The organism is Klebsiella sp. D5A (assembly GCF_001620885.1).
In the GTDB taxonomy this organism is placed as follows: domain Bacteria; phylum Pseudomonadota; class Gammaproteobacteria; order Enterobacterales; family Enterobacteriaceae; genus Klebsiella; species Klebsiella variicola.
In genome coordinates this window covers 112,720-169,147 of the sequence record NZ_LOAR01000014.1, presented here as the reverse complement: position 1 = coordinate 169,147, position 56,428 = coordinate 112,720, and the positions used below count along the sequence as shown (strand labels likewise).

55 protein-coding genes and 1 riboswitch (2 of these 56 running past the window's edge) are annotated in these 56,428 nt (G+C 59.9%); of the genes, 30 read left to right on the top strand and 25 right to left on the bottom strand.

Annotation, left to right across the window (positions count from 1 at the left end):
* From tenA to AS136_RS20085, 7 genes are all read left to right on the top strand, one after another.
* On the top strand, nt 1-673 hold the 3' portion of the coding sequence (tenA, locus tag AS136_RS20115) for a thiaminase II (protein WP_038422594.1). 23 nt of this gene lie to the left of the window's left edge; only the last 673 of its 696 coding nucleotides appear in the window; the start codon falls outside the window, past its left edge; the stop codon is at nt 671-673.
* Nucleotides 670-1,398, top strand: a complete 729-nt coding sequence (locus AS136_RS20110) for an ABC transporter ATP-binding protein (RefSeq protein ID WP_038422595.1) — start codon at nt 670-672, stop codon at nt 1,396-1,398. The genes tenA and AS136_RS20110 overlap by 4 nt, the downstream gene beginning before the upstream one ends.
* Complete coding sequence (locus AS136_RS20105) at nt 1,395-2,135, top strand: ABC transporter permease (protein WP_016161102.1); 741 nt, start codon at nt 1,395-1,397, stop codon at nt 2,133-2,135. The genes AS136_RS20110 and AS136_RS20105 overlap by 4 nt, the downstream gene beginning before the upstream one ends.
* A gap of 24 nt (nt 2,136-2,159) precedes the next feature.
* Nucleotides 2,160-3,095 (top strand): ABC transporter substrate-binding protein, encoded by a 936-nt coding sequence (locus tag AS136_RS20100; protein ID WP_008804789.1) that lies wholly within the window; start codon nt 2,160-2,162, stop codon nt 3,093-3,095.
* Between the two features lie 306 nt (nt 3,096-3,401).
* On the top strand, nt 3,402-4,787 hold the full coding sequence (locus AS136_RS20095; protein ID WP_074158364.1) for a diaminobutyrate--2-oxoglutarate transaminase: 1,386 nt from the start codon (nt 3,402-3,404) through the stop codon (nt 4,785-4,787).
* Nucleotides 4,788-4,796: 9 nt separating this feature from the next.
* Entirely contained in the window at nt 4,797-6,278 is a 1,482-nt protein-coding gene (locus AS136_RS20090) for a pyridoxal phosphate-dependent decarboxylase family protein (protein WP_162493254.1), read from the top strand.
* A 204-nt stretch (nt 6,279-6,482) separates the two neighbouring features.
* Complete coding sequence (locus AS136_RS20085) at nt 6,483-7,376, top strand: LysR substrate-binding domain-containing protein (RefSeq protein ID WP_063266933.1); 894 nt, start codon at nt 6,483-6,485, stop codon at nt 7,374-7,376.
* A 241-nt stretch (nt 7,377-7,617) separates the two neighbouring features.
* On the opposite strand, the gene AS136_RS20080 is transcribed toward AS136_RS20085, so the two are convergent.
* From AS136_RS20080 to AS136_RS20065, 4 genes are all read right to left on the bottom strand, one after another.
* Entirely contained in the window at nt 7,618-8,808 is a 1,191-nt protein-coding gene (locus AS136_RS20080) for a cytochrome c biogenesis protein/redoxin (protein WP_063266932.1), read from the bottom strand.
* Between the two features lie 102 nt (nt 8,809-8,910).
* A complete protein-coding gene (locus tag AS136_RS20075) occupies nt 8,911-10,254 on the bottom strand; it encodes a sensor histidine kinase (protein WP_063266931.1) in 1,344 nt (447 codons plus the stop codon).
* Entirely contained in the window at nt 10,251-10,991 is a 741-nt protein-coding gene (locus AS136_RS20070) for a response regulator (RefSeq protein WP_063266930.1), read from the bottom strand. Before AS136_RS20070 ends, AS136_RS20075 begins: the two co-directional genes overlap by 4 nt.
* 86 nt (nt 10,992-11,077) lie before the next feature.
* Complete coding sequence (locus AS136_RS20065; protein WP_023322671.1) at nt 11,078-12,070, bottom strand: alpha/beta fold hydrolase; 993 nt, start codon at nt 12,068-12,070, stop codon at nt 11,078-11,080.
* Nucleotides 12,071-12,313: 243 nt separating this feature from the next.
* Here AS136_RS20065 and AS136_RS20060 point away from each other — a divergent pair, with 243 nt between their 5' ends.
* The 7 genes from AS136_RS20060 to pqqF all read left to right on the top strand — a co-directional run bounded on the left by AS136_RS20060 (nt 12,314) and on the right by pqqF (nt 18,966).
* Nucleotides 12,314-13,333 carry a dipeptidase gene (locus AS136_RS20060; protein WP_022066235.1) on the top strand — a complete coding sequence of 340 codons (1,020 nt, stop codon included), beginning with the start codon at nt 12,314-12,316 and terminating at the stop codon, nt 13,331-13,333.
* A 136-nt stretch (nt 13,334-13,469) separates the two neighbouring features.
* Nucleotides 13,470-13,541 carry a pyrroloquinoline quinone precursor peptide PqqA gene (pqqA, locus tag AS136_RS27180; protein ID WP_002905689.1) on the top strand — a complete coding sequence of 24 codons (72 nt, stop codon included), beginning with the start codon at nt 13,470-13,472 and terminating at the stop codon, nt 13,539-13,541.
* Between the two features lie 54 nt (nt 13,542-13,595).
* On the top strand, nt 13,596-14,522 hold the full coding sequence (pqqB, locus tag AS136_RS20055) for a pyrroloquinoline quinone biosynthesis protein PqqB (RefSeq protein WP_008804781.1): 927 nt from the start codon (nt 13,596-13,598) through the stop codon (nt 14,520-14,522).
* Entirely contained in the window at nt 14,516-15,271 is a 756-nt protein-coding gene (gene pqqC / locus AS136_RS20050; protein ID WP_008804780.1) for a pyrroloquinoline-quinone synthase PqqC, read from the top strand. Before pqqB ends, pqqC begins: the two co-directional genes overlap by 7 nt.
* 2 nt (nt 15,272-15,273) lie before the next feature.
* A complete protein-coding gene (gene pqqD, locus AS136_RS20045; protein ID WP_008804779.1) occupies nt 15,274-15,552 on the top strand; it encodes a pyrroloquinoline quinone biosynthesis peptide chaperone PqqD in 279 nt (92 codons plus the stop codon).
* Nucleotides 15,539-16,681, top strand: a complete 1,143-nt coding sequence (gene pqqE, locus AS136_RS20040; protein WP_008804778.1) for a pyrroloquinoline quinone biosynthesis protein PqqE — start codon at nt 15,539-15,541, stop codon at nt 16,679-16,681. The genes pqqD and pqqE overlap by 14 nt, the downstream gene beginning before the upstream one ends.
* Complete coding sequence (gene pqqF / locus AS136_RS20035; protein WP_063266929.1) at nt 16,681-18,966, top strand: pyrroloquinoline quinone biosynthesis protein PqqF; 2,286 nt, start codon at nt 16,681-16,683, stop codon at nt 18,964-18,966. The genes pqqE and pqqF overlap by 1 nt, the downstream gene beginning before the upstream one ends.
* On the opposite strand, the gene AS136_RS20030 is transcribed toward pqqF, so the two are convergent.
* The 3 genes from AS136_RS20030 to AS136_RS20020 form a co-directional block, all read right to left on the bottom strand.
* Nucleotides 18,963-19,700, bottom strand: a complete 738-nt coding sequence (locus AS136_RS20030) for a glutamine amidotransferase (RefSeq protein ID WP_008804776.1) — start codon at nt 19,698-19,700, stop codon at nt 18,963-18,965. The genes pqqF and AS136_RS20030 overlap by 4 nt on opposite strands.
* Nucleotides 19,701-19,811: 111 nt before the next feature.
* Nucleotides 19,812-21,722 carry a penicillin-binding protein 2 gene (mrdA, locus tag AS136_RS20025; protein WP_012541633.1) on the bottom strand — a complete coding sequence of 637 codons (1,911 nt, stop codon included), beginning with the start codon at nt 21,720-21,722 and terminating at the stop codon, nt 19,812-19,814.
* Nucleotides 21,723-21,943: 221 nt separating this feature from the next.
* Entirely contained in the window at nt 21,944-22,576 is a 633-nt protein-coding gene (locus tag AS136_RS20020; protein WP_023322676.1) for a LysE family translocator, read from the bottom strand.
* A 17-nt stretch (nt 22,577-22,593) separates the two neighbouring features.
* A riboswitch (ZMP/ZTP riboswitch) is annotated at nt 22,594-22,673 on the bottom strand.
* Nucleotides 22,674-23,014: 341 nt separating this feature from the next.
* On the opposite strand from AS136_RS20020, the gene katG reads away from it, so the two are divergent.
* On the top strand, nt 23,015-25,192 hold the full coding sequence (gene katG, locus AS136_RS20015) for a catalase/peroxidase HPI (RefSeq protein WP_023322677.1): 2,178 nt from the start codon (nt 23,015-23,017) through the stop codon (nt 25,190-25,192).
* Nucleotides 25,193-25,226: 34 nt separating this feature from the next.
* Here the strand turns inward: katG and zapE are convergent, their stop codons facing one another.
* Nucleotides 25,227-26,288, bottom strand: coding sequence for a cell division protein ZapE (gene zapE / locus AS136_RS20010; protein WP_012968136.1), 1,062 nt, complete (start codon nt 26,286-26,288; stop codon nt 25,227-25,229).
* 262 nt (nt 26,289-26,550) lie between these two features.
* Between zapE and AS136_RS20005 the strand changes: the two genes are divergently transcribed.
* Nucleotides 26,551-27,957 (top strand): MFS transporter, encoded by a 1,407-nt coding sequence (locus AS136_RS20005; RefSeq protein ID WP_032740549.1) that lies wholly within the window; start codon nt 26,551-26,553, stop codon nt 27,955-27,957.
* Nucleotides 27,958-27,977: 20 nt separating this feature from the next.
* Here AS136_RS20005 and AS136_RS20000 read toward each other — a convergent pair whose 3' ends face one another.
* From AS136_RS20000 to AS136_RS19985, 4 genes are all read right to left on the bottom strand, one after another.
* Nucleotides 27,978-28,859, bottom strand: coding sequence for a LysR family transcriptional regulator (locus AS136_RS20000; protein ID WP_038422603.1), 882 nt, complete (start codon nt 28,857-28,859; stop codon nt 27,978-27,980).
* Between the two features lie 148 nt (nt 28,860-29,007).
* On the bottom strand, nt 29,008-31,308 hold the full coding sequence (locus AS136_RS19995) for an FdhF/YdeP family oxidoreductase (protein WP_063266928.1): 2,301 nt from the start codon (nt 31,306-31,308) through the stop codon (nt 29,008-29,010).
* 321 nt (nt 31,309-31,629) lie between these two features.
* Complete coding sequence (locus AS136_RS19990; RefSeq protein ID WP_012968132.1) at nt 31,630-32,547, bottom strand: bestrophin family protein; 918 nt, start codon at nt 32,545-32,547, stop codon at nt 31,630-31,632.
* 231 nt (nt 32,548-32,778) lie between these two features.
* The gene (locus tag AS136_RS19985; RefSeq protein ID WP_063266927.1) at nt 32,779-33,732 is read right to left on the bottom strand and encodes a cation diffusion facilitator family transporter; all 954 of its coding nucleotides are present in this window, start codon (nt 33,730-33,732) and stop codon (nt 32,779-32,781) included.
* A 220-nt stretch (nt 33,733-33,952) separates the two neighbouring features.
* Here AS136_RS19985 and AS136_RS19980 point away from each other — a divergent pair, with 220 nt between their 5' ends.
* On the top strand, nt 33,953-34,639 hold the full coding sequence (locus AS136_RS19980; RefSeq protein ID WP_063266926.1) for an ABC transporter substrate-binding protein: 687 nt from the start codon (nt 33,953-33,955) through the stop codon (nt 34,637-34,639).
* Between the two features lie 3 nt (nt 34,640-34,642).
* On the opposite strand, the gene AS136_RS19975 is transcribed toward AS136_RS19980, so the two are convergent.
* From AS136_RS19975 to AS136_RS19965, 4 genes are all read right to left on the bottom strand, one after another.
* Nucleotides 34,643-35,512 (bottom strand): oxygenase MpaB family protein, encoded by an 870-nt coding sequence (locus AS136_RS19975; protein WP_038422606.1) that lies wholly within the window; start codon nt 35,510-35,512, stop codon nt 34,643-34,645.
* A gap of 103 nt (nt 35,513-35,615) precedes the next feature.
* Nucleotides 35,616-36,047: an OsmC family protein gene (locus tag AS136_RS19970; RefSeq protein ID WP_008804765.1), complete on the bottom strand. Its 432-nt coding sequence runs from the start codon at nt 36,045-36,047 to the stop codon at nt 35,616-35,618.
* 113 nt (nt 36,048-36,160) lie between these two features.
* A complete protein-coding gene (locus AS136_RS28810) occupies nt 36,161-36,307 on the bottom strand; it encodes a hypothetical protein (protein WP_012541624.1) in 147 nt (48 codons plus the stop codon).
* A gap of 15 nt (nt 36,308-36,322) precedes the next feature.
* Nucleotides 36,323-36,727 carry a YdeI family stress tolerance OB fold protein gene (locus AS136_RS19965; protein WP_063266925.1) on the bottom strand — a complete coding sequence of 135 codons (405 nt, stop codon included), beginning with the start codon at nt 36,725-36,727 and terminating at the stop codon, nt 36,323-36,325.
* 145 nt (nt 36,728-36,872) lie between these two features.
* On the opposite strand from AS136_RS19965, the gene AS136_RS19960 reads away from it, so the two are divergent.
* From AS136_RS19960 to AS136_RS19950, 3 genes are all read left to right on the top strand, one after another.
* On the top strand, nt 36,873-37,376 hold the full coding sequence (locus tag AS136_RS19960) for a hypothetical protein (protein ID WP_063266924.1): 504 nt from the start codon (nt 36,873-36,875) through the stop codon (nt 37,374-37,376).
* 8 nt (nt 37,377-37,384) lie between these two features.
* Nucleotides 37,385-37,831 (top strand): DUF421 domain-containing protein, encoded by a 447-nt coding sequence (locus tag AS136_RS19955; RefSeq protein ID WP_008804762.1) that lies wholly within the window; start codon nt 37,385-37,387, stop codon nt 37,829-37,831.
* A 314-nt stretch (nt 37,832-38,145) separates the two neighbouring features.
* A complete protein-coding gene (locus tag AS136_RS19950) occupies nt 38,146-39,141 on the top strand; it encodes an SDR family oxidoreductase (RefSeq protein WP_012968128.1) in 996 nt (331 codons plus the stop codon).
* Here AS136_RS19950 and AS136_RS19945 read toward each other — a convergent pair.
* The 5 genes from AS136_RS19945 to AS136_RS19925 all read right to left on the bottom strand — a co-directional run bounded on the left by AS136_RS19945 (nt 39,138) and on the right by AS136_RS19925 (nt 42,152).
* A complete protein-coding gene (locus tag AS136_RS19945; protein ID WP_063266923.1) occupies nt 39,138-40,763 on the bottom strand; it encodes an alpha-amylase family protein in 1,626 nt (541 codons plus the stop codon). The genes AS136_RS19950 and AS136_RS19945 overlap by 4 nt on opposite strands.
* A 54-nt stretch (nt 40,764-40,817) precedes the next feature.
* Entirely contained in the window at nt 40,818-41,000 is a 183-nt protein-coding gene (locus AS136_RS19940; RefSeq protein WP_063266922.1) for a hypothetical protein, read from the bottom strand.
* 17 nt (nt 41,001-41,017) lie between these two features.
* Nucleotides 41,018-41,524, bottom strand: a complete 507-nt coding sequence (locus tag AS136_RS19935) for a ferritin-like domain-containing protein (RefSeq protein WP_012968125.1) — start codon at nt 41,522-41,524, stop codon at nt 41,018-41,020.
* Between the two features lie 23 nt (nt 41,525-41,547).
* Nucleotides 41,548-41,763: a hypothetical protein gene (locus AS136_RS19930; RefSeq protein WP_008804758.1), complete on the bottom strand. Its 216-nt coding sequence runs from the start codon at nt 41,761-41,763 to the stop codon at nt 41,548-41,550.
* Between the two features lie 203 nt (nt 41,764-41,966).
* Nucleotides 41,967-42,152 (bottom strand): con-10 family general stress protein, encoded by a 186-nt coding sequence (locus AS136_RS19925; protein ID WP_008804757.1) that lies wholly within the window; start codon nt 42,150-42,152, stop codon nt 41,967-41,969.
* Between the two features lie 654 nt (nt 42,153-42,806).
* On the opposite strand from AS136_RS19925, the gene AS136_RS19920 reads away from it, so the two are divergent.
* Together AS136_RS19920 and AS136_RS19915 are read left to right on the top strand one after the other, a co-directional pair.
* Nucleotides 42,807-43,721, top strand: a complete 915-nt coding sequence (locus AS136_RS19920; protein WP_008804756.1) for an SDR family oxidoreductase — start codon at nt 42,807-42,809, stop codon at nt 43,719-43,721.
* Nucleotides 43,722-43,887: 166 nt separating this feature from the next.
* Nucleotides 43,888-44,133, top strand: a complete 246-nt coding sequence (locus tag AS136_RS19915; RefSeq protein ID WP_063266921.1) for a DUF2543 family protein — start codon at nt 43,888-43,890, stop codon at nt 44,131-44,133.
* Between the two features lie 67 nt (nt 44,134-44,200).
* Here AS136_RS19915 and AS136_RS19910 read toward each other — a convergent pair whose 3' ends face one another.
* The gene (locus AS136_RS19910) at nt 44,201-45,094 is read right to left on the bottom strand and encodes a LysR family transcriptional regulator (RefSeq protein WP_008804754.1); all 894 of its coding nucleotides are present in this window, start codon (nt 45,092-45,094) and stop codon (nt 44,201-44,203) included.
* A gap of 114 nt (nt 45,095-45,208) precedes the next feature.
* Between AS136_RS19910 and AS136_RS19905 the strand changes: the two genes are divergently transcribed.
* Both AS136_RS19905 and sra read left to right on the top strand, forming a co-directional pair.
* Nucleotides 45,209-46,060 (top strand): Vmh family MBL fold metallo-hydrolase, encoded by an 852-nt coding sequence (locus AS136_RS19905; RefSeq protein ID WP_012968122.1) that lies wholly within the window; start codon nt 45,209-45,211, stop codon nt 46,058-46,060.
* Nucleotides 46,061-46,237: 177 nt separating this feature from the next.
* Entirely contained in the window at nt 46,238-46,378 is a 141-nt protein-coding gene (gene sra / locus AS136_RS19900; RefSeq protein ID WP_012541615.1) for a stationary-phase-induced ribosome-associated protein, read from the top strand.
* Here sra and AS136_RS28805 read toward each other — a convergent pair.
* A complete protein-coding gene (locus AS136_RS28805; RefSeq protein ID WP_046619973.1) occupies nt 46,375-46,503 on the bottom strand; it encodes a hypothetical protein in 129 nt (42 codons plus the stop codon). The genes sra and AS136_RS28805 overlap by 4 nt on opposite strands.
* 55 nt (nt 46,504-46,558) lie before the next feature.
* Here AS136_RS28805 and AS136_RS19895 point away from each other — a divergent pair, with 55 nt between their 5' ends.
* The 3 genes from AS136_RS19895 (at nt 46,559) to AS136_RS19885 (ending at nt 51,259) form a co-directional block, all read left to right on the top strand.
* Entirely contained in the window at nt 46,559-48,256 is a 1,698-nt protein-coding gene (locus tag AS136_RS19895; protein ID WP_008804752.1) for an NAD-dependent malic enzyme, read from the top strand.
* 183 nt (nt 48,257-48,439) lie between these two features.
* The gene (locus AS136_RS19890) at nt 48,440-49,147 is read left to right on the top strand and encodes a hypothetical protein (protein WP_063266920.1); all 708 of its coding nucleotides are present in this window, start codon (nt 48,440-48,442) and stop codon (nt 49,145-49,147) included.
* Between the two features lie 396 nt (nt 49,148-49,543).
* On the top strand, nt 49,544-51,259 hold the full coding sequence (locus AS136_RS19885; protein WP_063266919.1) for an ABC-F family ATP-binding cassette domain-containing protein: 1,716 nt from the start codon (nt 49,544-49,546) through the stop codon (nt 51,257-51,259).
* 37 nt (nt 51,260-51,296) lie between these two features.
* Here AS136_RS19885 and AS136_RS29390 read toward each other — a convergent pair whose 3' ends face one another.
* Together AS136_RS29390 and AS136_RS19875 are read right to left on the bottom strand one after the other, a co-directional pair.
* The gene (locus AS136_RS29390) at nt 51,297-52,250 is read right to left on the bottom strand and encodes a helix-turn-helix domain-containing GNAT family N-acetyltransferase (protein ID WP_023322689.1); all 954 of its coding nucleotides are present in this window, start codon (nt 52,248-52,250) and stop codon (nt 51,297-51,299) included.
* A 167-nt stretch (nt 52,251-52,417) separates the two neighbouring features.
* On the bottom strand, nt 52,418-53,017 hold the full coding sequence (locus AS136_RS19875; RefSeq protein WP_012541610.1) for an inorganic diphosphatase: 600 nt from the start codon (nt 53,015-53,017) through the stop codon (nt 52,418-52,420).
* A 253-nt stretch (nt 53,018-53,270) separates the two neighbouring features.
* Here AS136_RS19875 and adhP point away from each other — a divergent pair, with 253 nt between their 5' ends.
* The 3 genes from adhP to AS136_RS19860 all read left to right on the top strand — a co-directional run.
* Nucleotides 53,271-54,281, top strand: coding sequence for an alcohol dehydrogenase AdhP (gene adhP, locus AS136_RS19870; protein WP_002906221.1), 1,011 nt, complete (start codon nt 53,271-53,273; stop codon nt 54,279-54,281).
* A gap of 157 nt (nt 54,282-54,438) precedes the next feature.
* Entirely contained in the window at nt 54,439-56,061 is a 1,623-nt protein-coding gene (locus AS136_RS19865; RefSeq protein WP_063266918.1) for a TIGR04028 family ABC transporter substrate-binding protein, read from the top strand.
* Between the two features lie 10 nt (nt 56,062-56,071).
* Nucleotides 56,072-56,428 carry the start of an ABC transporter permease gene (locus AS136_RS19860; RefSeq protein WP_063266917.1) on the top strand. Its footprint extends 588 nt past the window's final position, so only the first 357 of its 945 coding nucleotides appear in the window; it begins with the start codon at nt 56,072-56,074; its stop codon lies off the right edge, out of view.

Sequence of the window (56,428 nt, the reverse complement as noted above, 5' to 3'; positions counted from 1 at the left end):
TGGTCTTTATGGCCGTTTACGCCAGCTGGCCGCCGCTGACTGGCAGCACTATGTGGCGCATCCTTTCGTCCAGCAGCTTGCCGAGGGCACCCTGGCGGAAAGCGCATTTCGTCGCTACCTGACCCAGGATTATCTGTTTCTGATCCACTTTGCCCGCAGCTATGCGCTGCTGGTGAGTAAACTGCGCACGCTGCCGGAGATGCGGGCCGCGGCCGCCTCAATGAACGCCATCCTCAACGAACTGCCGCTGCACGTCGGTTACTGCGCTCAGTGGGGCATTAGCGAGCAGGAGATGGCTACCCAGCCTGAAGCGCCGGAAACCATTAACTATACCCGCTACGTGCTGGATATTGGCCACTCGGGTGACGCGCTGGATCTGCTGGTCGCGCTGATGCCCTGCGTGGCCGGTTATGCGGAAATCGGTCTCGGCCTGCTGCAGCATCCCGCCACCCGACTGGACGATAACCACTACGCCTCGTGGATCCGCAACTATGGCGATGAAGGCTATCTGCACGGCGTCAACGCCGCGCTGGCGCTGCTGGAAACGGTGTGGCAGCAGCGCGGGAGCGAGGCCCGGATCACTGAGCTGAGCGAGATTTTCACCACTGCCACCCGCCTTGAGGCGCAGTTCTGGCAGATGGGCCTCAACGCGACGGCGGAGACCCGGGCGTGACGGCGCCGGGTATTGAGGTCCGTGGCCTGAGCCTGCATTTCGGCGACCGTCGGTTGTTCGACAACCTGTCGTTTACGGTCCCCGGCGGGCAGTGGGTGTCGCTCCTCGGCGCCAGCGGCGCCGGCAAAACCAGCCTGCTGCGGGTGATGGCCAGTCTGGCGCCCGCCACCCGGGGAGAAGTGGTCGCCAGCGATGGGCAACCGATTCAGGGCCGTCTGGCGTGGATGGGGCAGAAAGATCTGCTCTACCCCTGGCTGAGCGTCCGGGACAACGTCGCCCTCGGCGCGCGGCTGCGCGGTGAAAAAGTCGATCGTGCCCGGGTCGCCGCCCTGCTTGAGCAGGTGGAGCTCTCGTCCTGGGCCGACGCCCGGCCGGCAACCCTCTCCGGCGGCATGCGTCAGCGCGCCGCGCTGGCCCGCACCCTGTATGAGGACCGCCCCATCGTGCTGATGGATGAGCCTTTCTCGGCGCTGGATACCCTCACCCGCACGCGCATTCAAACTCTGGCCGCCACCCTGCTGGCTGGTCGCACGGTGGTGCTGATCACCCACGATCCGCAGGAGGCCTGCCGGCTGAGCCACCGCCTGCTGGTCCTCTCGGCGGCAGACGGCGACATCGATGACAGCCATCACCTTGCCGGCACACCTCCGCGCGCGCCGGACGCGCCCGATCTCTTGATTAGCCAGGCCGCCCTGCTGCAGCAACTGATGAGGGCTCATCCATGACCGGACGTCTCTGGCGGGGAGGTATGGTGTTCTGCGGCCTAATGATCCTCTGGGGTCTGGCCAGCCGCAGCGGCATTCCTCACTTTCTTTTACCCTCCCCGATGGCGGTCGCCGAGGCGCTGTGGGTTAATCGCGCCTATCTCGGCTGGAACACGCTTATCACGCTCAGTGAGATCCTGAGCGGCCTGGCGCTGGGCGTGACGCTCGGTGTCACCCTGGCGCTGGGTATGATCCTCTCTCCGCGTCTGCAGCGCTGGCTGATGCCGCTGGTCCTCACCAGTCAGGCGATCCCGGTCTTTGCCCTCGCCCCGCTGCTGGTGCTGTGGCTGGGCTTTGGCATGAGCGCCAAAGTGGCAATGGCCGTGCTGGTGATTTTCTTTCCAGTGACTTCCGCCTTCTTTGATGGCTTGCGACGGGTCAACCAGGAGTATCTCGATCTGGCGCGCAGCATGAACGCCTCCTTCGGCGCTCAGCTGCGGCATGTCCGCCTGATGGCTGCCCTGCCTGCGCTGGGCTCGGGCCTGCGGATGGCGGCGGCGGTGGCGCCCATCGGCGCGATTATCGGCGAATGGGTCGGCTCCGCTGAGGGGCTGGGCTACGTCATGCTCAATGCCAATGCGCGGCTGCAAACCGATATCTGCTTCGCCGCGCTGTTTATTTTAGTGCTACTGACCCTCCTGCTGTGGCTGGCGGTAGATACCCTGCTACACCGGCTGATCGACTGGTCACCGGAATAAAGATGAAGTAATAAAGGAAAACAGATGAAAAAGTCGCTTTTCGCCGGGGCAACCCTGACGGCACTGGTCAGCGGCCACGCGCTGGCCAATGAACCGCTGACGCTGGTGCTGGACTGGTACATTAACCCCGACCATGCGCCGATTATGGTGGCCGAGCAGATCGGCGCCTTTAAGGCTCAGGGGCTGGACGTCAAGATTGTCCCTCCCTCCGATCCCGCGCTGCCTCCCCGCATGGTGGCCGCCCGTCAGGCGGATCTGGCCATCACCTACCAGCCGCAGGTGCACTTCTTCGCTGACGAAGGGTTACCGCTGGTGCGCGTCGGGACCCTGATTAACTCGCCGCTGAACACGGTGATCGCTCTCAATAAGCAGATCAAAACTCCGGCAGACCTGCAAGGTAAGAAGGTGGGCTATTCGGTCAGCGGCATTGAGCAGGCCACCCTGTCGACCATGGCGCAACACGCGGGTATCGATCCGGCCAGTATCAAACTGGTTAACGTCAATTTCCAACTGACCAGCGCCCTGCTGGCGGGCCAGGTGGACGCGGTCATCGGCGGCTACCGTAATATAGAAGCACAGGAGCTGAAGCTGCAGGGCAAAACGCCGGTAGTGATGAACGTCGAAGATTACGGCGTGCCGGCCTATGACGAGCTGGTGATTGTCGCCCATCGCGACGCGATTCATGAGGCCAAGATCCGTAAATTCCTCACCGCCCTGCAGGCCGGAGTGAGCTATCTGCGCGCCCATCCGCAGGAGAGCTGGGAGGCGTTTGCCGCCGCCCACCCGGAGCTGAAAACCGAACTCAACCACCAGGCGTGGCTGCAAACCGTGCCGCTGTTCGCCACCGATCCGGCGGCGCTGGATAAACCGCGCTACGAAGCTTATGAACAGTTTTTATATAACAATAAGTTGGTGAAAAAAGTCACACCTTTAACAAATTATGCGGTGGAACTGCATTGAGACTTGCTATCGCTGACGGAAGGCATTCCGTCAGCGTTTTAACGCAGCGGCAATAAAAATATAGAGACTTTCTCACTAATAATTACACTTTAAAGGGTTATCGTGACACGCAGTTGTTCTATTATAATTCAGCAGGTTACGTTAATTATTGCCCCGGTAAGAATAACGTCAAAATAACGCAATCAATAAAACGTTGAATGCGGATTTAAAAAGCCATATATTGTGCGCGCTTTATGAATGCCAATTCAATTCCTTAGACCAATTATTCAACCAGCGTTCAACCGCAATGCTGGTTGTGGGAGTGATATGATGACGGATAAAGTCCGTATTGATACTTTACGTGCCGATTTATTAGACGCAAACAACGAAACCTTTTTGGCCCGTCAGGCCGAATTCGAATCGAATGTCAGGAGTTACCCGCGTAAGTTACCGCTGGCTATCACTAAAGCTGAAGGCGTGTGGCTGACGGATGCGGATAACAAACAGTACCTGGACTGCCTCGCGGGCGCCGGTACTCTCGCTCTGGGCCACAACCACCCTGATGTATTGCAGAGCATCCAAAGTGTCATTACCAGCGGCTTGCCGTTACATACCCTCGATCTGACTACCCCGTTAAAAGATCGTTTCTCCGAATACCTGCTCTCTTGCCTGCCGGGCGAAGGGAAAGAGTATTGCCTGCAGTTCACCGGTCCTTCCGGCGCTGACGCCGTGGAAGCCGCGCTGAAACTGGCGAAAAAATACACTGGCCGTACGGCGGTGATCAGCTTCTCCGGCGGCTATCACGGGATGACCCATGGCGCGCTGTCCGTCACTGGCAACCTGTCGCCGAAAGCGGCGGTTAACGGCATGATGCCGGAAGTCCAGTTCATGCCTTACCCGCACCTGTATCGTTGCCCGCTGGGCATCGGCGGCGAAGCCGGCGTGAAAGCCCTGACCTACTACTTCGAAAACCTGATCAACGACGTGGAGAGCGGCGTCCGTAAACCGGCGGCGGTGATCCTCGAAGCTGTGCAGGGTGAAGGCGGCGTGAACCCGGCGCCGGTTGAGTGGCTGCAGCGCATCCGCAAAGTGACCGAAGAGCATGGCATTCTGCTGATCGTCGATGAAGTGCAGGCTGGCTTTGCCCGTACCGGTAAATTCTTCGCCTTCGAGCACGCCGGTATCCAGCCGGACATCATCGTGATGTCGAAAGCGGTCGGTGGCGGTCTGCCGCTGGCGGTGCTGGGCATTAAAAAACAGTTCGACGCCTGGGAACCGGGTCACCACACCGGCACCTTCCGCGGCAACCAGCTGGCGATGGCTACCGGTCTGACCACCCTGCGTCACCTGCGCGACAACAAGATTGCCGACAAAGTCGCTGCCCAGGGCGAGTGGCTGAAAGGCAAACTGGCCGAGCTGCAGAAGCGCTACCCGGTCATTGGCCACGTACGCGGTCTTGGTCTGATGATCGGTATCGAAATCGTCAAGCCGAACGAAGTTCAGGATCACATGGGCTGCTACCCGGCTGACGGCGAACTCTCTGCCCTGCTGCAGAAGAAATGCTTCGAAGCGGGCCTGATTCTGGAGCGCGGTGGTCGTCACGGCTGCGTGCTGCGTCTGCTGCCGTCCCTGCTGATCAGCAACGCGGAACTGGATGTGTTCCTCGACAAATTCGAACAGGCCCTGCTGGCCGCCGGCGTAAAGCCGGTCTGAGTGGAGTCAGTGACCACCATGTCCACATTGAATCCGATTCTTGCTGGTTCAGCGCAGAGCGTTGAAGCCTATCAGCAGGTTATCGAGCAGACCAGCCAGGCCGTTGTGCAGTGGCTGAAGCAACCTGAGATGTATCAGGGGAAAAGCGTTGACGAGCTGCGTGAGCGTATCTCCCTTGAATTTAACGAACAGGGTTTGGGTAACCAGGCGGCGATTGATCGTGCGATCGAGTACTTCCTGAAAGACAGCCTGTCGGTGCATCACCCGCAGTGCGTGGCGCACCTGCACTGCCCGAGCCTGGTAATTAGCCAGGCGGCGGAAGTACTGATCAACGCCACCAACCAGAGCATGGACTCCTGGGACCAGAGCCCGTCAGCAACCATCATTGAGATGAAGCTGATCGAATGGCTGCGCGCCCGGGTCGGTTATCCGGCTGGCGACGCCGGCGTCTTCACCAGCGGCGGCACCCAGAGCAACCTGATGGGCCTGATGCTGGCGCGCGACGCCTTCTTCGCCCGTCAGGGGCACTCCATCCAGCAGGATGGGCTGCCGGGGGATATCCGCAAGTACAAAGTATTGTGCTCGGAAAACGCCCACTTCTCGGTGCAGAAGAACATGGCGCTGATGGGCCTCGGCTACCGCTCGGTCACGCTGGTGAAAACCGACGAATTCGCGCGGATGGACGTGTCCGATCTGAAAGCGAAGATTGCGCAAGCGCAGGCTAACGGCGAGCAGATCATGGCGATCGTCGCCACCGCCGGCACCACCGACGCGGGGGCTATCGACCCGCTGCGCGACATCGCCGGTATCGCCGCGGAACATCAGATCTGGCTGCACGTTGACGCAGCCTGGGGCGGCGCGCTGCTGCTGTCTGAGCAGTATCGTGACTACCTTGACGGTCTGGAGCTGGTGGATTCCGTTACCCTGGACTTCCACAAGCAGTTCTTCCAGACCATCAGCTGCGGCGCCTTCCTGCTGAAGGACGCGCGCCATTACGAGCTGATGCGTTATCAGGCGGCCTATCTGAACTCCGAGTTCGATGAAGAACACGGCGTACCGAACCTGGTGTCTAAGTCGCTGCAGACCACCCGTCGCTTCGATGCGCTGAAGCTGTGGATGGGTCTGGAAGCGCTGGGCCAGAAACAGTATGCGGCGATCATCGATCACGGCGTCACGATGGCGAAAAACGTGGCGGAGTACGTGAAGTCGCAGCCGACGCTGGAGCTGGTGATGCAGCCGCAGCTGGCGAGCGTGCTGTTCCGTTCCCGTCCGGCGCAGATGGCGCAGAGCGACGCGGCGGCTATCGCGCTGCTCAACCAGCGCGTCGGCGATGCCCTGCTGGCTTCCGGCCGCGCTAACGTTGGCGTGACCGAGCATAACGGTGTCACCTGCCTGAAGCTGACCCTGCTGAACCCGGTGGTGACGCTGGATGACGTGAAGGTGCTGCTTAACCTGGTGGAACGCACCGCTCAGGAGCTGCTGGCGCAATAACCTGCCCTAGCGGGCGGCGCCTGCCGCCCCGCTGTCAGCCTTACCTGCAATAAGCCGATAATCTCCTTATCGGCTTTTTTATTTCTTTCCGCGCCACTGACGTTCTCTGCTCCCTGGCTGGTCGCTGGGCCCGTTGACGCCTGCCTTTCGCGATGCCACAGTATTATCCCGAGAATAACAACGTTCAGGATGAACATCCTGAAAATGAGGATGATGATGGAGAAACGCTTACCGGGACTGGATCTCGACGCCCTGCGTAGCTTTGTGACCGGCATGGAGTGCGGCAGCTTCGCCCAGGCAGCGCTGCGCCTGTCGCGTTCCACTTCCGCCGTCAGCGCCCAGCTTAAAAAGCTGGAGAGCCAGTGCGGTGCGGCGCTGGTGGCCAAACAGGGGCGGCATCTGGTGCTCACCGCGGAAGGCGAAAAGCTGATGAGCTACGCCAGACGACTGCTGGCGCTCAATGATGAAACCCTGCGCGCGCTGCGGGGCGAGCGGCTCACCGGCGAGATCCACCTTGGTATGCAGGAAGATTTTGGCGAATCGCTGATGCCGGGGATCCTGGGGCAATTTAAACGGTATCATCCGCAGGTGCGGATAGTCGCCAGGGTGGATCGCAATGGTCCGCTGCGCCAGGCGCTGGCGGAAGAGGCGCTGGATCTGGCGCTGCTGTGGCAAACCGAAGATCAGGGCCCCGGGATGGGCCGCTGCCCGCTGGCGTGGATTGCGCATCCTGACCTGGATATTGGTGCACTGCTGGCCTCCGGCGAGCCGCTGCCGCTGGTGATGTTCGACAGCCCGTGCCTGATGCGCTCTCGCGCTATTGCCTGTCTCGATGCCGCGGGGATCCCCTGGCAGGTGGTATTCGTCAGCCACAGCCTGAACGGCATCTGGGCGGCGATACAGGCTGGCCTGGGGCTGACGATACGCACCCGCATCGGCATGCCCGGCAACCTGCGCACCGTCGCCGGGCTGCTGCCATCGCCAGGTAGCCTGGCCGTTAACCTGCAACAAACCCCGCGCGAGGGACAGCATTCCGCCGCCGTGGCGCTGCTAGGAGACCTGATGACCGAGGCCCTGCAGGGGTGGGTCGAGATGTGACGGTGTCACGCTACTTCCATTCACCCTCACCCTAACCCTCTCCCTGAAGGGAGAGGGAACCGCCCGGCAGTCATCGGCAATGGGCATCCAGCGCCGTTCCCGCTTCAATGCCCGGTGGCGGCTGCGCCTTACCGCGCCGACATTCTCCCTGCGCGCTCCTGTAGGCCGGGCAAGCGCAGCGCCGCCCGGCATCAGGTATAAGGGCTGGAGGGAACCGTCCGCCAGACGCCTACGCCGCGGGTCAGGCTTTGCTCTCCTGCAGCAGCTGCTGGATCACCTGCTCCTGGCGGGCATAATCCCCTTCGCCGAAGGCGGTATAACGCAACTGTCCGCGAGCGTCGAAAATGTAATGCGCCGGCCAGTACTGATTGCCGAAGGCATTCCAGATGGCGTACTCATTATCCGCCACCACCGGGTAGGTTATCCGCCCGTCCTTCACCGCCTGGCGCAGCAGCGGCAGCGAACGCTCCCAGGGATATTCCGGGGTATGGACGCCAATCACCACCAGCCCGGCCGCGCGGTATTTGTTCGCCCAGTCGCGCACGTAAGGCAGGGTATGCTGACAGTTGATGCACTCCCGGGTCCAGAAATCCACCAGCACCACTTTGCCCTTCAGACGCTCCGGAGTTAACGCCGGGCTGTTGAGCCACGCGCTGCCTCCCGCCAGGGAGGGCATCGCGCTGCTGGGCTGCGGCGCGGCGATCGGCTGGAGGATGGTCTTTTGCTCCGGCTGCGGCAGACGGGCGGCCAGCCGCTGCTCCAGCGCCTGACTCCAGCCTCCCGCACTTTGCAGATAGCGATCGCCGCCGCTGGCGATCAGCGCCACCGAGGCCAGCATCGCCCCCCCCGCCAGCCGGCGCAGCCGTTCGCCGAACGCCAGCCCACGACGCAGACGGGCAATCAACGCCGCGCCGCACCACCCCAGCAGGAATAACATCAGCGCCCCGCCGCTGCCGTAAGCCAGCAGCAACCCGCCAGTGGTCGCCTGGCCCGGATGCACAAAGCCCAGGCTCAGTATCGCCCCCAATACCGGCCCGGCGCACGGGGCCCACAGCAGACCCACCGCCAGCCCGGCCAGCAGCGATCCGATCCAGCCGCGCTGGCGTGAGCTGGCGTTGTTAAGCTGATTTCCCAGCGCCACCAGGGGTGAGGTCAGCCGCTGCGCGACGCGCTGCGAAAGCAGGCTCAGCCCGACCAGGGCGAAGAACGCCAGCGCCAGGCCGCGGCCTGCGAGGGTCAGATTCACCACCCAGCCGCTGGCGACCGTCACCAGCCACGAAACCGCGCCGAACATCAGCGCCATTCCAGCCAGCATAATCGCCAGTTGCCCCCGGCGGCCCCGGACGCTGGCGAACAGCAGCGGGATCACCGGCAGCGTACAGGGGCTCAGCAGGGTTAACATTCCGCCCAAAAATGCAATGAATATCGACATCGCCTTCTCCTCATTATGTCGTCGCTGCCGGGAGTGGCAGCCACGACATTACCGCAAGGCCATGTAAGGCGAATGTGTCGGGAAAGGGGGAGAATTGTCGGCTTAATTATCCGTCTGCGCCGGAGATACAGCAGGATACAATCCCGCCGCGGCAAGGCGAACGCTGGCGTCCAGGCCGCCCTGCGGGCGGTTGGCCAGGCGCAGTGCGCCGTTCATCTGGCTGACCAGCTGCGCAGCGATCGCCAGCCCCAGACCGGTGCCGCCGGTATCGCGATTGCGCGAGTCCTCCAGGCGATAAAACGGCTGCAGCACCGCCTGTAGCGCGGCCTCCGGGATCCCCGGCCCCTCATCCAGCACATGGAGAGTGATATCCCCGGCGGCGTCGCGGGTCAGGGTTACTGTGACCGTGGTGCCGAATTTCAGCCCGTTATCGATAAGGTTGGTCATCACCCGACGCAGGGCCTGCGGTGGGATCCACACCACCCCGGCGGTCTCCTCCGGGCAAAAACGCACCGGCCGGCCGACATCGGCATAATCGCAGACGATGGTGTCGAGAAAGGCGTCAAGGTTCAGCCGCTGGCGCGCCTCCGCCAGTGGCTGCGAGGTGCGGGCGAAGGCGATGCCCTCCCGCACCAGGCGGGTCATATTGTCGAGATCCTGCAGCAGCTTATCGCGTAGTTCCGGCTGGTCGGCCATCTCCACCCGCAGCTTCATTCGGGTGATCGGGGTTTGCAGATCGTGGGAGATAGCGGCGAGGATCCGCGCCCGCTCCTGCAGATGGTCGTGGATGCGCGCCTGCATCGCGTTAAACGCGCGAGCGGCACGGCGGACCTCTTCCGGCCCCTGCTCGGCCATGGTTCCCGCCGTGTCGCTGGCCGGTTCAAGGGCGTCCACTGCGCGGGTAAAACGGGTGATGGGCAGCAACACCTGGCGAACGGCATACCAGGCGCAGGCCAGCAGGAGAACAAACTGAGCGATCAGCACCACCGGCAGCCAGCGGGCGATGGCCGGTAGCTTCGGCCACAGATCGAGAGTCAACGGGGTACCGTCGTGGAGGGTAATATGGGCCTGAATATGCTGCCGCGGGCCGGGGATCGTCACAATACTTACCGGGTACTGCGCGCTCAGCGCCTCCTGCAGGGAGCGGGCTGCGTCCCGGGCGCGCCAGCTGTCCGGGTAGTCGCCGCGCTCGCCGGAGCCCAGCAGATAGCGATAATTGCCGCGCGCCAGCTTCGGCAGCCACTGTGGGCGCTCAGCGGCCGGCAGGCGGTCAAGGATAGCCACGCTGGTGGCGACATCGGAAGCCAGATTGCCCAGCATCACGCTGCGAGCGCTGCTCATGCGCTCATAAAACAGCAGCGACAGGGTTAAAGTATTCGCCAGCAGCAGCGCCAGAAACAGCAGCGCCATCAGCCTCGACTGCAGCGAGGCGGGCCAAAACCTCATTCATGCCTCTCGCGGATGGAGACCGGCACCGACAGCACATAGCCTTCGCTGCGCACCGTTTTAATGTAGGCCGGCTCGCGGGCATCCTCCCGTAGCCGCTGGCGCAGTCGGCTCACCAGCAGGTCAATTGACCGCTCAAACAGTTCCGCGTCGCGTCCCTGGGTCAGATTCAGCAGTTGGTCGCGGTTCAATACCCGCTGGGGGTGGTCGAGAAACACCAGCAGCAGCCGATACTCCGCCCCGCTGAGGGCGACGATGGCGCCGCTGTCGTCCAGCAGGTGGCGGGCGGCAGTGTCGAGCAGCCAGTCGCCAAAGGCGATCAGCCTGCCCGCCTCGGTGATCTGCAGATTGGGCGGCAGCGCCCGGGTGCGGCGTAAAATGGCTTTGATGCGCGCCAGCAGTTCGCGGGCCACAAAGGGTTTAATCAGATAATCATCAGCTCCCATTTCCAGGCCGAGGATCCGGTCGCTGTCATCGGTGCGGGCGGTGAGCATCAGCACCGGAATATCCTGCTGCGGGTTGGCGCGCAGCTGGCGACAGAGCGTTAAGCCATCCTCGCCCGGCATCATGATATCCAGCACAATCAGGTCAATTTGATGATTTTTGAGCACCGACCACATGGCTTTGCCGTTCGCCGCACCGCTGGCGCGATATCCCGATTTTTCCAGATAGTCGACAATCAGTTCCCGAATATCGCGGTCGTCATCGACGACCAGGATGTGGTCAATACGCTCCAAAGGCTGCTCCTGCGGCAAAATAAACTCTTCACAAGCATAAGCCGTGTTGCCGGAAGCGCAACGTCGCGCCGCCGGCAAGGCGCGGATTACAAACGGTCAGCGTCCACCACCGCCTGGACAAAGTCTGCCGGGTCCTCCTGCGGCGGATTATGGCCCACCGCCCCCTGCAGATCCCGGTGTTCATATTTTCCGGTAAATTTAGCCCGGTAGCTGGCGGGAGCCGGATGCGGCGCGCCGTTATTCGCCCCTTCAAGGGTGATGGTGGGCACGGTTATCGGCGGTAGCGCCGCCAGCCGTTGTTCATAGCCGGCATACTTCGCTTCCCCCTTCTCCAGCCCCAGGCGCCAGCGGTAGTTGCTGATGGTGATCGCCACGTGGTCCGGGTTATCCAGCGCCCGGGCGGTTCTGGCAAAAGTCGCGTCGCTGAATTTCCACTGCGGCGACGCCTGATGCCAGATAAATTTCGCAAAGTCGTGGGTGTTCTGCCGGTAACCGGCTTCGCCGCGCGGGGTGGCAAAATAGAACTGATACCACCACGACAGCTCCGCCTGCGGCGGCAGCGGTTTTTCGCCAATCTGCTGACTGCTGATCAGATACCCGCTCACCGAGACCAGGGATTTCACCCGCTGCGGCCACAGCGCGGCGACGATATCCGCCGTGCGCGCGCCCCAGTCAAAGCCGGCCAGATCCGCCTGCCTGATGTTCAGGGCGTCCATCAGATGGACAATATCGGCCGCCATCGCCGACGGCTGACCGTTACGCGGCGTGCTGGCGGAGAGGAAACGGGTCGTGCCGTAGCCGCGCAGATACGGCACAATGACCCGGTAACCCTTCTGCGCTAAAGCCGGCGCCACCTGAGCATAGCTCTGAATATCGTAGGGCCAGCCGTGCAGCAGGATCACCGGCTGGCCGTCGCGCGGGCCGATATCCACGTAGCCTATATTCAGGTCGCCGGCGCGGATCTGGTGGATCTTGTCGAACGCCCCCGCGTCTTCCGCGGCGCAAACGGCAGCGGACCACAGGGTGGATAACCCCAGCGCCGCGGCGCTGGTATAGCGGATCAGGGATAATCTGTTCATCACTTTCTCACCTTTTATCATCATCAAGAGAGTACGTGACCAGTAAAGCGGAAATGTGTATCCGCCATGTGCCCGACCGGGGCCATTTTTATCTCTTAATGTCAGCGCTGCGCCGCGAGATACAGTGTGATACAGAGTCGAGGTTGGCAATTGTTGCGGGCATGTGAATTTATGCTTGCCCCAGGAGATAAATCCGTTACCGTGGCAGGCATTTTTCACCACTTAAGAACGCAGGTACCCGCTATGGCGATTTTTGATGGTCACAATGACCTGCTGCTGAATCTCTGGCTTCACCATCGTGAGGATCCGGTAAGCGCCTTCTTTGCCGGGATAGAAAACGGCCATCTCGACTATCCGCGTATCCGCCAGGGCGGGCTGGCCGGCGGCCTGTTCGCCCTCTTTGTGCCGCCGCAGGAGTATATCGCCCGCGTGGCGCCGCAGTACGCCAGCGAGGCGTGGGATCCGCTGGCGATCCTCTGGCAGCAGTTGGCTATCCTCAAGGCGATTTGCGCCCATGACGCCAGTCGCGCGCGGCTGTGCCTGAGCGCGGCGGATATCGAACGCTGTCGCCAGGATAACGCGCTGGCGATGGTGGCGCACATCGAAGGTGCTGGCGGGTTCGACGCGCAAGGCGAAGATCTGCAGGCCTTTTATCGCGCCGGGGTGCGCAGCATTGGTCCGTTCTGGAACATCGCCAATCGCTTCGGCTGCGGGGTCACCGGTGCCTTTCCCGGCAGCCCGGACAGCGGGCCGGGTCTCACTCGCGAGGGCATTGCGCTCATCGCTCAGGCCAACGCCCTGAAGATGCAGATCGATGTTTCGCACATGAATGAACAGGCCTTTTGGGATACCGCCCACCACTCCACCGCCCCACTGGTGGCCACCCACTCTAATGCCCACGCCCTGTGCCCACAGCCGCGCAATCTGACCGACCGGCAACTGCGGGCGATCCGCGACAGCGGAGGCGTAGTGGGCGTCAATTTCGGCAATGCTTTCCTGCGCGCCGACGGACGGCGCGACAGCGACACGCCCATAACCACCATTGTCCGGCATATCGACTATCTTATTAACATAATGGGTGAGGATCATGTGGCTCTCGGCTCGGATTTTGACGGCATCACCCTGCCCGACGAGCTGGGGGATGTGGCCGGCTTACCGCGGCTTATCAATGCCTTGCGGGACAATGGCTATGATCAATTGGTGCTGGATAAGCTGCTGTGGAACAACTGGCTGCGGGTATTAAAAAAGGTTTGGCAACAATAGGTTATATTGTAAACATAAAGTTAATTCCTTACAGATTCCGGGTTGATCTCTCTCCCGGTGAAGCGCAATATGCGGCGGCCGTCACAGATCCAGCATTATCCGTGAGGCCTGTCGTCATTTTTAAGAGGAACAAAACATGTGGAAGAAACCTGCTTTTATCGATTTACGTCTCGGTCTGGAAGTGACGCTGTACATTTCTAACCGTTAATCGCCCCGCCCGCCGTTCGCGCGGGCACCTTCATTCATTACCCGGTCCGTCTTCATGTTCATTAAAGTCCTCGGCTCCGCCGCCGGCGGCGGTTTCCCGCAATGGAACTGCAACTGCGCCAACTGTCAGGGTCTGCGCAACGGCACCATTCAGGCCAGTGCCCGCACCCAGTCGTCGATCATCGTCAGCGATAACGGCAAAGAGTGGGTGCTGTGCAATGCCTCGCCGGATATCAGCCAGCAGATTGCCCATACCCCCGAGTTAAATAAACCCGGCGTACTGCGCGGGACGTCTATCGGCGGCATTATTCTCACCGACAGCCAGATCGACCACACCACCGGGTTGCTGAGCCTGCGCGAAGGCTGCCCGCACCAGGTGTGGTGCACGCCGGAGGTTCATGAGGATCTCTCCACCGGCTTCCCGGTGTTTACCATGCTGCGACACTGGAACGGCGGCCTGGTGCATCATCCCATCGCCCCGCAGCAGCCTTTTACCGTTGACGCCTGCCCTGATTTGCAGTTTACCGCCGTGCCTATCGCCAGCAACGCGCCGCCCTATTCGCCGTATCGCGACCGGCCGCTGCCGGGCCATAACGTGGCGCTGTTTATCGAAAACCGCCGCAACGGGCAGACGCTGTTCTATGCCCCGGGGCTGGGTGAGCCGGATGAAGCCCTTCTGCCGTGGCTGCAAAAAGCGGACTGTCTGCTGATCGATGGCACCGTCTGGCAGGATGACGAGCTGCAGGCCGCCGGCGTCGGGCGCAATACCGGTCGCGATATGGGACACCTGGCGCTCAGCGATGAGCACGGGATGATGGCCTTGCTGGCCTCCCTGCCGGCAAAACGCAAAATTCTCATTCATATTAATAACACCAACCCGATCCTTAACGAACAGTCTCCCCAGCGCCAGGCGCTAACGCAACAGGGGATTGAAGTGAGCTGGGACGGGATGGCAATCACCCTTCAGGATACCGCATGCTGATCACCGACACGCTGTCGCCGCAGGCCTTTGAAGAGGCTCTGCGGGCTAAAGGCGCCTTCTACCATATTCACCACCCTTACCACATCGCCATGCATAACGGCGAAGCGACCCGCGAGCAAATTCAGGGTTGGGTGGCGAACCGGTTTTATTACCAGACCACCATTCCGCTGAAAGACGCGGCGATTATGGCCAACTGCCCGGATGCGCAGACCCGGCGCAAATGGGTGCAGCGGATCCTCGACCACGACGGTAGCCACGGCGAAGATGGCGGGATTGAAGCCTGGCTGCGGCTGGGGGAAGCGGTCGGTTTGAGCCGCGACGACCTGCTCAGCGAGCGTCACGTGCTGCCCGGCGTGCGCTTCGCGGTGGATGCCTATCTTAATTTCGCTCGTCGCGCCTGCTGGCAGGAGGCGGCCTGCAGCTCCCTGACCGAGCTGTTCGCCCCACAGATCCATCAGTCGCGCCTCGACAGCTGGCCGCAGCACTATCCGTGGATCAAAGAGGAAGGCTATTTTTACTTCCGCAGTCGTCTGAGCCAGGCTAACCGCGACGTTGAGCATGGTCTGGCGCTGGCGAAGACCTACTGTGACAGCGCTGAAAAACAGAACCGGATGCTGGAGATCCTGCAGTTTAAGCTCGACATCCTGTGGTCGATGCTCGATGCCATGACCATGGCCTACGCTCTGCAGCGCCCGCCCTATCACACGGTCACCGACAAGGCGGCCTGGCACACGACCCGACTGGTGTAATCATGCAAAAAACGTCCATCGTTGCCTTTCGTCGCGGCTACCGACTGCAGTGGGAAGCCGCCCAGGAGAGCCATGTGATCCTCTATCCGGAGGGAATGGCTAAACTCAATGAGACCGCCGCGGCGATCCTCGAGCTGGTCGATGGCCGGCGCGACGTCGCGGCGATTATCGCCATGCTTAACGAACGTTTCCCGGAAGCCGGCGGCGTCGATGACGACGTCGTCGAGTTCCTGCAGATCGCCTGTCAACAGAAGTGGATCACCTGCCGTGAGCCAGAATAAACCCGCCGTCAATCCGCCGCTGTGGCTGCTGGCGGAGCTGACCTACCGCTGCCCGCTGCAGTGTCCCTACTGTTCCAATCCGCTGGACTTCGCCCGGCAGGAAAAGGAGCTGACCACCGAACAATGGATCGAGGTCTTTCGCCAGGCGCGAGCGATGGGCAGCGTACAGCTGGGCTTTTCCGGCGGCGAGCCGCTGACCCGTAAAGATCTGCCGGAGCTGATCCGCGCCGCGCGCGACCTCGGGTTCTATACCAACCTGATCACCTCGGGAATTGGGCTAACCGAGAGCAAACTCGACGCCTTCAGCGAGGCCGGACTGGACCATATCCAGATTAGCTTCCAGGCCAGCGATGAGGTGCTCAACGCCGCTCTCGCCGGCAATAAAAAAGCCTTCCAGCAGAAGCTGGCGATGGCCAGAGCGGTGAAAGCGCGCGACTACCCGATGGTGCTGAACTTCGTCCTCCACCGGCATAACATCGACCAGCTCGATAAAATTATCGAGCTGTGCATTGAGCTGGAAGCCGATGACGTCGAGCTCGCCACCTGCCAGTTTTACGGCTGGGCGTTTCTTAATCGCGAGGGGTTACTGCCGACCCGGGAACAGATCGCCCGCGCCGAGCAGGTGGTCGCCGATTACCGGCAGAAAATGGCCGCCAGCGGTAACCTCACCAACCTGCTATTCGTCACCCCGGACTATTACGAGGAACGCCCGAAAGGCTGTATGGGCGGCTGGGGATCGATTTTCCTCAGCGTCACTCCGGAAGGCACTGCGTTGCCGTGCCACAGCGCGCGCCAGCTGCCGGTGGCGTTCCCGTCGGTGCTGGAGCAGAGTCTGGAATCGATCTGGTATGACTCGTTCGGCTTCAACCGTTATCGCGGGTATGACTGGATGCCGGAGCCGTGCCGCTCCTGTGATGAAAAAGAGAAAGACTTCGGCGGCTGCCGCTGTCAGGCCTTTATGCTGACCGGCAGCGCCGATAACGCCGACCCGGTGTGCAGCAAATCCCCACATCATCACAAAATCCTTGAGGCCCGGCGCGAAGCGGCCTGCAGCGACATCAAAGTCAGCCAGCTGCAGTTCCGCAACCGTACCCGCTCGCAGCTGATCTACAAAACCCGGGAACTGTAATGACGCTGGCGACCCGCACTGTCACTCTGCCGGGCGGCCTGCAGGCTACCCTGGTTCATCAGCCGCAGGCCGATCGCGCGGCGGCCCTGGTGCGGGTTGCCGCCGGCAGCCACCACGAACCGTCGCGCTTCCCCGGTCTGGCGCACCTGCTGGAACACCTGCTGTTTTACGGCGGTGAGCGCTACCGCAATGATGAACGGCTGATGGGCTGGGTGCAGCGCCAGGCAGGGAATGTGAATGCCACCACCCTGGCCCGCCACAGCGCGTTCTTTTTCGAGGTCGCCGCCGAGGGTCTGGCTGACGGCGTCGCGCGCCTGCAGGAGATGCTGCAGGCGCCGCTGCTGCTCAGGGACGATATTCAACGCGAAGTCGCGGTTATCGACGCCGAAAACCGCCTGATCCAACAGCATGAGTTGTCGCGACGGGAAGCCGCCGTGCGTCACGCCGCCATCGCGCCCGCGGCGTTTCGCCGCTTTCAGGTCGGCGACGCCGTGTCGCTGGGGGAGGATTTCCTCGCGCTACAGGCGGCCTTACGCAACTTTCACCATAGCCACTACGTCGCCCGCCGGATGCAACTCTGGCTGCAGGGACCGCAGTCGCTGGAGGTGCTTGGCGAACTGGCGGCACGTTTCGCCGCCGGGCTTGCCCCGGGCGAGGCTCCGCCGCCGGCGCCGCCGCTGACTCTGGGCGAGCCCCCTCAACTGCAGTTGGCCGTCTCCAGCCAGCCCGCGCTGTGGCGCTGCCCGCTGATCGCCTTAAGTGACAATGTCACGTTACTGCGCGAGTTTTTGCTGGATGAAGCCCCCGGTAGCCTGATGGCCGGCCTGCGCCAGCGCGGGATGGCCGAGGACGTGGCGCTGAACTGGCTGTATCAGGATCAGCACGTCGGCTGGCTGGCGCTGATTTTCGCCAGCGACCGGCCGGAACAGGTCGACCGGCAGATAACCCACTGGTTGCAGGCGCTACAGCAGACGACGCCTGAGCAGCAGCAACACTACTATCAGCTGTCCCGGCGCCGTTTTCAGGCGCTGTCGCCCCTCGATCAGCTGCGCCAGCGGGCATTCGGCTTTGCCCCCGGGGCGCCGCCCACCGGGTTCGCCGATTTTTGCGCCGCCCTGCTGGCCGCCCCCACGGTCAGCCTGGCCTGCCAGACGCAGCCCCCCGGAGCAACGGTAGCCACCCAGGGCTTTAGCCTGCCGCTCAGCCGCTGTTCGCCACGTCCGGTCTCTGACCCGGCGCTGGCATTCGCTTTTTATCCGCAGGCCGCTGGCGAGCTCGTGGCCGAAAGCCCGGCGGAAGCCGCGCCACTGCGTCACCTCCCGTCACCGGGAGAGCCGCCGACGCTCCTGCTGCGACCGCCCTTCTACTGCTCGCCCACGCCGGCCGGGGGGCTGGCGCGCGGGGAACAGCTGCGTTCATTGCTTGCCGCCCTGCGCCATGCCGGGGGACACGGCGAGTGGCATCTGTTCGACGGTAGCTGGCAGCTGATCCTGCAGTTGCCTGCGTCCGGCCAACGGCCGGAGGCGATTCTGCAGGCCATCGTGCGGCAGCTCGCGCTCCCGGTCGCCCCGCTGCCCCCACCGCCGGAGAGTATTGCGATCCGTCATCTCATCGCCCAGCTCCCCGAACGGCTGGGTACGTCAGCGCACCAGGAAGGTTGGCTGGCGGCCCTGACCGGCGGCAGCGCGGAAGATGCGCAGTGGGTAGCGCGTCAGCTGAGCCGGCTTACCGTCCCGGTTAATCCGCCGATGCCCGCTCCGGCCCCCTGCCGCGGCGGCGTCGAGCGGCTGGCTTATCCCCGGGGCGACACGGCGCTACTGGTCTTTCTTCCGCTGCCGGAAGGCGCTTCGCTGGCGGCCCTGCGGGTGCTGGCGCAGTTCTGCGAGCCGCCGTTTTTCCAGCGCCTGCGGGTGGAGCAGCAGATAGGCTATGTGGTGAGCTGCCGCTATCAGCGCGTTGCCGATCGCGATGGGCTGCTGATGGCGCTCCAGTCCCCGGAACGCCGTCCCGGAGAACTCCTCCGCTGCTGTAAAACCTTTCTGCGCCAGCTGGACCCCATGGATGAGGCGACCTTCAGGTTGTTACAGCAGCGGCTGGCCGCTCAGGCCCGCTCCCGGGTACCGCCGAAGGTGCGCGCCCTGGACGCGCTGCGCCAGGAGTATAACTTGCCGGGGGTGACGCCGCAGGCGGCTGACGCGCTGCGCGTTGAAGAGGTGGTCGCCCTGTGGCGTGAGATGACCCGCCGGCGTCGTCGCTGGCGAGTGCTGTTCACGACAGGGAGTTAATGGCCGGGGGCATCCGGGGTCAGAAAGTCGCTGACGAAGCGGGTGAGGATCGCCGCGGCCTGCGGGCTCTCCTGGACCTCGTCGTGTAACTGTTGTGGGTCGATGCCTTCCGCCTGCAGCACCGCCTCCCGGTAGCGGATCAGCGAGCGGGCAATCGGCGCGGTGAATTCCGGGTGAAACTGCGTGGAGACCGCCTGCGGCCCGTAGCGCACAATCTGGTGGGGATCGTGGGAGGATGCGGCCAGCACGGTAGCCCCCTCCGGCAAACGGGTCACGGTTTGCAAATGGCTCAAATGCGCGGGGAATGTCGCTGGCAGGCCGCTCAGCAGCGGGTCATCGACACCCCACGGCGAAAGCGCAATCGTTTTGCTGCCGCTTTCCCGCCCGGCAGGATGGTAAGCCACCTCACCGCCCAGCGCATGGGCCATCAGTTGATGACCATAGCAGACGCCGAACAGCGGCATGCCAATAGCCACCGCCTGACGGATCCAGTCGGCGGTCCGTTCGCTCCATGCCAGGCGATCGGACACCATTGCCCACGAACCGGTGAGAACCGCCACGGTCTGGCGATCCGGCGCCGGCAGCGGTTCATCTTCAAAGACCCGCACCGCGGTCAGCTGCGCCTGCCACGGCGCCAGCAGCGTACGGAACCAGTGCGGCAGATCGCCATGCTCCTCGCGGATGGCTGCCGGCGGCGTGCCGGTCTGAACCAGCAATAATCGGTTACGTGTCACCCTTCCTCCTCGCTCCGGGTCATGTTCCTGCCATCACTATGCCGCCCGGAAAGCCGCGGGACAAATAACCAATATCTATGAACGATGCGCGTCCGGAATAAGTCCAGCCGCTTACTGGGCATCGGCGCTGTCACGCTGCGGCACGTCAGCCGCCGCGGATGACGCCTGCTGCGGAACAAAGATGTGGTCCAGAATGGCGCGCGCCGTCGGTCCGGCCACCACCCCATCCCCGCCGCCGTTCTCCAGGATCAGCGCCATCGCCACCTTCGGATGCTGATAAGGGGCAAACAGGGTATAGAAGATATGGTCGCGCAGACGCACCGGGATCATTTTGGCGTTATAGGTCTGGTTTTGCTTCAGGCTGAACACCTGCGAGGTGCCGGACTTCGCCGCGATCTGGTACGGCGCGGTATGGAACAGCTTGTAGCCGGTGCCGTTGGGCAGATTCGCCATCCCATACATGCCGTTGCGCACAATGCCCCAGTACGGCGATTTCGGATCGCCCACCTGCGGCAGGTTCGCCGGCTGCTGATAACGTTCCACATGGTTGCCCTGCTTCATCGAATAGAGCAGATGCGGATCCTGCACCTTGCCATTGTTCAGCAGGGTGGTGAGCGCCTTCACCATCTGAATTGGCGTGGCGATCCAGTACCCCTGGCCGATGCCGACCGAGATGGTGTCCCCCTGATACCAGGGCTTTTTATGCACCCGCTGTTTCCACTCCCGGCTGGGCAGTACGCCGGCATACTCCTCATTAAGGTCGATGCCGGTGGACTGGCCGTAACCAAACTTGCTCAGCCACTCATGGATCCGGTCAATGCCCATCTCGAAAGCGACCTGATAGAAAAAGGTGTCAGCCGACTCTTCGATGGCTTTGGTCACGTTGAGCATCCCGTGGCCGGTCTTCAGCCAGTCGCGGTAGCGGCGTTGCGTGCCCGGCAGTGTCCACGTCGGCGCGCCGAAGAAGGTGGTGTTCGGGGTGATGACCCCTGCGGAGAGCGCCGACAGCGCCATATAGGGCTTCACCGTCGAGGCCGGGGGATACAGCCCCTGGGTGACGCGGTTGATCAGCGGCCGGTCCGGATTATCGAGCAGCGATTTATAGGCCTGATAGCCAATGCCTTTGACGAACGGATTAGGATCGTAGCTGGGGCTGGAGACCATCGCCAGCACGCCGCCATCCCGGGGATCGACCACCACCACCGCCGCCCGCTGCCCCTTCAGCACCGACTCAATATACTGCTGCAGGTGCAGGTCGAGGGTCAGATAGAGGTTTTTCCCGGCCACCGGCGGTACCTCTTTCAGCAGACGCACCACCCGGCCGTGGTTATCGACCTCCACTTCCTGATAGCCGGTGGTGCCGTGGAGCGCTTTTTCGTAATAGCCCTCGATCCCCTGCTTGCCGATATTGTGGTCGGCAGCATAGTTCTCCTCTTCGCCGTCTTTCGCCAGCCGCTGCAGGTCGTTGTCGTTAATTTTCGACACATAGCCCACCACGTGCGCCAGCTCGGCGCCGTACGGGTATTCGCGCTGCTGATAGCTCTCCACCGTCACGCCGGGGAAACGGAATTCGTTAACCGCGAAGCGCGCCACCTCCACGTCGCTGAGGTCGGACTTCAGCGTCACCGCTTTATAGCGGCTGTTGTGGTGCATATCGTCGCGGAAGCTGGCGATGTCATCCGGCGTCAGGTCGACGATCGGCGTCAGGCTTTGCAGCAGCGCGGTCATATCGGGAATTTTGCTCGGGATCACCTGCAGGCGATACAGGGTAATGTTCTGCACCAGCGGAATGCCATTGCGATCGAATATCAGCCCGCGGCTGGGGGCAATGGGCAGCATCTTAATGTCGTTCTGGTTCGATCGGGTCTGGTAGAAATCATGCTGCTCCACCTGCAGATGGTAGAGGTTGACGATCAGCACGCCAAAGCAGACCACCACCAGCAGAAAAGCAATTGCGGCCCGGCGGATAAACAGCATCTCTTCCGCGGAGTGGTCGCGAATTTCATCTCTCAAAAGGGGCATTAGCGGTACATCACCTGAATCACAAGAAAAGCCAACAGCGTAACGGCCGGGAAGCATAGCCTTATCGCGGCGCCAGCCCTACTGAAAGGTTGCTAATGATCTGGCAGAAATGTTTCAGCATGTTAGAGCGTGGGAAGCCTTTCTGTGCAGGAGAAAGGCATCAGAGTGCGAGGTTAGCCAGCAACGGGGACGGCTGGCATCTGTTTACATGATCAACCCGCTTATTTTCTGGCCTCAAAAGCGATCTTAACCGCCATTCCCGCCAGTACCGTCGCCATCAGCCAGCGTTGAAATTGTTGCCAGCCCGGCCGCCGACCAAGAAATAACGCCACCTGCCCGGCCAGCAAGATAATCATGCCGTTCACCGCCACGCTGATGATCACCTGGGTACAGCCTAATATTAACGACTGACTGAGCACGCTGCCGAGTCCGGGAGTGATAAACTGCGGCAGCAGGGACAGATACAGGATGGCAACTTTGGGGTTCGCCAGGCTGGTGAGGAATCCCATCAGAAACAGCTTACGCCCACTGTCCGCGGGTAAGTCGCGCACCGCAAATATCGGCCGCCCTCCCGGTTTGATCGCCTGCCACGCCAGATAGAGCAAATAAGCGACCCCGCATAAACGCAAGGCATCGTAGGCGTATGGAACCGCGAAAACCAACGCGGTGATGCCGAAAGCGGCACACAACATATAGAAGAAAAATCCCACGGCCACGCCGGCAAGGGAGATAAAGCCAGCGCGTTTTCCCTGGCAAATCGAACGCGAAGTGAGATACATCATGTTGGGGCCTGGGGTTAACACCAACCCCAGCGCCACCGCGGCAAAGGCCGTTAATGAAGCGAATTCAGGCATAACTTATCTCCAGCTATCGGTAATGCCCAGGCGCGCGGCGACGTCGACCATGCTCCCCGACAGTATTCTGTCTTCAGCGCCAGTCACATGGTGCCTAAGTATTAGCTTATTCTGTGTCCGCCAACAACCCCCGTACCGAACATTCGTTACGCTCGCGCAACGGACAGCCCTCATCCTTTTCTCGCAGGAAAATTGTCATATCTCAAACAATTAGCAATCCGGCTCCCTGATTGACGCAGATCGTTTCCTTTGCCGTCTCGTTACGTCTATGGTTAATGGTGAGGTTTATACTAACCGCCAGGTCCACCTGGTCATATAAGGGGATGTTTACCCTTCGTTGAACGGAATTAGCTATTAAATCTGTAGACTCATTCAAATATCGCTTATTGGTAGCAGTGTATATCGTAATGGCATTCACAAAAGCAAACGGAGCCTGATATGAGCACGTCTAACGACCCATCCAACAACGCATCCGCCGGAAAGTGCCCTTTCCACGCCGAGACGCCAAAACAGAGCGCCGGCAGCGGCACCGGCAACCGCGACTGGTGGCCTAACCAGCTGCGTGTCGATCTGCTGAACCAGCACTCCAGTCGTTCCAACCCGTTGGGTGAGGATTTTAACTACAGGGAAGAGTTTAAAAAGCTCGACTACTCCGCGCTGAAAGCTGACCTCAGAGCGTTGCTGACCGACTCGCAAGAGTGGTGGCCGGCAGACTGGGGTAGCTATATTGGCTTGTTTATTCGCATGGCCTGGCACGGCGCCGGCACCTACCGCACCGTTGACGGTCGCGGCGGCGCAGGCCGTGGGCAGCAGCGCTTTGCGCCGCTGAACTCCTGGCCAGACAACGTCAGTCTCGATAAAGCCCGTCGTCTGCTGTGGCCAGTAAAACAGAAATATGGCCAGAAAATCTCCTGGGCCGACCTTTACATGCTGGCGGGTAACGTCGCTCTGGAAAACGCCGGCTTCCGCACCTTTGGCTTTGGCGCCGGTCGTGAAGATGTCTGGGAACCGGATCTGGACGTCGACTGGGGCGATGAGAAAGAGTGGCTGGCCCACCGTCACCCGGAAAGTCTGGCCAAACAGGCCATCGGCGCCACCGAAATGGGGCTAATCTACGTCAACCCGGAAGGACCGAACGCCAGCGGCGAGCCGTTGTCCGCCGCGGCAGCCATTCGCGCCACCTTCGGCAATATGGCGATGGACGATGAAGAGATTGTCGCCCTGATCGCCGGCGGCCACACGCTGGGTAAAACCCACGGCGCCGCCGAAACCAGCCACGTCGGCGCCGAGCCGGAAGCCGCCCCGCTGGAAGCGCAGGGTCTGGGCTGGCACTCCAGCTACGGCAGCGGCGCAGGTGCGGATGCCATCACCTCCGGTCTGGAAGTGGTCTGGACGCAGACGCCCACCCAGTGGAGCAACTACTTCTTCGAGAACCTGTTTAAATATGAATGGGTGCAGACCCGCAGCCCGGCTGGCGCTATCCAGTTCGAAGCCAAAGATGCGCCGGAAATTATCCCGGATCCGTTTAATCCGGGGAAAAAGCGCAAACCGACCATGCTGGTCACCGACCTGACCCTGCGCTTCGACCCGGAGTTTGAAAAGATCTCCCGCCGCTTCCTCAACGATCCGCAGGCCTTTAACGAGGCGTTTGCCCGGGCGTGGTTCAAGCTGACCCACCGTGATATGGGGCCAAAATCCCGTTACCTCGGTCCGGAAGTGCCGAAAGAAGATCTGATTTGGCAGGATCCGCTGCCGGCAGCGACTCATCAGCCGAGCGCTGAGGATATCGCCAGTCTGAAAACCGCCATCGCCGGCGCCGGCCTGTCGGTGAGTGAGCTGGTTTCGGTCGCCTGGGCTTCCGCCTCCACCTTCCGCGGCGGCGATAAGCGCGGCGGCGCCAACGGCGCACGCCTGGCCCTCGCTCCGCAGAAAGACTGGCCGGTCAATGCTATCGCCAGCCGGGTGCTGCCGACTCTGCAGGCGATCCAGCGTGCCTCCGGCAAAGCGTCGTTAGCCGATATCATCGTGCTGGCTGGCGTGGTCGGCGTTGAGCAGGCGGCCGCTGCCGCCGGCGTCAGCGTTAACGTGCCGTTTACCCCAGGCCGCGTCGACGCCCTGCCTGAGCAGACCGACGTCGAGTCGTTTGACCTGCTGCAGCCGCTGGCGGATGGCTTCCGCAACTATCGCCGTATCGAAGGCGGTGTCTCGACGGAAACGCTGCTGATCGATAAAGCCCAGCAGCTCACGCTAACCGCCCCGGAAATGACCGTGCTGGTCGGTGGCTTGCGCGTACTGGGCGCGAACTACGACGGCAGCAAACACGGGGTGTTCACCGACCGCGTCGGCGTGCTCAGCAATGATTTCTTCGTCAACCTGCTGGATATGGCCAACGTCTGGAAAGCGGCCGATGACCACGCGGAGCTGTTTACCGGCAGCGACCGTAAAACCGGCGAGGCGAAGTACAGCGCCACCCGCGTGGATCTGGTGTTTGGCTCCAACTCTGTACTGCGCGCGCTGGCGGAAGTGTATGCCTGCGCCGACGGGCAGCAGAAGCTGGTGCATGACTTCGTCGCCGCCTGGACTAAGGTGATGAATCTCGACCGCTTCGACCTGTAATCCCCCCGCCCCGGCACCCGCCGGGGCGTTTTGCTTATACCGCCCGCGGCAACTGTTGCAGGCGACTCCGCGTACGCTGAATATCCTCCAGTTCCACCCCGGCCACCAGTGTCTCCAGATCGCAGCAGGTTACCAGCAGCAGGCGGATCTGCTTTTCATACAGCACATCAATCACGTTGATAAAGCGCTGCTGGGCCGCCGGCCCCACCGTAGCCAGCGGCGGCACTTCATCCAGTAACCAAACCGTATAGCTTTCGCTGAGCGTCAGATAGTCCATCACCGCCGTGGCGGCCTGACAGAGCTGGGCAAAGGTGAAGTGGAGCAGAGTGGATGACGCCGTGGCAGCCAGCAGGGTGCGATAACCTACCGTCAGCGAAACCGGTTCGGCAGGTAACGACGGCAGGTCATACAGCTGACGCTGTTGTGTATTCGGATTAACCCACATCCGCCCGCTGCAGAAGGCATTATCGACGCTCAGATGACGCTGGCGATAATCCTCCTCACCGTTCAGCGCGACGACCGCCAGGTGGGCGCGGATCAGCGCGATCGACGGTAAAAAGCGATCGTGATACAGCGGATTGGGCAGCAGCATCTCCGGCGGATAGTTTGACGTCGCCAACAGCACAATACCGCGCTGAAAGAGATGCTCCAGTAAGACCTTGATCAGCATCGCGTCGCCAGGGTCGTGAAGATGAAATTCGTCGAAGCACAGCAGGCGACAGCCGGAAGTCATCTGCCTCATCACCGCCTGCAGGTCGGGCGCGCCGGGAGCATTCAGCCGCTGATGTAGCTCGCGGAAGAAGTGATGAAAATGGACCCGCCGCCGGGCGGCGAGCGGCAGGCTGGCAAAAAAGTGGTCGAGGATAAAACTTTTCCCCCGCCCGGTCCGCCCCCAGACGTACAGCCCCTGCGGCGTACCAGCCGCGGACAACAGCTGCTGGCCCAGAGCATCCAGGCGAGCGATCAGCGACAGCTGATCGTCATCGAGCGTCAGACGCGCCCGCGCCGCCTGCTCGGCCATCACACGGGTAAAGCGAAACTCAGTCGCCATCTCTGGCTGATCTGAATACGACGCCATACATCCCTCTTTTAACATTCTTATAACCTCCTGCGAGGAGGCCATTCTAGCCGCTTTCCTGCGGGTTGGCGAATCGCACAATGGGAAATACCGTCCGCGGTGATTTACTTCAATTCTTCGCCTGGCATGCGGCGTAAACTAGCATGAATCTCATTTTTCATGGTGTACCGCGATATCTTGCGCTAAAGATTGCAGCTAACGCGTAGGATTAAAAATATAAAACTATTAACAATCAATTAACATTAGCAGGCAAACCATTCATCCTGAGGAATACAACACCATGTCTACCACCCAGGTTCTCGGCGGCGCGCCTTATGCCTCGCCAGGACAACCGCACGCCAGCTTAACCGGACGCATTGATGCGCTGCCCGCCTCCTTCGGTTTATGGTCGTTTATCACCCTGCTCTCCCTCGGTGGCTTCTTCGAGCTCTACGACCTGTTCCAGACCGGGTATATCAGCGCAGGGCTGCTGGCCGACGGGATTTTCCACACCGGGCAGGCGGGGATATTCGGGATTGCCGATCAGGCGGCTTTTGCCTCCGCCACCTTTATGGGGCTGTTTATTGGCGCCAGTCTGTTGGCGCCGCTGGCGGACAGGCTGGGGCGACGTCTGACGTTTATGGTGGCGCTCGCCTGGTACGGCCTCTTTTCGCTGCTGATGGCGACGCAGAGCAGCGCGGAAGGGGTGATCTTTTTCCGCTTTCTGGTGGGGATCGGCCTCGGTATTGAGCTGGTGACCATTGACACCTATCTCAGCGAATGGATGCCAACCCATCTGCGCAATAAAGCGTTTGCTTTCGCTTTCTTCATCCAGTTCCTGTCGGTTCCGGCGGTGGCGCTGATGTCCTGGATGCTGGTGCCAACCACCCTCTTCGGCCTCAGCGGCTGGCGCTGGGTGATCATCTTTGGCGCGCTGTTCTCGCTGGCGGTCTGGTTTATCCGCAAAAAGCTGCCGGAGTCAGCGCGCTGGCTGGAAAGCAAAGGGCGGCATGATGACGCGCATGCGGTGATGAGTGAGATGGAAGCCCGCTGTGGCGTGACGCCGTCGCCGAAGCATGCGCATGCGGCACAGAGCGTCGTCAAACGCGGCACCTTCCGCGAAATCTGGGCGCCGCAGTATCGGCAGCGCACCCTGATGCTAATGGTGATGAACTTCTTCCAGGCGATCGGCTTCTTCGGCTTTGGCAACTGGCTGCCGGCGCTGCTCTCCGGTCAGGGGGCCAGCATCACTCACAGTCTGCTGTACGCCTTCTTTATCACCCTCGCCTATCCGCTGGGCTGCCTGTTCTGCACCCGCTTCGTGCATCGCTTTGAGAACAAGTGGCAAATTGTCCTCTCCGCGCTGATGACTGTCATCTTCGGGACCCTGTTCGCCCTGCAAAACAGCCCGATTCTGCTGGTGATCTGCGGGTTTATGATCACCTGGTCCAACGCCTGGCTGACCATCAGCTACCACGCCTACCAGGCCGAGGTCTTCCCGACCCATATTCGCGCCCGCGCCGTCGGCTTCTGCTACTCGTTCAGCCGGCTCTCCACCGCGGTGACCAGCATCCTGATCGGCATTATTCTGCAATACGCCGGCACGCCGGGGGTGATTAGCTTTATCATCGTCAGTATGCTGATGGTGATGCTGTCGGTAGGGATCTTCGGCCCCAGAACGCGGGGCATTCGACTGGAGAATATCTGAGGTTGTCGCAGGGACTGGCCTCAGCCAAAAATCCCCTGCGCCTCGGCGAAGCATTTTTCCGCCAGGGTTGATACCGGCTCCTGCTGGCGCATAATCAGCGCCAGCTGTGAATCGACCTGGGTTTCGGCGATCGGCAGAATGTCAAGATTATCGCTCAGCGCTTCGAGGCCGTTGTTGAGCGGCATAATCGCGCAGCAGATCCCCGCCTGCACCGCCTGGATAATCTGAAACGTCGAATCGCTTTCAAAAACATACTTCGGCGTTAGCCCTTTAGCCTTAAAGCTGATTTCAATGGATTCCCGGTAGTACATTCCCTTGGTCAGAAAACCGAGGGGCAACGTCGCCAGCGCCTCCCACCCCGGCGTCGCACCGCTGAAGTCGAAATGGCGTTTATCATGCAGGAGCCCCATCCGGGTTTGCGGCAACCGGGCAATCTTGAACTGACCTTCATCCAGATGCTGCAGATAACAGATCCCCAGATCCAACTGGTTACGGCTGACGCCATCGATAATCTGCTCCGAGGTCATCGACAGCAGGCTGAACTGCAGCGCCGGGTATTTCTCCGCCAGCGGTTTAATCAGCTGCATCGGGTTCAGGCTCGCCAGCGGCACCATGCCGACCCGCAGCTGACCGACCATCTGCCCGCGACAGATCGCCGCCTCTGCCGCCAGACCATCATGGGCAGCCAGCACCGCCCGCGCCCAGGCCAGGATCCGCTCACCTTCCGGGGTAAACCCCTCAAAGCGCTGGCCGCGCTGAATAAGCGTCAGGTTCAGCTCCTCTTCCAGATTACGAATGCGCATGGAGAGGGTCGGCTGAGTAATATGGCAGGCCGCCGCCGCCTGGCCAAAATGGCGCGTCTGATCGAGCGCGATCAAATACTTGAGTTGCTTAATATCCATTCTCTTTCCCGTTTGAACCCCGCCGTTCACCCCCGGGGCCGCGCACAGGTTACCAGAATGTTAGTTTCAGTAGCGATAAATTCAAGCGAGGATATCACGAGGTGCTGTGGGGCGCAGGACGGCGCGATGCCGCCCTGCGCCCTGCTTTTTAGCGTACGCCGGCCAGCGGACGGATCTCTTTCGAGCGCAGCGTCAGACGAACGGGAACCGACTTATATGAAGGGGTGCCGCTCTCTTCATCCAGATAGTTCAGCGGCACCAGCACGTTGGCTTCCGGATAATAGGCCCCGACGGTGCCGGGCGCGATGCCGTAGGCTACCACCGTGATATCTTCCAGCGTCAGCTCGCTGTCTGGCAGCGCGGTATGAATATCTACCCGATCGCCATGTTCCAGCCCCTGGGCAGCCATGTCCTGTTCATTCATAAACAGCACGTCGCGGCGGCCAAAAACACCGCGGTAGCGGTCATCCATCGCGTAGATGGTGGTGTTGTACTGATCATGACTGCGCAGCGTCACTAAGCGCATCACATCTTCGCCCTCCACCACCACGTTCTCATGCACCCCTTTGAAGACGGAGAACATCGCTTTACCGGTGGCCGTTGGCCAGATGCGCTCGGTCGGCGGTAGCGGCATGCGGAAGCCCCCTGGATGACGAATACGCTGGTTATACTCCTCGAACCCCGGAATGGTCTGTTCGATCAGATCGCGAATGCGGTCGTAATCTTCCACCAGATACAGCCAGTCCACTTTGCTGGCCGGCAGAGTGGCCTTCGCCAGACCGGCGACAATCGCCGGCTCCGAGCGCAGCGTCGGCGAGGCGGGCTTAAGCTTGCCTGACGACGCATGCACCATCGACATCGAATCCTCGACAGTGATCGACTGCCGGCCGCTGGCCTGCAGGTCAAGCTCGGTGCGGCCCAGACACGGCAGAATAAAGGTCTCTTTCGCCGTCAGCAGGTGCGAGCGGTTGAGCTTGGTGCCGACGTGAACGCTAAGCTCAAGGCCGCGCATCGCCGGGAAGGCGCGTTCGTGATCCGGCATCGCCACAGCGAAGTTGCCCCCGAGGCAAATCAGGGCTTTGGCGTCGCCGGCGATCATGGCCTCCAGGGCCTTCACCGCATCGTGACCATGATGCCGCGGCGGCGTAATCCCCATCACCCGCTGCAGGCTGTCGAGGAAGGCCGCAGAGGGTTTTTCACTGATCCCGACGGTGCGGTTTCCCTGCACGTTTGAGTGGCCGCGCAGCGGACAGATGCCAGCGCCCGGCTTGCCGATGTTGCCGCGCATCAGCAGCAGGTCGGCAATCAGACGGACGTTGGAAGTGCCTTTATTATGCTGGGTAATACCCATGCCGTAGGTGACGATGGTGGCCCTGGATTTGGCGTAAGCCACGGCGACCTGGGTCAGGGATCCGCGCGTCAGGCCGGACTCCTGTTCGATATCCTGCCAGCGGGTGGCATGCAGATCCTCGGCAAAGGCGGAGAATCCCTGGGTATGCTGGGCAATAAACGCGTGGTCGAGCACATTGCCCTGCTCCTCCTCCAGCTGCAGCAGCGCTTTGGCGATCCCTTTCAGCGCCGCCGCGTCACCGCCGGCCCGCACCTGGTAGTAGGTCGAAGCGATCGGCGTCGAGCGCCGGGTCGCCATCTCCATCACGTTCTGCGGATCGGCAAAACGCTCCAGCGCCCGCTCACGCAGCGGGTTAAAAACGATAATCGGCACGCCGCGGCGGGAAAGCTCATGCAGGGTGCCCATCATCCGTGGGTGGTTGGTGCCCGGATTATGGCCGATGGAGATCACCAGTTCGGTCTGGTCAAAATCGTCGAGGGAGACGGTGCCTTTGCCAATCCCGATCGACTGCGGCAGGCCCACGCTGGTGGATTCATGGCACATGTTGGAGCAGTCGGGGAAGTTGTTGGTGCCATACTCGCGGGCGTACAGCTGGAACAGCCACGCTGCCTCATTGGACGCCCGGCCAGAGGTATAGAACTCGACCTCATCAGGCTGCAGGCCGCGAAGGATCTCGCCGATGCGGGAGAAGGCCTGCTCCCACGCCACCGGACGCAGAGTATCGCTGGCGCGGTCGTAGACTAAAGGATGGGTTAAGCGGCCGTAGCCTTCCAGTTCAAAATCGCTCTTCGCCAGCAGGGAGGTCACAGTGTTGGCTGCGAGGAACTCGGGCGTCACTCGTTTGGTGGTCGCCTCCCAGGTCACGGCTTTGGCGCCATTTTCGCAAAACTGAAAAGTGGATTTATGCTCTTTATCCGGCCAGGCGCAGCCCGGGCAGTCAAACCCATCCGGCTGGTTAGTTCGCAGCAGCGTGGCGGGCGCTTCGAAAGCATCCATCTGGGTACGCACAGCGATGGCCGTGGCCTTCAGGGCGCCCCACCCGCCTGCCGGGCCATCATAGGGGTGAACACCGGGCACCGCGCGTCTTTTATTGGTCATCTTTTAACTCCTGCTGCTCTGTTCTGGCCGCCGCAGCCTGAAAAAAGGCGTACGACGGCCCCGGGCGACGTGGCGTGGTTAGCACGGCGTCACCTGATTAGGATGCGGTTTCTCAAGGATAGTACGATGGGAAAGCGTAGGTACTGCGTTTGTTAACTGAATAATAACATACACAACAAATCTGTATAATTGATGTTATCTATCAGGTGTTAAATTTAACTTATTTGCAAATTTTCGCGGTTATCGTCGCTGTGCGCTGACGGATAAAAGACCCACGGGAAAGCGATGACCGGGCAGCGGAAACCGCCCGGTGGGTCTGATTCAGGTCAGATTGAAGTAACGGTCCGGACGCAGCGTCTCCGGCAGCGGATGCTGACCGGTCATGTCGAGCAGATTGCGCTCAATGGTATTGCACATGGCGTTCAGCGGCAGATCATTGGCGGCGGTACCGAAAGGATCTTCCAGCTCTTCCGCCAGCGAATCCCACGACAAAAAGGTGTAGGAGATAAACACCGAGACAAACGGCGTCATGTAGTGCAGATCGCCGACCAGCGCGAACGGCAGCAGCGTGCAGAACAGGTACACGGTGCGCTGCAGGATCAGGGTATAGGCGAATGGCACCGGGGTGGTCGCCAGCCTTTCACAACCGCCCAGCACGTGCGCCAGCTCATCGAGTTTGTTGTCCATCAGCCCGTAGGTGATGTCGCTGAGCTTGCCCGCCTCCCGCAGCTGGCCAATTTCGTTGCCGACCAGCAGCAGGATCCGGTTGGTGGGCATTGAGCTGGCGAGGATCTCCGCCACCTTGTCATCCGGCAGCAGCCGCCGCAGGTCAGCCGTCGGATCGGTTTTGCGCAGCTGGTGCTTCAGGCTCCAGCTAAAGGCCACCAGATAGCTGACGATGCGGCGATGGACATCGTGTTCGGCCGGCAGGATATTGCGCAACTGGCGTACCAGCGTACGTTCGGCGATAAGCACCGTCCCCCACAGATTGCGCGCTTCGACGAACCGGCTGTAGCTGGCGCTGTTGCGAAAGCCGAGAAAAATCGCAATCGCAATCCCCAGCAGGCTGAACGGCGCCACCGTTAAGTGGATCCCCAGCTGCTCGTACCATTGATAGCTGATAATGGCGATGATGGACATCAGCACATTAAGCAGCAGACGAAAGATGATTTTCGACAGCACGGAGCCGTGCCAGTCAAATAAGCGAAGAAACCAGTGTTGTTCTGGCCGAATGATCATTGTCTGACTTCCTGAATTACCGCTCTGGTCATTATCTCTGAATAAAGAATAGAGATTATCTATGAACCGATTGGTTTATTTTATCGTTAACTGCGATGGGCAGATCTTCGCCATTATTTAGCGATGGTAATGGCGTTTTTAGTATGGGCCTTTTTTATATTTCAGGCAATCGATGCGCCAGCAATTAAGGCTCAGGGAAAAAATAGCCGCTGAGCCAATAAAATTGCCGGTTCAGGACACCGGGTGCGCCAGGCCGCTTTTGTCAGCCCCGCCTAGCGCGCTGGCCGCGTCGCTGGGATCAAGATGCACCATTACGTTAAGCACCGGATGCTGCGCCAGGACCCGCTCCCGCGCCTGACGGGCAATCTGATGTCCCTCGGCTACAGACATCTCTCCCGCCACCTCGAGATGGACATCCACCAGCACCAGATCCCCCGCCTTACGGGTTTTCAAATCGTGCAGACCCGCCACGCCCGGCGTGGCCTGCAGCGTGCCGGCGATCGCCTGCTGCGTCTCTTCATCGACGGCGCGGTCCATTAAATCGTGCAGCGCCGTGGCGGCGAAACGATAGCCCATGCGGGTGATCAGCAGTCCCACCGCCAGCGCGGCAAGCGGATCGAACCAGGCGAACCCGGCCAGGTTACCGATAATCCCCAGCGCCACCACCAGAGATGACGCGGCGTCAGAGCGGGCATGCCAGGCGTTGGCGATGAGCAGCGATGAATTCAGCCGCGTGGCGGCCGCCAGCATATAGCGAAACAGCCCCTCCTTGACGGCCAGCGCCACCAGCGCCATCCACAACGCCACGCTGTGCACCGCCGGAATCGTCTGCGGCTGCGCCAGGTGACCCGCAGCGGACCACAGCATGCCAATCCCGACCAGCACCAGGATCGCGCCGAGGATCAGCGAGGCGCCATTCTCGTAGCGCCAGTGTCCATAGTGGTGATCGTGGTCTGAGGGTCGACGGCTCTTTTTATTCGCCACCAGCACCACCCCATCGGCGACCAGATCGGAAAAAGAGTGCATCCCATCAGCAATCAACCCCTGGGAGCCAGAGAATATTCCCACCACAACCTGAAACACGGAAAGGAAAATATTGACCACCACGCTAATAAGGGTACTCTTTCGCGCCTGCACCGAACGCTCATGATATTTATTATCATTTTCAAAATTATGTTGTGTCATTATTTCTCTCCCTTTGTGAGCGGGAAGAATAAACTGACAAGCTGAGTTTATGCTTAACAATATAAAAGCCATTGCCTTTCCGTTTAACGATATCGGCGCTGTCGATTATTAATATATTCTGAAAGGGTGGCAGGACAGGTACAACCGCGCGCGGATGGGCTATCTTATGACTGGCCCGGCAGGTCGGGCCACTTTCTCTTCACCACTACAGGAGTCAGCGATGTCAGAGATCACTTCATCCCGGCTGCGTTTTGCCATTAACCTGGGCAACGCGGTCCTGGCCCATCTCGGGGAGACGGGGGAGCCCGCAGGTCTCACCGTCGAGCTCAGCCATCGGCTGGCGACGCGCTGGGGCGTCACCGCCGAGTTCGTCCCCTATCCTGCCGCCGGAAAAGTGGTGGCTGACGCCGGTGGCGAGCACTGGGACATTGCGTTTCTGGCCATCGACCCGGCCCGGGAAGCGACCCTGCGTTTTACGCCTCCCTACATCACCATCCAGGGGACCGCGCTGGTGAGAGCCGGTTCGCCCTGCCAGAGCGTGGCCGACATGGATCGCCCGGCAACCACCATTAACGTCGGGCAAAACGCCGCTTACGATCTGTGGTTAACCCGTCATCTGCAGCACGCCAGCCTGAATCGCCTTCCCTCCTCGCAGGAGGCCATCGACGCCTTCCTCGCCGGTGAAGGAGATATGGTCGCCGGTATCCGACAGCCGCTGGAGGCGACAGCCCGTCAGCACGCTGGGGTGCGGGTACTGGCGGATAATTTTACCGAGATCCAGCAGGCCATCTGCGTCGCCCGGGCGGATGTCGCTGGCTTCAACGCGGTGAATGACGCGCTCAGCGAGTGGCGGGCGGATGGCAGCCTGGAAGCACTGATTGCCCGACAGCTGGGCAAGGCGGAGTGACCTTCACTCCACTTGCATCCGGCGCATGGCGCAATGCCAGGCGCCGTTGCGTACCGAGGCACGGAGCACGCGGGCCACGCCATGCACCAGCAGGCGCGTCGTATGCCGCTGCAGCGGCGTGAGCGACAGCCCCAGCATCTCCTGCGCCCATTCCGGCAGCAGATCGATTCCGGCGCGCATCATGACCTGACCCACCGGCTGGCTCAGCCTACCCGGCAGACGAGTAGAGAGCAGCACCTCGGCTACCTCCCGGGTACGTTCGTCACAGCGCAACTGCGGGCGCATCGCCTCGAGATAGTCCGCCACTTCCTGCGGCGTCTGAGGGATGTCCTGGGCCCCCAGCCGACGGGCGATTTCCGCCGACTCGCGGAAATAGTCCTCCTGGCGCTCGGCGCTGACCACTGTCCGCTTGTAGCGCAGGTGGGAGGCCATAAAGCGACTGCACTCGGCGACGTGCACCCAGGTCAACAGCGCCGGATCGCTGGCCTGATAAGGCGTTCCGTCCTTATCCACCCCGCCGATCCGCTGATGGATCCCCTGCACTTTGGCGATGAGCCGCTCGGCGTCGGGGGTAGTGGCAAAGGTGGTGGCGGAAATAAACTGGCTGGTGCGGCGCAGGCGGCCAAAGATGTCCTCACGGAAACGGGAGTGATCCCAGACGCCGGCCAGCGCCAGGGGATGCAGCATCTGCAGCAGCAGCGCGCTGATGCCGCCGCAGAGCATCGAGGTAAAATCGCCGTGTACCTGCCAGATGGCCGACTGCGGACCAAAAAGCCCCGGCTCCCCTTTAGGCTGTTCAAAATCGATCTCTTTTAGCGCCATGCCGGTCAGGCCGAGCACCTGCGCCTCGATCATCCCGCGAATGCCGATCATGATGATGTCCCTTACGTGCAATTAAAGGACAAAAGATACCACTATTGGGCAGCGCAGGGAGAGATATCGGGAAAGGGTGCCCGCTGCGCGCGGGCACGACAGCTTACGGATTCAGCTGGTAGTCGAGAGTGATATTGGCTTTCAGCACCTGCGATACCGGGCAACCGGCCTTCGCTTTCTGAATGATCTCATCGAATGCCGCCGGCGCAACGTCCGGCAGAACAATCTGACTTTGCAGCGCGATGTCGGTTATCGCAAAGCCGCCGTCGGTTTTATTGAGGGTGACCACCGCCGTCGTGTCGATAGACGTTGCGGTATAGCCCTCTTCGCTGAGCATCAGCGACAGGGCCATTGAGAAACAGGCGGCATGTGCGGCGCCAATCAGCTCCTCAGGGTTAGTGCCTTTCACCCCTTCAAAACGGGTGTTAAAGCCGTAGGGCTGCTGGCTCAGCGCCCCGCTCTCTGTCGACACGGTGCCTTTGCCATGTTTCAGATCGCCTTCCCAGTGCGCCAGCCCTTTCTTATGAATCGCCATGTGACTCCTCCTGTGATGATGTCGAACAAAAAGTATAGTGCGTGATGCCGAACCTGCGCCTTTTCTGCGGCCTGGGCATCACTGTGCCCTTAAGGATCTCGTGGTCAGCCTCGCTAACGACCATCGTGTGGCTGATAAGGATCGGTTTTGTCGTCCTTGCTGTCGTCCCGTTTACGCGGCACTTCGCCATGCTCGGCAGGCGCCTCACGCGCAGGATGCTTTCCGCCCTGCTCACCTTGCGGCTGAGATGTGTTACTCATATCGGCGTTCTCCGCTTACTTAGGCGACTGCTTGAGCAGACGATCGACACGCACCACCGGCGGCGTCATTTTGCGATCGAGGCTACCGTTGATGCTGACCAGATCGTCAGGCTCTACGTGCTGTTCGTTAAACGCGGCGACCGGAATGATGGCGGTGATGGTGCCGCTTTTATCGCGAAACTGATAACGGTCATTTTCCCCTCGGGTGAGCAAATTACCGCGCAGTGAAATAGTCGCGCCATCGTGCATGGTTTTCGCCTGCTCAACGGTCATGATCCGGCCATCCTCGACGCCGCGATAGCCGTCATCCAGTTTGTGCGGCGGCGGCGGCGCGGCATCCTGACTAAAACCGCCCTTATCGTCCGCCTGTGCAATACCCACGGCGAGTACACAGGCCATAGCGAGCGCTAATTTTTTCATCATCCCTCCGTCATTTTACCGATGATTAGAATAAAGCCTGGCTGAGGCGATTCATTTTTACAAAGTCAATTGTTCTGATATCGACTAATATAAGAATGTCCTTATCGTTACGCTGTTGCCGAAACGAAACGCGGGGAAAATAATAATGATTAAGAATCAACAGGATTGTCCCATCGTTGACGAGAATGAACGAGCACTACGCTTCGAATATCGATTCCGGCGCTATGGGATAATTGTTCTGAGTCTCATCATTCTTACCGCGCTAAGCGGTCTGTGGTCTTCCGGTTATTTCAGTGAAGCGCACCGGGAAAGTGCCAAAGGTGAATTAAGCGTCGATTATCAGCGGTATGCCAGACTGATGAGTGAAACCGAAGTGAATATTCAGATTAAACCCGATGGAGGTAGTGAAAAAATTATCAGCTTCACCGCCCCGTTTTTATCGCGCTACCAGGTCGGTGATATCCGCCCGCAGCCGGATAAAATGTACAGTGCCGAGGGGAAATTATACCTCGTGTATCAGCAAGCGGCCAACCGCTCGCCGATGTCCGTGTGGTTATCCATTACCCCAAAAACAGCCGGCAATTTTTCCCTGCAGGCGGCAGTGAACGATCGCGCGCCTGTCACCTGGAACCAGTTTGTCTATCCCTAGGAGTGGCTATGGAAATGGTCCTCAGAGCCGCAGCAATCTATTTTATCCTGTTGATTATTTTTAAGATTGCTGGCAGACGAACGCTGATGCAGTTAACCAACTTTGATCTAATATTGCTGTTGATAATTAGCGAAGCCACCCAACAGGCGATGCTCAGCACAGACTATTCCGTCACCGGTTCGATGCTCACCATCGTCACTCTGGTGGGTGTTGATATTTTATTCGGCTATATTAAGAAACGCTTCTCGCAGGCGGAAAATTTCATTGATGGTAGCCCGGTTATTGTGGTGGAAAATGGTGCTGTCATCGACGAAAAGATAAAGCTCGTCAATATCTCTGTCGATGATATCCTGCTGGCAGCCAGGCAGCACCATGGGATCTATGAGCTCAAAGCGATCAAATTCGCTATCCTCGAGCGTAACGGCCAGATATCCATTATTCCTGAAAAGGAATAGTCTCAATTTTATTTATCGCGCTCCGGTTGTTTATCACCTGATTCGGGGGCGCGGGTGGCATCATCCTCTTCTTTTTCAACGCTAAGCATGTTTAATGTCACCATTTTTCCTCCTCGCGGGTTGACAGGGTTCTAACAGATTATAGAACGTCCTCGCCGATGCAGGCACGATCCAGCCAGCATCATCCGGATATGTCGTCTGATTCACACTGCGTATATTCCAGGATATTTCCCACCTCGTCATTGTCATTTGTGAGGAATAATTAACCGATCTGTGCAGTTAATATTGCGCTAGCCAAAAAAAATGAGGTCTCTATGTCTGTGATGGTAATTACCGGGGGAACCGCGGGGGCGGGCAAAGCCACCGCACTGCGTTTCGCTCGCGCAGGATACCACGTGGCGCTGATCGCCCGAGATGAGACGGGTCTGCAGGAAGCCCAGCAGGCCTGCGAACGATTTGGCATTAAAACGCTGGCCATTAGCGCCGACGTCGCCGATGCCGGGGCGCTGCAGCGCGCCGCCGCCGAGGTGGAAGCCACACTTGGCGCGATAGACGTTTGGATCAACAACGCCATGACCACCGTGCTGGCCCCCTTTCGTCAGATGAGCGAGGAGGAATTTCGCCGGGTGACGGAGGTGACCTATCTCGGCTATGTCAACGGCACCCGTGCGGCGCTGGAGGTGATGGCGCCCCGGGATCGGGGAGTGATTATTCAGGCCGGCTCGGCGCTGGCCTGGCGGTCGATTCCCCTGCAATCGGCCTACTGTGGAGCCAAGGCGGCGATCCGCGGCTTTACCGATGCCGTGCGTACCGAACTGATGCACGAGAAAAGCCACATCCAGTTGACCATGGTCCAGCTGCCGGGGATGAACACCGCCCAGTTTGGCTGGGCGCGGAATAAAATGGATCAGGCCATGCAGCCGGTGCCGCCGGTCTATCAGCCAGAAGTCGCCGCCGAGGCTATCTATAGCGTCATCCAGCGTCCGGTCAACGAACTGTGGGTCGGGAAAAGCACCATCCAGTCGATCCTCGGCCAGGTCTTCTTTCCTCGCCTGCTCGATCGTCTGATGGTGAAAAAGGCGTGGGAGGGACAGTTTACCGGCCAGCCGAAGCCGGCAGAGCATCAGGACGACCTGTTCACGCCGGTACGCGGCAATCACCCCGGACACGGCCCCTTTAACGATGGCGCACGGCGTAAAGCGGTGACCATCAGCGCCGATCTCCCGGGAAAAGTGGCTGCCGGCGTCGGGGTAGCGGTGGCGACGATGGCCCTGCGGGCGTTGTTCCGTCGTTCCGGGAAACGTCGTTAATCCAGGCTCCGGCTGAACCAGCGGTACCCATACCCGGAAAGCGCCAGCCGCGCATCTTTCCCGCCGTGTAGCCCATCCTGATAGAGCTTATCTTCCAGAATTGGGCTCCAGTAGCCCTCGGCCAGCGGCGGGAGCAGGACCTCTACCGCCTGCTGGCTGCAGTTCGCCAGCATCAGCACTTCCCGCGATTCGCTGCGATAGCACAGGCCCAGCACCGCAGCAGGTTTCACCGCGAGGATGGCGAAAGCAATGGAGCCCGGCTCGGTATATTCCGCCCGCGCCAGCACCATGTTGCGCACCCGGTTCAGCAGCGATCGGGGGTGGCGCAGTGCCGTTTCGACATTGATCCGCTGGTAGCGCCACCGCCCGCTGGCTATCGGTTTTACCGGCAGATCGTCCCGCGCCGCCCGGGAGAAGCCGCCGTTGGGCGCCGCCGACCACTGCATCGGCGTTCTGACCGCGTAGCGCTCCGGTAAGCTCAGATCGTCTCCCATGCCAATCTCGTCGCCATAGCGCATCACCGGCACGCCGGGCAGCGCCAGCAGGATCGCATGGACCAGCGCCATGCGCCGGGTATCGCCATCCAGCATCGGCGCCAGTCGCCGGCGTACGCCACGCTGGTAAACGGACATGGCTTTATCAGGGGCAAAGGTGCGGATAACCTGGCGTTTATTGCGTTCGCCGATCCCCTCGAGATCCAGTTCATCATGGTTACGCAGCCAGTTGACGAAGCAGCACCCGTCCGGCGGGGTCACCATCGCCTGCAGGGCTTTTACCACCGGGGCGGCGCGCTGCTGCGCCAGACTGAGGTAGAGATATTTGTTAAGCCAGAAATTGAGCACCATCTGCAGCCGATCGCCGTGACCGAAGTAATGGCGGTAATCTTCTACCGCAACGTCCACTTCACCCAGCAGTATCGCCTCGGGATTGAGACGCTGAACGACCTGCCGGAGATGGTTCAGCAGCGGGTAGCCGCGCGCCTCGTCGCCCTTCCCGGCCTGTTTCACCAGATGTGACGCGGCATCGAGGCGAAAACCTGACACCCCCGCCTGCAGCCAGAAGGTAATGATGTTTTCGATTTCAGCGATCACCGGCGGATGAGCAAGATTCAGATCCGGCTCATGACGATAAAACATGTGGCGATAGTATTGCCCGGCCTGTTCATCCCAGCGCCAGACGCTCTCCTCGACGCCGGGAAACATGGGGGGATCGTCCTTCTCCGGCGGCCTGTCGGCCCAAAGATAGTATGGCCGCCACGGCGACCGGGGATCGCGTCGCGCCGCCTGAAACCACGGGTGCTGGGCGGAAGTGTGCTGGATAACCAGCTCAACAATCACCCGCAGCCCCAGCTCCCGGGCGCGGGCAATCAGCTCAATCACGTCGGCGATGGTGCCAAAGCGCGGATCGGGCTGCAGATGGTCGCTGATATCATAGCCATCATCCTGCAGAGGGGTGAGATAGAAAGGCGTCAGCCAGAGCACCGTCGCCCCGAGGCTGCGAATGTAATGTAGCTTTTGGCGAATACCGGCGAGATCGCCGTAGCCGTCACCGTTAGCGTCATAAAACAGTGAACTATCAACCTGATAAATGACCGCTCTGTGAAACCACTGTTCCCGTTGCATCACTATCACCTTGCTTATTCACCCTGACGGGTGGCCCGTCACTCGCCAGCAGATTCAGCGCGTTTTACGTCCGCCCCTCGCCGTCGGCCGGGGTTTGGCGACAGGCGATACGGTAGCGTGTTCCGCTGAAGGCGCCCGATTCGCCACCGCGTCCACCAGAGCCTGCTGTCTGGCGGTTAATTTCAGAGGAACCTGTTCCTCGACAGCATGGAGCGCGATCGTGTGGCGTTTAACCATAGTTTTTCTCCGGCGGCTTATTTTCCGGCCTCAACGCCAGGCAGATCGGCACGATGCAGAAATTGCCCGACGATCGTCGGCTGATGATGAAGCAGCCAGTCAGCCATGCCTCGCTCCTCCGCCAGCATCGCCTCCAGGGCGTGGATGGCATGGTGGTCGCCCACCCGTTTCGCCGCCGTCAATAAGGCGGTATAGCAGGCGACCTCGAATTGCGCAAAAACATAGGCCGTGATAATGACTTTAATAACCTCATCGCCGGGCAGCATCATCCCAATGGACTGGCCCAATGCGGCGACCCGGCTCATCGCATCCTGCAGCGCGGAGCGGGAAATATGATTACGGGCAATGATATCCTGCAGAGACGATAATTGCCGGCGGGTTTCATAGAGATGTTGTTCAAGACGCGTGCGCAGTGGCGGATAGTTCTCACTCCTTCTGATTGCGGCGATTAATATCACTTCGGCCTGTTTTTCCATCGCATGTGCATCGCGCAGCCAGTTATGGTAATTTTCAATATCCGTCATAAATACCTCTGATAACCAATCCTTTATTTGGATGTGGGATCTTCATTCTCTTCCGCCGCCTGATCCGCTCGCGCTGCGCTATATCCGGATAAATGCCCAACGATATTCGCATAGATGCTAATGAGAATGACCCACAGGACGCTGTTTTTCCACCAGATTAACGAGGGTATTGCCAGAATGACCCACATCACGGCGGCCACAAGATGGCAACGTTTAATCAATGCCGGTGTCAGTTTCATTTTTATTACCTGCTATCTTATAAATACTTAACCGTTAACCAGCATGTTGCCGATTTATTTACTCTTCGCGTATTGCCGATAAATAAATACGAGTATTCGACCAGATTTATTATTATCAGCCCATATAAACAGAAACCTGCGGACCGGCAGGCCCACAGGTTTTTTTTTCGGCGCCCTTTTTAAAGCGCCTCAGGCTTCAGTCATTAACTGTCACCGGCTTTACGACCACCGCCATGACTGTTCTTACCACCCTTTTTACCGGCTTCGGATGCACGTTCAGGATCATTTTTAAAGTTCCCGCCGCTGTGCTGTCCGCCTTTACGCCCGGCTTCGGATGCTTTTTCACGATCTTCTGCAAAGTTACCTGAACCGCCTCTATGCTCTGCCATAATTTCACCTTTTAGGTTTACTCGATCTCGGTTGGTAAATGGAAAATGACCCTGTTACAAATCATCGCCCTCGATATCTAACACTAGAGGAATGCTCGCAGGAGTCAAATTAACGCCAGGCTTTTATCCACGCAAAATGGCAAATAAAAAATAAATAACGAAGCGGCAGTAAAAATAAATACATTGTAACTCACTTATTCGCCTTAGGTTATCACCATTTTCTATCGTGAAACTTTTCCCCTCGACGCTTTTGTAAAAAAATGAAAATGATAGATGTTATTTATTTTTTTCTTCAGCCAGACACCACCGTCATAAAAATACTCACAATGAAGTAGTTCATCAACCATCCATAGGTGCAAAAAACTATTTTTTTCACAATGCACACCCCTTCGCCTTTAAAAAAGCATACCGTCATTCAGCCCGCCCGGTAAAATAGCCCCGCACCGCAAATTAAGGATGGAATAATCCTAATTTAACACCACCAATAATAACGCAGCGACATACAACGAAATTCGCCAAGGATCAGCCGGTTAAAGTCAAATAAAGCCCCTATTTTGCCTGTTAAACAAGATAGATGATCCTCTGGCGCTGCCTGGCCTGGGGTGAAGCTGGCCTATCCTTAGGTCTGGCCCGTTCTGTCTGAAGGAGATGACTATGCAAGATGAAAAACCGCCAATGAAAAAATTACCCACCTCCATGTTGCCAGAAGAGACGGCTCCCCGTCCGGAGTTCCCGGAGCAAGAACAAACCCCGCCGGGTCTGGATGCGGAGATGGAGCCGTCACCGGACCACGGAGAAACCAGCTACACCGGCACCGGGCGGCTGGCGGGTAAGAAAGCGTTAATTACCGGCGGCGACTCCGGCATTGGCCGCGCGGTGGCGATCGCCTTTGCCCGCGAAGGGGCTGATGTCGCCATAAGCTATCTGCCGGAGGAGCAAGAGGATGCCGATGAAGTCATCGCGCTGATCAAAGCCGAAGGTCGCACGGCAGTGGCCCTGCCGGGGGATATTCGCTCCGAGTCCTTCTGTCAGTCGCTGGTGGCCGACGCGGTGGAACAATTGGGAGGCCTGAGCATCCTGGTCAATAACGCCGGACGTCAGCAATACTGCGAGACGCTCGAGGAGCTCACCACCGAAGACTTTGACGCCACCTTTAAAACTAATGTCTACGCGCCGTTCTGGATCACTCGCGCGGCGCTGCCCCATCTCCAGGCCGGGAGCGCAATCATCAATACCACCTCGGTGCAGGCCTATAAACCCAGCCCAATCCTGCTCGATTATGCCCAGACCAAAGCCTGTCTGGCGATCTTTACCAAATCGCTGGCCAAGCAGGTGGCGAAACGAGGCATTCGCGTCAACGCCGTGGCGCCAGGCCCATACTGGACGGTGCTGCAATCCAGCGGCGGCCAGCCGGACGAGAAAGTGAAACAGTTCGGCAAAGACACACCGATGGGCCGCCCGGGGCAGCCGGTCGAGATCGCCCCGCTGTACGTCACCCTGGCATCAGACGCCTGCTCCTATACCTCCGGTCAGGTGTGGTGTTCTGACGGCGGGGACGGCGTGGTCTAAATCCGTCGCCTCCGGGCCGATAAGCGGGCCGGCGTTATGCCGGTCCCTCCCCCAACACGATCGCCGCGCAGCCCTGCGTGGCGATTTTTCCTCTCCCGCAGCGTGTTTAGCCGGCTGCATGCTATGATATCCGCCCGCCGCTGTGCGCTGACCCTGAGGACAACTGATGAGTAATGAGATCCCCCTGAAATTTTATGACATCGTGGACGAGTACGAGACCGAAGCGGCCTCCCTGGTTAAAGAGACGGAACGCGATGCGCTGGCGCGCTATTTTCAACTGCTGATTGAGCGGCTGATGAATAACGAAGAGATCGATGAAGAGGCGCAGCAGGAGATGGCCCGCGAAGCGGCCATTGATGAACGCCGAATTGACGATATCGCCAACTTCCTTAATCAATGGGGCAACGAGTAAGTCTCATCGTCAGCTCACCGGCAGGGCCACCGCCCGCCGGTGTTGCCGCTGAATGCAACACTCATGTTCAGGCCACGGCGGCAATCTCCCCCAGACGTCGCTGCAGCGCATCCAGAAACAGCGGTAGCCCATCGGGCTGATAGTCGCGGGAAAGATAGATGCCATAGACGCTCAGCGCCTTCGGCGTCCAGTCAGGGAGCACCACCTCCAGCGCCCCGCTGGCCAACGCGCTCCGCGCCTCCAGTTCGGGGAGCATCGCAATGCCGCACCCGGCGACCGCCGCCTCCAGCAGCAGAGAAGAGATCCCCGCGCTCAGATTGCCGCTCACCGCCACCGACGCCTCCTGCCCCTGCGCATCGCTGAACTGCCAGCGCTGGCCGGCAAAGTGGCTGTATAACAGACAGTTATGCTGTTGCAGATCGTCAAGCGTCGCCAGCGGGCCATGCTGCTGGAGCCAGCGCGGTGCGGCACAGAGGAGCGAACGACACAGCCCGAGGCGGCGAGCGATCGCCCCGGGCTCGGGGTTGTCGGTAATGCGAATGGCCACGTCGATGCGCTCGCCGATCAGGCTGACCGGATGGTTATTGATATCCAGCTCCAGGCGCAACTGCGGATAGCGAGCGAGGAAGTCCGGCAGCAGCGGAGAGATCAGCTGCATTGCCGTGAAGTGCGCGCAGGCGACGCGCAGTGTGCCGCTGGGGTCGGCCCGCTGGCGCTCGCCGGCGATTTCATCGGCGATCCGCGTCAACCCGCGGGTCTTAAGCAACACTTTTTCCCCCGCCGGCGTCAGGGTCAGCCGGCGGGTGGAACGATGGATCAGCCGGGCGCCAGCCCAGTTCTCCATCTGCTCCAGATAGCGACTGACCATCGGACGCGACATCCCCAGCGCCCGCGCCGCGGCGCTGAGACTTCCCAGCTCGCAGATGCGCAGGTATACCTGAGCAGCAATCACCCTGTCCATCATGCCCCCTTCATCTGCACGATTTATGAAACTCAGCATCTCTTATTTCAGGAATTCTATCAAATAGCGAAATCCGTACAATGGAACGCATTCACCTGTTACTGAGAACACATCATGAAATTATCTGCTCTTGCTGTTGCCACCGCCCTGTTCAGCGGTTCGATCTTCGCGGCGCCTCTGACGCTGCAAACCTACAATCCGCAGGAAAAGGGCATCTTTGCCGTTAACTCCACTCTCGTTTCCGGCCCGCACGAAGCAGTGCTGTTTGACGCGCAGTTCAGCGTCAAAGACGGCGAAAAGCTGGTAGACATGATCAAGAAAAACGGCAAGCCGCTCACGCGGATTGTGATCACCTCTGGCGATCCGGATTTCTATTTTGGTCTTGAACCGCTGATGAAAGCCTTCCCGCAGGCGGAAGTGGTCGCCACGCCGGAGGTCGTCAAACATATTGAAGCCACCAAAGCGGCCAAACTGGCGTACTGGGGCCCGCAAATGAAAGATGGCGCGCCGACACAGGTGTACGTTCCGCAGGCGCTGAAGGCCAACAGCTTTACCATCGACGGCGAGAAAGTAACGATCATGCAGCCGCATGACTACGCGGCGTTCGTCTGGATCCGGGCGAACAAAACGATCCTCGGCGGCACAGGCGTGGCGTGGGGCATGCATCTCTGGACCGCCGACACCCAGACGCCGGCCAGTCGCCAGCAATGGCGCCACACGCTGGACCAGATGATCGCCCTGCACCCGCAGCGGGTGATCCCTGGTCATTACCTCGGCACCCCGCCGGAGGGAGACAGCGCGGTGCGCTTCACAAAAACGTATCTCCAGCAGTTTGAGCAGGCGCTGAAGACGCATCAGGATTCGGCCGGGGTGATCAAGGCCATGGAGACGCAGTGGCCGGGCCTGGCGGAGACCAGCTCGCTGGAGTTGAGCGCCAAAGTTAATACCGGCGAGATGAAGTGGTGATCCCGGCTGTGCGTGAGGGAGACTGTTCTTAATCTGGCGCGCGAAGGTTGCTATTGCCCTGAAAATGGACCACCCTAGCTGAGGTCGCACAAAAAACGTGCGGCCGACTTTGGGTTACATTTCATCCGGTCACCACCGGGTTTGCCCTTGAAACCAGAACAGGATAAAGGAGTCAGAATGAAATCGAACCATCAGGCACGTCATCTTCTCGGTCTGAACTATAAGCTTTCCCAGCAGAAAAAAGTGGTGCTGGAAGGCGATGAAGAAACCACCCTCAACCACATCCATGCTACCGGCCGCAAACGCCGCGGTGGTTAATTTTCAGTCTGAGTGATGATAAACAACACCGTCCTGTTGCCAGGATGGTGTTTTTTTATGGCAATTGATTGCTTGTTTACCCGCTTGACGACCATCTGCTCTATACTCTGCCCGCTGCTTTCCACCCGCCCTCGCTTATCGCCGCGCCGGGACTGTGGTCATGATCAAGGAGTTAGTGCGATGCAATTTACTCATAAGAAAAACCGTTCCCTGTACATCCCTTACGCGGGTCCCGTTCTGCTTGAATTCCCCCTGCTCAACAAGGGCAGCGCCTTCAGTCTGGAAGAGCGCAGCAATTTCAACCTTCTTGGTCTGCTGCCGGAAGTGGTTGAAACCATCGAAGAGCAAGCGGAGCGCGCCTGGATCCAGTATCAGGGATTCAAAACTGAAATCGACAAACACATCTACCTGCGTAACATCCAGGACACCAACGAAACCCTGTTTTATCGCCTGATCGGCAACCATCTCGAAGAGATGATGCCGGTTATCTATACCCCGACGGTGGGCGCCGCCTGCGAACGTTTCTCCGAGATTTACCGTCGCGCCCGCGGCGTCTTCATCTCTTACCAGAATCGCCATAACCTTGACGACATCCTGCAGAACGTCCCGAACCATAACGTGAAAGTGATTGTGGTCACCGATGGCGAGCGTATTCTCGGCCTCGGCGACCAGGGGATCGGCGGGATGGGGATCCCGATCGGCAAGCTGTCGCTGTACACCACCTGCGGCGGCATCAGCCCGGCTTATACCCTGCCCATCGTGCTGGACGTCGGAACAAACAACCAGCAGCTGCTGGACGATCCGCTGTATATGGGCTGGCGCCATCCGCGCATTACCGACGACGAGTATTATCAGTTCGTTGACGACGTGATCCAGGCGATTAAGGCCCGCTGGCCGGACGTCCTGCTGCAGTTTGAAGACTTTGCGCAGAAGAACGCCATGCCGCTGCTCAACCGCTATCGCAATGAAATCTGCTCGTTTAATGACGATATTCAGGGCACCGCGGCGGTCACCGTCGGGACGCTGATCGCCGCCAGCCGCGGCGCCGGTAGCCAGCTCAGCGAGCAGAAAATCGTCTTCCTCGGCGCGGGTTCCGCCGGCTGCGGCATCGCCGAGCAGATTATCGCCCAGATCGTCCGCGAAGGCGTTAGCGAAGAAGAGGCCCGCCAGCGCGTGTTCATGGTTGACCGCTTCGGCCTGTTAACCGACGGTATGCCTAATCTGTTGCCGTTCCAGAACAAGCTGGTGCAGAAGCGTGAGCATCTGCAGGGCTGGGATACCACTAACGATGTGCTATCCCTGCTGGACGTAGTGCGTAACGTGAAGCCGAACATTCTGATCGGCGTCTCGGGTCAGCCGGGGCTGTTCACAGAAGAGATTATCCGCGAGATGCACAAGCACTGCCCGCGGCCAATCGTGATGCCGCTCTCTAACCCGACCTCACGGGTGGAAGCGACGCCGCAGAATATCCTGAGCTGGACCGACGGCGAGGCGCTGGTCGCCACTGGCAGCCCGTTTGCCCCGGTCACCCTGAAAGGCAAGCAGTACGCCATCGCGCAATGCAATAACTCCTATATCTTCCCGGGGATTGGTCTGGGCGTGATTGCTTCCGGCGCGTCGCGGGTCACCGACGAGATGCTGATGGCCGCCAGTGAAACCCTGGCGAAACACTCGCCGCTGGTGAACAACGGCGAAGGTCCGGTGCTGCCGGAGCTGAAGGATATCCAGACCGTCTCACGGGCAATTGCCTTCGCGGTCGGCAAGGTGGCGCAGGAGCAAGGCGTGGCGGTGAAAACCTCCGCTGAAGCGCTGCTGCAGGCCATTAGCGATAATTTCTGGCTGCCGGAATATCGCAATTATCGCCGCACCTCGATTTAATCACGCTCACCGGGCCGATATATCGGCCCGGTTTTTAATAACGCCAGAATAATATCTCCCACCATAGAAACGCCTTTTTCGCCCATATTCATTCATCGTAAAAATATAAAACGGATAGCATTTGCCGCGCGCCCTCCGCTGTGCAAAATAGTTGTTTCTCACCCCCTCACAACGGAATGTGAAATGCTAAAATTAACCCCTGGCGCGAATAAAGCGAATGCGATTCTGATCCGTATTGTCTTGTTTCTTATCGGCGGTATCGCCATCATCACCGGAATGTGCCTCTTCAGCGGTGATATGTGGATGCTCACCCCGCGGGCGGAACAGTATCAGCCCGCCACCGGCGATCTGGTGGATGTCGTTATCTATGAACCGAGTAAATTTTTCTTCGCCCTGCTCTACGTGTTTATTATTACCCTGGTCTGGCTGTTGGCGGTACGTAAAATCCCCTGGCGGCCGATACAGCATCCTATATTACCGCTGATGGTACTGATTGCCGCCGGGATAGTTATTTTCATCCACCCGGAGGTCACCCCGGGTCGGGATGCCAGTATTCAGTACGGTAAACATAACGTTTATTACACTGCCATTTTCTGGAGCCAAACGAATTCAGATCGACATGTCACTCAACCCTCTAAATATGAAATTTTTGTTGAAGCGAAAGATCCCCGCTGGCTTATCGACAGAAACAATCTTGGCCGCGCCTGGCGCTGTGAAGTCAAGCGGCATACCCAGTTTTACACCCTGTCATTCAATGAGGGCTGGTTTCCGGACGCCGATCCGCAGGTCATGGCCCGCCAGTGTACTCAGGTAAGCGATCTGAATGCGCTCAGTGAAACGGCAATCATGATTGCCCGCCCGATCGCCACCGTCCCTGTGGAGGCACCGTAAATGAGCCAGCAAAAAAATGGTTCTGCAACCATGTTCTGGCAAACACATAAGCCCTCTGCGCCAACCCGGCATCGTAGACAAAGACGGCGCAGGTGAAAGCTGGCGGGGCCCCCTGCCAGTTTTGTCACTGGCGTCGCTAGCCTTTCCCCACTACACTGCCAGCACCCACCCACTGACTGAATAAAAAAGGAGGCCCCCCATGCTGTATTGTGAAATGTTTATTGTTTCACATGCATTAGGCAATTGCGCCAGCTCAAGCGTTATCGGTATCGTGCTGCGATAACTATGGCTTGAGCGAAGACACTTCACGCAATCCCTTCTCTCCGGCTTACCGGGTTATCGTCAGCGAGTTTTGACGAGGCATTTGTATGCCTGTAACTCTTGAGTAAGTTGACTATGAGTACATTACTAACTGCCCATGCGCTCCACGTGGAGACTGCCTTTGGGCCGCTGTTTAACACCCTCTCCTTCACCCTGAAGAAAGGCGACCGTATCGGTCTCATCGGCCATAACGGTTGCGGCAAAAGCACCCTGTTGCAGGTGCTGGACGGCACCCTCGCGCCCACCTCGGGCAGCGTCTCACTCGCCGGTCAGTGTCTGATGGCCCGCGTTGAACAGCATCTGCCGGAGGCGCTGCGTTCGCAGTCGCTGTTGCAGGCCGTGCTGGCCCCGTTACCCGCCGATATACGGGAAGCGCAGCGCTGGCTGGCCGAACGCCTGCTGGCGCAGATGGGCTTTACCCCGGCGGTGATGGAGCAGCAAACCACTACCCTGAGCGGCGGCCAGCACACGCGCCTGCTGTTGGCCCGGGCGCTGATCCGCCAGCCTGACCTGCTGCTGTTGGATGAGCCCGGCAACCATCTCGATCTGCCGACTCTGCTGTGGCTGGAAAGCTTCCTGCAAACCTGGCAGGGGAGCTTCGTGCTGGTGTCACACGACAACGCCTTACTGGATGCTGTAACTAATGCCAGTTGGATCCTCCGCGACCAGACGCTGCACAGCTTCGCCTTGCCCTGCAGCGCTGCCCGTCAGGCATTGCAGGAGCAGGATGAAAGCGCCGCGCTGCGTCATAAGGCCGAGCAAAAGGAGATCGACCGGGTCAGCGCCAGCGCCCGGCGCCTGGCCACCTGGGGTCGGGTCTATGACAACGAAGACCTCGCCCGTAAAGCCAAACAGATGGAGAAGCAGGTCGCCCGCCTGAAAGACGAGCAAACCGAACTCAGCGTCGGCCCGCCGTGGCGTCTGTCATTGCAGGGGGACGCCCTGCCGGCTGACCGCCTGCTGGAGATGGACACCCTGCCCGTCGCGCCCGCGCCGGGCCTGCCATCCCTCTTCACCACCGGCGTGGCGCGCCTGCGCAGCGGCGATCGCGTGGCCATCATGGGCCGCAATGGCGGCGGTAAATCGTCCCTGCTGCGCCTGCTGTGGCAGCAGATGAACGACGCATCGCCCCTCCCGGGGCTGCGCCTGCATCCCCGGCTGCACCCCGGCTACTATGACCAGACGCTGGAGCAGTTACCGGACGATGCCAGCCTGCTCGACGCGCTGACGCCGTTCGCCCCGTCGGCCGACACCCGTAAACGGGCGCTGATCGCCGCCGGGTTTGGCTGGGCGAGACATAGCCAGAAAGTCAGCACCCTCAGCGGCGGCGAGCGGTCGCGGCTACTGTTTGTTGGCCTCTCGCTGGCGCGCTACAGTCTGCTGCTGCTGGATGAACCCACCAACCATCTTGATATGGAGGGTAAAGCGGCGCTGGCGCAGACGCTGCGCGATTACCCCGGCGGCGTGCTGCTGGTCAGTCATGACCGCCAGCTGATTAGCGAAAGCTGTAACCGCTTCTGGCTGATCGACAACGCCGGGTTAACGGAATGGCACAGCCTGGAGGAGGTCTATGCCCGTCTGCAGGCCGTGGCGCCCGCCCCGGACAGTCGGCTCGCTTTGCAGAGTACGCCCGCCGGGGCTGACAATGATGAGGAGGCGCTGCTGGCGCGGCTGATTGACCTGGAGCAATGGCTGGCTGACGATATGGCCCGCAAGCCAAAACATCAAAAGCCATCACTTCAGGCGCAGTGGCGAGAGGAGATTAACCGCCTGCTTAACCAGCTGGCGTAATCTCCATGTTCCCCCCACCGGCTAAGGCGTCACGCCCTTAGCCGGTGTTTCCGGACCGGGTAAATTGCTGCTCGGTCATTACCTTTCCCCACTGCTCCCCCTGCCATTCGCGGGTTAACGTGAAGCCAAAGGATTCATACAGTTTGCGGGCCGCGTCCAGCCCTTTAAAGGTCCACAGCTGTACCGCGCTAAACTGGCGACTATCGCAGAAAGTCATCGCCTCGCTGAGCAGACGCCTGCCGATGCCGGTTCCCCGGCAGCTGTCGTCGAGAATAAACCAGCGCAGATGCGCCTCCTGCTGGCCGAGGTCCTCGCCATCGATAGCCAGCGAGCCGACGATTTTCCCTTCGCGGATCGCCAGCCAGATCTGGTTGGCCGGGGAGGAAAGCCGGGTGGCAAATTCCGCTACGCCGCTGGCGACCTTGCCTTCAAAAAAAGCGCCAAAGTCATGATGACGGGCGTAATACTCCCCGTGCATCTGGGCAATCCGGCCGATCATCCCCGGCTGGTAGCCGGTCATCAGCGAAATTTGCGGAGCCGTATCCGCGAGCGCGCTATCCCGACACTGCGCCAGCGCCCGGGCATAGGCCGCCAGTCCAGTGGCGACAGTGTGCTGCTGCGTCTCATCCAGATGGTCTAACGCCTCCACCACCTGACGGGTACCCCAGGCGTTAATTTTCGCCACCGTATCGTGCCCCTTTGCCGTCAGGGCGAGTGATTTCGCGCGCGCATCCTCCGCGCAAGGACGCTCCTCCAGCTCACCGGCCGCCAGCAGACGAGAGACCATCCGGCTGACGCTTGATTTTTCCAGTCCCAGCAACGTGACCAGCTGCGCGGCCGTCATCTCCCCCCTCATCGATACCTCAAGCAGGGTGTGCACCGCCGAAGGTGAATAATGGGTGGCGGCCAGCGTGGTGCTCATAAAGCCCAGCTCGCGTACCATTAACCGCGAGGCGGTACGAATCTGTTGGATTAAGGGGGTGTCAGGCATGGCAGCGGGTCCGAAACATGAAATGGTTGTACAATACAACCATCATCTTCATCCTGCGTCAAGATGCAATATGGTGAGATAAGCGTTGCCGTGTGACGTGTGATTTCGCCGGCATAGGGATCATGAAAGCGAATGCCGCGGGCGCCGGACAGCGCCCGCGATGAATATTATTGCGGGTTCTGCGCTTTCCAGGCTTCCCAGGCCGATTTGATCTCCTGCTTCGCAGCGGCGGCATCATTAAAACCGGCCAGCTCAACCTTTTTACGCCCCTCCGGCAGTTCTTTATAGACCCGGAAGAAGGCCTCCAGCCGCTGCTGCTCGATTTTCGGCAGATCGGTGATGGTCTTGATGTCGTCATAGGTTGGGTCAATTTTACTGGCCGGCACGGCGATGATTTTGTCGTCTTTCTCACCGCCGTCTATCATCTTTAGGACACCGATCGGCCGCAGCTTAATCAGTGTGCCGGGCGCCATCGGCGCGCGAGTGTAAAACACCACGTCCAGCGGGTCGCCATCTCCGGCCAGCGACTGGGTCAGCGAGCCGTAGTTCGCCGGGTAAGCCACCGGCATCGACTGAAAGCGGTCGGCGATGATAAACCCCGTTTTGGCGTCGGTTTCATACTTAATAATGCCCCCTGCCGGGATCTCGGTGACGGCGTAAAATTCTTCCGGGTTGTTTTCCGGCTGGGGGAATTCCAGTACGTTCTGCGCCTGCGCGGCGGCGGACAGAAACAGACCGGCAGTGAGGATGGTTTTTACCAGATGCATTGTTGTATCACTCTGTTGTTATAAGAAATTGATGCGCAAAACGATAGAGTTGGGTGATGAAGAAAACATGACCATTCAGTGACGCTATTATTACCTACCAAAATTAGAGGCATTGCCTGAATTTTGTGCTACCGCTGTAGCAAAAAACCACATCCTGTACTAAAGCGCCTTGTATTTTTCTCCATCGCGTCTAATCCTTATTGGGTACTATTGCATTAATAAAATTAAACAATCCCCTCACAAGGAGACAGGCATGAAGGCTGCTGTTGTTACCCACGACCATCAGGTTAACGTCACGGAAAAAACGCTGCGCCCGCTGGAATACGGTGAAGCGTTGTTGAAAATGGAATGCTGCGGCGTGTGTCATACGGACCTGCACGTGAAAAACGGCGATTTTGGCGATAAAACCGGCGTCATTCTCGGCCATGAAGGGATCGGGGTGGTGCAAAAAGTCGGACCGGGCGTCACCTCCCTGAAGCCAGGCGATCGCGCCAGCGTAGCGTGGTTCTTCGAAGGCTGCGGCCACTGCGATTACTGTAACAGCGGCAATGAGACGCTGTGCCGCTCGGTGAAAAACGCCGGCTATACCGTCGACGGCGGCATGGCGGAAGAGTGCATCGTCACCGCCAACTACGCGGTAAAAGTCCCGGACGGCCTCGACTCCGCCGCCGCCAGCAGTATCACCTGCGCGGGCGTCACTACCTACAAAGCGGTCAAGGTCTCTCACATCAAACCGGGTCAGTGGATCGCTATCTACGGTCTCGGCGGACTGGGCAACCTGGCGCTGCAGTATGCGAAGAATGTCTTTAACGCCAAAGTGATCGCTATTGACGTCAATGACGGGCAGCTGGAGCTGGCGGCCTCAATGGGCGCCGATCTGACCATCAACTCCCGTAATGAAGATGCGGCGAAAGTGATTCAGGAAAAAACCGGCGGCGCGCATGCTGCCGTAGTGACCGCGGTGGCCAAAGCGGCCTTTAACTCGGCGGTAGATGCCGTTCGTGCCGGTGGCCGCGTGGTCGCGGTGGGCCTGCCGCCGGAGGCGATGAGCCTCGATATTCCACGTCTGGTGCTCGACGGCATCGAGGTGGTCGGTTCGCTGGTCGGTACCCGTCAGGATCTGGTGGAAGCCTTCCAGTTTGCCGCCGAAGGCAAAGTGGTGCCGAAAGTCACCCTGCGCCCGCTGGAAGATATCAACGCCATCTTTAAAGAGATGGAGCAGGGTCAGATCCGCGGCCGTATGGTTATCGATCTGCGCAGCTAATCACCAACGCCTCTCCCGCCCGGGAGAGGCGCTTGCCCCACGCTTCCCACTCGCGAAGTAAATCCAATTTCCGCAAATGCTTAGCGCAATTCCTTGGTTCCTTTGTTTTTAGCCGCGCCCGATGATGGCAACACAATAGATAACAAAGGAATTCACCATGCATCGTCATTTTCGCCTGCCCGCGCTGGCCGCCCTGTTTCTCTCCGGCGCCTTTTCCGTCTGGGCCGCCGACACGCCGGTTAAAGGCGGCACCTTAATTTATCTGGAGCAGCAACCGCACACCAATCTCTATCCGCCCGCCGGCGGCTTTTATCCGAATGGCGGTATTCTCAATCAGATAACCGACAAGCTCACCTGGCAGAACCCGAAAACGCTGGAGATTGAGCCGTGGATTGCCGAGAGCTGGACCAGCAATGCCGATAAAACCGAGTACACTTTCCACCTGCGCAAAGGGGTCACCTTCTCGGACGGCACGCCGCTTGACGCCGCCGCCGTGGCTAAAAACTTCGACACCTATGGTCTGGGAGATAAAGCCCATCGCCTGCCCGTCTCAGAGGTCATCAATAACTACCAGCGCAGCGAAGTGATCGACCCGCTGACGGTGAAATTTTACTTCAACAAACCGTCGCCGGGCTTCCTGCAGGGAACCGCCACCATCGGCTCCGGTCTGGTATCACTCAGCACCCTGCAGCGCAATTTTGAAGAGCTGGGCGATGCCCGGCATATTATCGGCTCCGGGCCCTTTGTGGTGCAGGATGAAAAGCCAGGCCGCGAGCTGACGCTGGTGGCGCGCAAGGACTATCAGTGGGGGCCGAAAAACAGTGCCCAGCAGGGGCCCGCTAACCTCGACGGGATCACCTATATTGTGACCCCGGAAGACAGTGTGCGCATCGGCGCGCTGCTGGCGGGCCAGGCGGGCTTTATTCGCCAGGTGCAGGCCTACGATGAAAAGCAGGCCACCGATCAGGGATTTAAGATCTACGCCGCCCCTACCCGCGGGGTCAACGACAGCCTGAGCTTCCGCCCGGATAACCCACTGGTCGCCGACCTGCGGGTGCGCCAGGCCCTGCTCCATGCCACCAACGCCAAACAGGTGGTGGAGACGCTGTTCTCCGCTAACTACCCGCAAGCGACCTCCGTACTGGCCAGCTCCGCCGCCGGCTATGTCAATCTGAGCGATAAACTGACCTTCGACCAGGCCAAAGCCCGACAGTTGCTGGACGACGCCGGCTGGAAGCCCGACGCCGACGGTATTCGCAGTAAAGACGGCCAACGGCTGGCGCTGACGGTCTATGAGTCGCTCCCGCAGCCGCAGAATAAGGAAGTGCTGCAGCTGATCGCCCAGCAGTGGCGCCAGGTGGGTGTGGCGTTGACCGTCAAAGCCGGGGATGCCGGTAGCCGTACGCTGGACAATCTTGACCCGCAGAAAACTCCGCTCACCGTCTCAGAAGTGGGCCGCGCCGACCCGGATGTGGTGAAAAGTATGTTCTTCCCCAACAACCGCGATGCGCTGCTGCAGAAAGGCGGCTCCAGCGATAAAGTGCAGCACTTCCGCGATGATAAGCTGAATGACCTGCTGACCGGCATCTCCGCGGCGATAGAGCCGCAGCAGCGCTTGCAGTTAACCGGTGACGCCCAGCGCTATCTGATCGATAACGCCTATGTGATCCCCATTTTCGAAGAGCCGCAGGTATTCGCCGGCGCGCCGTGGGTCAAAGGCGTCAGCTTCGAGGCCGTCGGTCGTCCGTCGTTCTATGGCGCGTGGCTGGACAAGCACTAAGAGGCCGGGTATGAGCGCTTATCTTCTGCGACGGTTCGGCCAGGGGCTGCTGGTCCTGTGGGCGGCATTTACCCTCACTTTTTTCCTGCTGCAGGTGCTGCCGGGAGATGCGGTGCTGATCAAGTTTCAGAATCCGGATCTTGGCCTGAGCCCGGCGCAAATCGCCGACATGCGACTGGCCTACGGCGCCGATAGCCCGCTGTGGCGCCAGTACCTGCACATGCTGCTGGCGATGCTGCACGGCGACTTCGGCTATTCCCTGCAGGCAGGGCTGGCAGTCAGTAGTCTGATTGCCAGCAACCTGCCGGATACCTTAAGCCTCGCGCTGCCGGCCTTCCTGCTGGCCGTGGCGCTGGCGTTCGCCCTC

Excerpts from the sequence above, each read along its gene's own strand:
- mrdA (WP_012541633.1), bottom strand. The coding sequence starts at position 21,722 with ATGCCCCTTTTGAGAGATGAAATTCGCGACCACTCCGCGGAAGAGATG.
- AS136_RS19970 (WP_008804765.1), bottom strand. The coding sequence starts at position 36,047 with ATGGCGATTCATAAGAAAGGGCTGGCGCACTGGGAAGGCGATCTGAAA.
- AS136_RS20020 (WP_023322676.1), bottom strand. The coding sequence starts at position 22,576 with ATGCCTGAATTCGCTTCATTAACGGCCTTTGCCGCGGTGGCGCTGGGG.
- AS136_RS20065 (WP_023322671.1), bottom strand. The coding sequence starts at position 12,070 with ATGAACAGATTATCCCTGATCCGCTATACCAGCGCCGCGGCGCTGGGG.
- AS136_RS19975 (WP_038422606.1), bottom strand. The coding sequence starts at position 35,512 with ATGATCGGCATTCGCGGGATGATCGAGGCGCAGGTGCTCGGCCTGACC.
- AS136_RS19980 (WP_063266926.1), top strand. The coding sequence starts at position 33,953 with ATGTCAGAGATCACTTCATCCCGGCTGCGTTTTGCCATTAACCTGGGC.
- AS136_RS19985 (WP_063266927.1), bottom strand. The coding sequence starts at position 33,732 with ATGACACAACATAATTTTGAAAATGATAATAAATATCATGAGCGTTCG.
- AS136_RS19875 (WP_012541610.1), bottom strand. The coding sequence starts at position 53,017 with ATGCATCTGGTAAAAACCATCCTCACTGCCGGTCTGTTTCTGTCCGCC.
- AS136_RS19920 (WP_008804756.1), top strand. The coding sequence starts at position 42,807 with ATGCAAGATGAAAAACCGCCAATGAAAAAATTACCCACCTCCATGTTG.
- AS136_RS20080 (WP_063266932.1), bottom strand. The coding sequence starts at position 8,808 with ATGTCGATATTCATTGCATTTTTGGGCGGAATGTTAACCCTGCTGAGC.
- AS136_RS19965 (WP_063266925.1), bottom strand. The coding sequence starts at position 36,727 with ATGAAAAAATTAGCGCTCGCTATGGCCTGTGTACTCGCCGTGGGTATT.
- AS136_RS19960 (WP_063266924.1), top strand. The coding sequence starts at position 36,873 with ATGATTAAGAATCAACAGGATTGTCCCATCGTTGACGAGAATGAACGA.
- AS136_RS19925 (WP_008804757.1), bottom strand. The coding sequence starts at position 42,152 with ATGGCAGAGCATAGAGGCGGTTCAGGTAACTTTGCAGAAGATCGTGAA.
- AS136_RS19935 (WP_012968125.1), bottom strand. The coding sequence starts at position 41,524 with ATGACGGATATTGAAAATTACCATAACTGGCTGCGCGATGCACATGCG.
- pqqD (WP_008804779.1), top strand. The coding sequence starts at position 15,274 with ATGCAAAAAACGTCCATCGTTGCCTTTCGTCGCGGCTACCGACTGCAG.
- AS136_RS19995 (WP_063266928.1), bottom strand. The coding sequence starts at position 31,308 with ATGACCAATAAAAGACGCGCGGTGCCCGGTGTTCACCCCTATGATGGC.
- AS136_RS19895 (WP_008804752.1), top strand. The coding sequence starts at position 46,559 with ATGCAATTTACTCATAAGAAAAACCGTTCCCTGTACATCCCTTACGCG.
- AS136_RS19905 (WP_012968122.1), top strand. The coding sequence starts at position 45,209 with ATGAAATTATCTGCTCTTGCTGTTGCCACCGCCCTGTTCAGCGGTTCG.
- AS136_RS20095 (WP_074158364.1), top strand. The coding sequence starts at position 3,402 with ATGATGACGGATAAAGTCCGTATTGATACTTTACGTGCCGATTTATTA.
- AS136_RS20100 (WP_008804789.1), top strand. The coding sequence starts at position 2,160 with ATGAAAAAGTCGCTTTTCGCCGGGGCAACCCTGACGGCACTGGTCAGC.
- pqqB (WP_008804781.1), top strand. The coding sequence starts at position 13,596 with ATGTTCATTAAAGTCCTCGGCTCCGCCGCCGGCGGCGGTTTCCCGCAA.
- AS136_RS19990 (WP_012968132.1), bottom strand. The coding sequence starts at position 32,547 with ATGATCATTCGGCCAGAACAACACTGGTTTCTTCGCTTATTTGACTGG.
- AS136_RS19915 (WP_063266921.1), top strand. The coding sequence starts at position 43,888 with ATGAGTAATGAGATCCCCCTGAAATTTTATGACATCGTGGACGAGTAC.
- AS136_RS20075 (WP_063266931.1), bottom strand. The coding sequence starts at position 10,254 with ATGAGGTTTTGGCCCGCCTCGCTGCAGTCGAGGCTGATGGCGCTGCTG.
- AS136_RS19950 (WP_012968128.1), top strand. The coding sequence starts at position 38,146 with ATGTCTGTGATGGTAATTACCGGGGGAACCGCGGGGGCGGGCAAAGCC.
- AS136_RS28810 (WP_012541624.1), bottom strand. The coding sequence starts at position 36,307 with ATGAGTAACACATCTCAGCCGCAAGGTGAGCAGGGCGGAAAGCATCCT.
- pqqC (WP_008804780.1), top strand. The coding sequence starts at position 14,516 with ATGCTGATCACCGACACGCTGTCGCCGCAGGCCTTTGAAGAGGCTCTG.
- AS136_RS20085 (WP_063266933.1), top strand. The coding sequence starts at position 6,483 with ATGAGGATGATGATGGAGAAACGCTTACCGGGACTGGATCTCGACGCC.
- AS136_RS19910 (WP_008804754.1), bottom strand. The coding sequence starts at position 45,094 with ATGGACAGGGTGATTGCTGCTCAGGTATACCTGCGCATCTGCGAGCTG.
- AS136_RS19940 (WP_063266922.1), bottom strand. The coding sequence starts at position 41,000 with ATGGTTAAACGCCACACGATCGCGCTCCATGCTGTCGAGGAACAGGTT.
- zapE (WP_012968136.1), bottom strand. The coding sequence starts at position 26,288 with ATGTTAAAAGAGGGATGTATGGCGTCGTATTCAGATCAGCCAGAGATG.
- AS136_RS19865 (WP_063266918.1), top strand. The coding sequence starts at position 54,439 with ATGCATCGTCATTTTCGCCTGCCCGCGCTGGCCGCCCTGTTTCTCTCC.
- pqqF (WP_063266929.1), top strand. The coding sequence starts at position 16,681 with ATGACGCTGGCGACCCGCACTGTCACTCTGCCGGGCGGCCTGCAGGCT.
- AS136_RS19890 (WP_063266920.1), top strand. The coding sequence starts at position 48,440 with ATGCTAAAATTAACCCCTGGCGCGAATAAAGCGAATGCGATTCTGATC.
- katG (WP_023322677.1), top strand. The coding sequence starts at position 23,015 with ATGAGCACGTCTAACGACCCATCCAACAACGCATCCGCCGGAAAGTGC.
- AS136_RS20005 (WP_032740549.1), top strand. The coding sequence starts at position 26,551 with ATGTCTACCACCCAGGTTCTCGGCGGCGCGCCTTATGCCTCGCCAGGA.
- AS136_RS19945 (WP_063266923.1), bottom strand. The coding sequence starts at position 40,763 with ATGCAACGGGAACAGTGGTTTCACAGAGCGGTCATTTATCAGGTTGAT.
- AS136_RS19930 (WP_008804758.1), bottom strand. The coding sequence starts at position 41,763 with ATGAAACTGACACCGGCATTGATTAAACGTTGCCATCTTGTGGCCGCC.
- AS136_RS29390 (WP_023322689.1), bottom strand. The coding sequence starts at position 52,250 with ATGCCTGACACCCCCTTAATCCAACAGATTCGTACCGCCTCGCGGTTA.
- AS136_RS20105 (WP_016161102.1), top strand. The coding sequence starts at position 1,395 with ATGACCGGACGTCTCTGGCGGGGAGGTATGGTGTTCTGCGGCCTAATG.
- AS136_RS20060 (WP_022066235.1), top strand. The coding sequence starts at position 12,314 with ATGGCGATTTTTGATGGTCACAATGACCTGCTGCTGAATCTCTGGCTT.
- AS136_RS19885 (WP_063266919.1), top strand. The coding sequence starts at position 49,544 with ATGAGTACATTACTAACTGCCCATGCGCTCCACGTGGAGACTGCCTTT.
- sra (WP_012541615.1), top strand. The coding sequence starts at position 46,238 with ATGAAATCGAACCATCAGGCACGTCATCTTCTCGGTCTGAACTATAAG.
- adhP (WP_002906221.1), top strand. The coding sequence starts at position 53,271 with ATGAAGGCTGCTGTTGTTACCCACGACCATCAGGTTAACGTCACGGAA.
- AS136_RS19955 (WP_008804762.1), top strand. The coding sequence starts at position 37,385 with ATGGAAATGGTCCTCAGAGCCGCAGCAATCTATTTTATCCTGTTGATT.
- AS136_RS20000 (WP_038422603.1), bottom strand. The coding sequence starts at position 28,859 with ATGGATATTAAGCAACTCAAGTATTTGATCGCGCTCGATCAGACGCGC.